General features: G+C 49.2%; 63 protein-coding genes and 1 riboswitch (1 of these 64 running past the window's edge). Of the genes, 47 read left to right on the top strand and 16 right to left on the bottom strand.

The genetic code is table 11. From position 1 onward, the window contains the following. Nucleotides 1-252, top strand: partial view of a DEAD/DEAH box helicase gene (locus BW931_RS10750; RefSeq protein WP_084193924.1) — the 3' end only. 2,559 nt of this gene lie to the left of the window's left edge; the window shows 252 of its 2,811 coding nt (coding positions 2,560-2,811); its start codon lies off the left edge, out of view; it ends in the stop codon at nt 250-252. Here BW931_RS10750 and BW931_RS10745 read toward each other — a convergent pair. Next, nucleotides 236-631: a (deoxy)nucleoside triphosphate pyrophosphohydrolase gene (locus tag BW931_RS10745; protein WP_076572213.1), complete on the bottom strand. Its 396-nt coding sequence runs from the start codon at nt 629-631 to the stop codon at nt 236-238. The two genes, BW931_RS10750 and BW931_RS10745, sit on opposite strands and share 17 nt — an antisense overlap. Before the next feature lie 231 nt (nt 632-862). On the opposite strand from BW931_RS10745, the gene BW931_RS10740 reads away from it, so the two are divergent. Then, the gene (locus tag BW931_RS10740) at nt 863-1,399 is read left to right on the top strand and encodes a hypothetical protein (protein WP_076572211.1); all 537 of its coding nucleotides are present in this window, start codon (nt 863-865) and stop codon (nt 1,397-1,399) included. A 194-nt stretch (nt 1,400-1,593) separates the two neighbouring features. Continuing rightward, on the top strand, nt 1,594-1,920 hold the full coding sequence (locus BW931_RS10735) for a hypothetical protein (protein WP_076572210.1): 327 nt from the start codon (nt 1,594-1,596) through the stop codon (nt 1,918-1,920). A gap of 269 nt (nt 1,921-2,189) precedes the next feature. On the opposite strand, the gene BW931_RS10730 is transcribed toward BW931_RS10735, so the two are convergent. Continuing rightward, nucleotides 2,190-3,533 (bottom strand): GntP family permease, encoded by a 1,344-nt coding sequence (locus BW931_RS10730; RefSeq protein WP_008588975.1) that lies wholly within the window; start codon nt 3,531-3,533, stop codon nt 2,190-2,192. 178 nt (nt 3,534-3,711) lie between these two features. On the opposite strand from BW931_RS10730, the gene BW931_RS10725 reads away from it, so the two are divergent. The 4 genes from BW931_RS10725 (at nt 3,712) to BW931_RS10710 (ending at nt 7,970) form a co-directional block, all read left to right on the top strand. Beyond that, nucleotides 3,712-4,569 carry a MurR/RpiR family transcriptional regulator gene (locus BW931_RS10725; RefSeq protein ID WP_076572208.1) on the top strand — a complete coding sequence of 286 codons (858 nt, stop codon included), beginning with the start codon at nt 3,712-3,714 and terminating at the stop codon, nt 4,567-4,569. Between the two features lie 72 nt (nt 4,570-4,641). Further along, the gene (locus BW931_RS10720) at nt 4,642-5,211 is read left to right on the top strand and encodes a nitroreductase family protein (RefSeq protein ID WP_076572206.1); all 570 of its coding nucleotides are present in this window, start codon (nt 4,642-4,644) and stop codon (nt 5,209-5,211) included. A 320-nt stretch (nt 5,212-5,531) separates the two neighbouring features. Further along, entirely contained in the window at nt 5,532-6,956 is a 1,425-nt protein-coding gene (locus tag BW931_RS10715) for a sodium/glutamate symporter (RefSeq protein ID WP_008588981.1), read from the top strand. 132 nt (nt 6,957-7,088) lie between these two features. After that, nucleotides 7,089-7,970, top strand: coding sequence for an NAD(P)-dependent oxidoreductase (locus tag BW931_RS10710; RefSeq protein WP_008588983.1), 882 nt, complete (start codon nt 7,089-7,091; stop codon nt 7,968-7,970). A gap of 60 nt (nt 7,971-8,030) precedes the next feature. Here the strand turns inward: BW931_RS10710 and BW931_RS10705 are convergent, their stop codons facing one another. The 3 genes from BW931_RS10705 to BW931_RS10695 form a co-directional block, all read right to left on the bottom strand. After that, nucleotides 8,031-8,552: a GNAT family N-acetyltransferase gene (locus BW931_RS10705; RefSeq protein WP_076572204.1), complete on the bottom strand. Its 522-nt coding sequence runs from the start codon at nt 8,550-8,552 to the stop codon at nt 8,031-8,033. Between the two features lie 319 nt (nt 8,553-8,871). Further along, nucleotides 8,872-9,318, bottom strand: a complete 447-nt coding sequence (locus tag BW931_RS10700) for a glutamate ligase domain-containing protein (RefSeq protein ID WP_268794170.1) — start codon at nt 9,316-9,318, stop codon at nt 8,872-8,874. 12 nt (nt 9,319-9,330) lie between these two features. Next, nucleotides 9,331-10,362 carry a Mur ligase family protein gene (locus BW931_RS10695; RefSeq protein WP_076572199.1) on the bottom strand — a complete coding sequence of 344 codons (1,032 nt, stop codon included), beginning with the start codon at nt 10,360-10,362 and terminating at the stop codon, nt 9,331-9,333. A gap of 123 nt (nt 10,363-10,485) precedes the next feature. On the opposite strand from BW931_RS10695, the gene BW931_RS10690 reads away from it, so the two are divergent. From BW931_RS10690 to BW931_RS10655, 8 genes are all read left to right on the top strand, one after another. Beyond that, nucleotides 10,486-11,382 carry an AEC family transporter gene (locus BW931_RS10690; protein ID WP_076572196.1) on the top strand — a complete coding sequence of 299 codons (897 nt, stop codon included), beginning with the start codon at nt 10,486-10,488 and terminating at the stop codon, nt 11,380-11,382. 64 nt (nt 11,383-11,446) lie between these two features. After that, a complete protein-coding gene (locus BW931_RS10685; RefSeq protein ID WP_076572194.1) occupies nt 11,447-12,298 on the top strand; it encodes a DUF1206 domain-containing protein in 852 nt (283 codons plus the stop codon). After that, a complete protein-coding gene (locus BW931_RS10680) occupies nt 12,295-13,185 on the top strand; it encodes a diacylglycerol/lipid kinase family protein (protein WP_076572191.1) in 891 nt (296 codons plus the stop codon). Before BW931_RS10685 ends, BW931_RS10680 begins: the two co-directional genes overlap by 4 nt. A gap of 128 nt (nt 13,186-13,313) precedes the next feature. After that, nucleotides 13,314-14,564: a threonine ammonia-lyase IlvA gene (gene ilvA / locus BW931_RS10675; RefSeq protein WP_076572240.1), complete on the top strand. Its 1,251-nt coding sequence runs from the start codon at nt 13,314-13,316 to the stop codon at nt 14,562-14,564. 128 nt (nt 14,565-14,692) lie between these two features. Continuing rightward, nucleotides 14,693-15,262: a GNAT family N-acetyltransferase gene (locus BW931_RS10670; RefSeq protein WP_008589005.1), complete on the top strand. Its 570-nt coding sequence runs from the start codon at nt 14,693-14,695 to the stop codon at nt 15,260-15,262. Between the two features lie 52 nt (nt 15,263-15,314). Continuing rightward, nucleotides 15,315-15,977, top strand: a complete 663-nt coding sequence (locus BW931_RS10665; RefSeq protein WP_076572189.1) for a reverse transcriptase-like protein — start codon at nt 15,315-15,317, stop codon at nt 15,975-15,977. A 135-nt stretch (nt 15,978-16,112) separates the two neighbouring features. Further along, nucleotides 16,113-16,814 carry a CBS domain-containing protein gene (locus tag BW931_RS10660; protein WP_076572187.1) on the top strand — a complete coding sequence of 234 codons (702 nt, stop codon included), beginning with the start codon at nt 16,113-16,115 and terminating at the stop codon, nt 16,812-16,814. Nucleotides 16,815-16,977: 163 nt separating this feature from the next. Beyond that, nucleotides 16,978-18,549 (top strand): L-lactate permease, encoded by a 1,572-nt coding sequence (locus BW931_RS10655; RefSeq protein WP_076572184.1) that lies wholly within the window; start codon nt 16,978-16,980, stop codon nt 18,547-18,549. Between the two features lie 112 nt (nt 18,550-18,661). On the opposite strand, the gene BW931_RS10650 is transcribed toward BW931_RS10655, so the two are convergent. Then, on the bottom strand, nt 18,662-19,138 hold the full coding sequence (locus BW931_RS10650) for a glutathione peroxidase (protein WP_084193922.1): 477 nt from the start codon (nt 19,136-19,138) through the stop codon (nt 18,662-18,664). Between the two features lie 105 nt (nt 19,139-19,243). Then, the gene (locus BW931_RS10645) at nt 19,244-20,287 is read right to left on the bottom strand and encodes a C45 family autoproteolytic acyltransferase/hydrolase (protein ID WP_076572180.1); all 1,044 of its coding nucleotides are present in this window, start codon (nt 20,285-20,287) and stop codon (nt 19,244-19,246) included. Between the two features lie 215 nt (nt 20,288-20,502). Here BW931_RS10645 and BW931_RS10640 point away from each other — a divergent pair, with 215 nt between their 5' ends. From BW931_RS10640 to BW931_RS10630, 3 genes are all read left to right on the top strand, one after another. Further along, nucleotides 20,503-20,940 carry a universal stress protein gene (locus BW931_RS10640; protein ID WP_076572178.1) on the top strand — a complete coding sequence of 146 codons (438 nt, stop codon included), beginning with the start codon at nt 20,503-20,505 and terminating at the stop codon, nt 20,938-20,940. A 153-nt stretch (nt 20,941-21,093) separates the two neighbouring features. Further along, nucleotides 21,094-21,531: a universal stress protein gene (locus BW931_RS10635; protein WP_076572178.1), complete on the top strand. Its 438-nt coding sequence runs from the start codon at nt 21,094-21,096 to the stop codon at nt 21,529-21,531. A gap of 142 nt (nt 21,532-21,673) precedes the next feature. Next, nucleotides 21,674-22,585, top strand: coding sequence for an aldo/keto reductase (locus BW931_RS10630; protein ID WP_076572238.1), 912 nt, complete (start codon nt 21,674-21,676; stop codon nt 22,583-22,585). A gap of 68 nt (nt 22,586-22,653) precedes the next feature. Here BW931_RS10630 and BW931_RS10625 read toward each other — a convergent pair whose 3' ends face one another. The 5 genes from BW931_RS10625 to BW931_RS10605 all read right to left on the bottom strand — a co-directional run bounded on the left by BW931_RS10625 (nt 22,654) and on the right by BW931_RS10605 (nt 26,822). Beyond that, nucleotides 22,654-23,325: a GOLPH3/VPS74 family protein gene (locus tag BW931_RS10625; RefSeq protein WP_076572176.1), complete on the bottom strand. Its 672-nt coding sequence runs from the start codon at nt 23,323-23,325 to the stop codon at nt 22,654-22,656. 96 nt (nt 23,326-23,421) lie between these two features. After that, nucleotides 23,422-23,646: a hypothetical protein gene (locus tag BW931_RS10620; RefSeq protein WP_076572174.1), complete on the bottom strand. Its 225-nt coding sequence runs from the start codon at nt 23,644-23,646 to the stop codon at nt 23,422-23,424. Between the two features lie 31 nt (nt 23,647-23,677). After that, nucleotides 23,678-24,934 (bottom strand): peptidase T, encoded by a 1,257-nt coding sequence (pepT, locus tag BW931_RS10615; RefSeq protein WP_076572172.1) that lies wholly within the window; start codon nt 24,932-24,934, stop codon nt 23,678-23,680. Nucleotides 24,935-24,954: 20 nt separating this feature from the next. Then, nucleotides 24,955-25,632, bottom strand: a complete 678-nt coding sequence (gene bioD, locus BW931_RS10610) for a dethiobiotin synthase (protein ID WP_076572170.1) — start codon at nt 25,630-25,632, stop codon at nt 24,955-24,957. An 89-nt stretch (nt 25,633-25,721) separates the two neighbouring features. Beyond that, the gene (locus BW931_RS10605; RefSeq protein ID WP_076572168.1) at nt 25,722-26,822 is read right to left on the bottom strand and encodes an oxidoreductase; all 1,101 of its coding nucleotides are present in this window, start codon (nt 26,820-26,822) and stop codon (nt 25,722-25,724) included. Between the two features lie 294 nt (nt 26,823-27,116). On the opposite strand from BW931_RS10605, the gene BW931_RS10600 reads away from it, so the two are divergent. From BW931_RS10600 to BW931_RS10590, 3 genes are read left to right on the top strand one after another with little or no spacing between them, the layout of a single operon-like run. Continuing rightward, complete coding sequence (locus BW931_RS10600) at nt 27,117-27,479, top strand: VOC family protein (protein WP_076572166.1); 363 nt, start codon at nt 27,117-27,119, stop codon at nt 27,477-27,479. A 33-nt stretch (nt 27,480-27,512) separates the two neighbouring features. Next, nucleotides 27,513-28,262, top strand: coding sequence for a potassium channel family protein (locus BW931_RS10595; RefSeq protein ID WP_076572164.1), 750 nt, complete (start codon nt 27,513-27,515; stop codon nt 28,260-28,262). Then, complete coding sequence (locus tag BW931_RS10590; protein WP_076572162.1) at nt 28,259-29,239, top strand: HNH endonuclease signature motif containing protein; 981 nt, start codon at nt 28,259-28,261, stop codon at nt 29,237-29,239. Before BW931_RS10595 ends, BW931_RS10590 begins: the two co-directional genes overlap by 4 nt. A 69-nt stretch (nt 29,240-29,308) precedes the next feature. Here the strand turns inward: BW931_RS10590 and BW931_RS10585 are convergent, their stop codons facing one another. Beyond that, on the bottom strand, nt 29,309-30,895 hold the full coding sequence (locus tag BW931_RS10585; RefSeq protein ID WP_084193920.1) for a BCCT family transporter: 1,587 nt from the start codon (nt 30,893-30,895) through the stop codon (nt 29,309-29,311). A 179-nt stretch (nt 30,896-31,074) separates the two neighbouring features. Between BW931_RS10585 and BW931_RS10580 the strand changes: the two genes are divergently transcribed. The 7 genes from BW931_RS10580 (at nt 31,075) to BW931_RS10550 (ending at nt 37,182) form a co-directional block, all read left to right on the top strand. After that, nucleotides 31,075-31,707 carry an NAD(P)-dependent oxidoreductase gene (locus tag BW931_RS10580; protein WP_076572160.1) on the top strand — a complete coding sequence of 211 codons (633 nt, stop codon included), beginning with the start codon at nt 31,075-31,077 and terminating at the stop codon, nt 31,705-31,707. Nucleotides 31,708-31,721: 14 nt separating this feature from the next. Continuing rightward, nucleotides 31,722-32,369 carry an SDR family oxidoreductase gene (locus tag BW931_RS10575; RefSeq protein ID WP_076572158.1) on the top strand — a complete coding sequence of 216 codons (648 nt, stop codon included), beginning with the start codon at nt 31,722-31,724 and terminating at the stop codon, nt 32,367-32,369. Between the two features lie 86 nt (nt 32,370-32,455). Then, a riboswitch (TPP riboswitch) is annotated at nt 32,456-32,558 on the top strand. Nucleotides 32,559-32,642: 84 nt separating this feature from the next. Beyond that, the gene (locus BW931_RS10570) at nt 32,643-33,239 is read left to right on the top strand and encodes a YkoF family thiamine/hydroxymethylpyrimidine-binding protein (RefSeq protein ID WP_008589047.1); all 597 of its coding nucleotides are present in this window, start codon (nt 32,643-32,645) and stop codon (nt 33,237-33,239) included. Then, on the top strand, nt 33,236-33,814 hold the full coding sequence (locus BW931_RS10565; RefSeq protein ID WP_076572157.1) for an ECF transporter S component: 579 nt from the start codon (nt 33,236-33,238) through the stop codon (nt 33,812-33,814). Before BW931_RS10570 ends, BW931_RS10565 begins: the two co-directional genes overlap by 4 nt. Further along, a complete protein-coding gene (locus BW931_RS10560) occupies nt 33,814-35,376 on the top strand; it encodes an ABC transporter ATP-binding protein (RefSeq protein ID WP_159435700.1) in 1,563 nt (520 codons plus the stop codon). Before BW931_RS10565 ends, BW931_RS10560 begins: the two co-directional genes overlap by 1 nt. Beyond that, nucleotides 35,363-36,130 (top strand): energy-coupling factor transporter transmembrane component T family protein, encoded by a 768-nt coding sequence (locus tag BW931_RS10555; protein ID WP_084193918.1) that lies wholly within the window; start codon nt 35,363-35,365, stop codon nt 36,128-36,130. The genes BW931_RS10560 and BW931_RS10555 overlap by 14 nt, the downstream gene beginning before the upstream one ends. A gap of 77 nt (nt 36,131-36,207) precedes the next feature. Further along, nucleotides 36,208-37,182: a TDT family transporter gene (locus BW931_RS10550; RefSeq protein ID WP_076572152.1), complete on the top strand. Its 975-nt coding sequence runs from the start codon at nt 36,208-36,210 to the stop codon at nt 37,180-37,182. A gap of 2 nt (nt 37,183-37,184) precedes the next feature. On the opposite strand, the gene BW931_RS10545 is transcribed toward BW931_RS10550, so the two are convergent. Further along, nucleotides 37,185-37,604, bottom strand: coding sequence for a hypothetical protein (locus BW931_RS10545; RefSeq protein WP_076572151.1), 420 nt, complete (start codon nt 37,602-37,604; stop codon nt 37,185-37,187). Nucleotides 37,605-37,794: 190 nt separating this feature from the next. Between BW931_RS10545 and ric the strand changes: the two genes are divergently transcribed. From ric to BW931_RS10485, 12 genes are all read left to right on the top strand, one after another. After that, a complete protein-coding gene (gene ric / locus BW931_RS10540; protein ID WP_084193925.1) occupies nt 37,795-38,484 on the top strand; it encodes an iron-sulfur cluster repair di-iron protein in 690 nt (229 codons plus the stop codon). A 5-nt stretch (nt 38,485-38,489) separates the two neighbouring features. Further along, nucleotides 38,490-39,263, top strand: coding sequence for a molybdate ABC transporter substrate-binding protein (gene modA, locus BW931_RS10535; protein ID WP_076572149.1), 774 nt, complete (start codon nt 38,490-38,492; stop codon nt 39,261-39,263). Next, on the top strand, nt 39,239-39,904 hold the full coding sequence (gene modB / locus BW931_RS10530; protein ID WP_076572147.1) for a molybdate ABC transporter permease subunit: 666 nt from the start codon (nt 39,239-39,241) through the stop codon (nt 39,902-39,904). Before modA ends, modB begins: the two co-directional genes overlap by 25 nt. Further along, entirely contained in the window at nt 39,905-40,582 is a 678-nt protein-coding gene (locus BW931_RS10525; protein WP_084193917.1) for an ATP-binding cassette domain-containing protein, read from the top strand. Nucleotides 40,583-40,664: 82 nt separating this feature from the next. Beyond that, entirely contained in the window at nt 40,665-44,339 is a 3,675-nt protein-coding gene (locus tag BW931_RS10520) for a nitrate reductase subunit alpha (RefSeq protein WP_407690204.1), read from the top strand. Next, nucleotides 44,329-45,867 (top strand): nitrate reductase subunit beta, encoded by a 1,539-nt coding sequence (gene narH, locus BW931_RS10515; protein WP_076572144.1) that lies wholly within the window; start codon nt 44,329-44,331, stop codon nt 45,865-45,867. The genes BW931_RS10520 and narH overlap by 11 nt, the downstream gene beginning before the upstream one ends. After that, nucleotides 45,860-46,429, top strand: a complete 570-nt coding sequence (locus BW931_RS10510) for a nitrate reductase molybdenum cofactor assembly chaperone (RefSeq protein WP_076572142.1) — start codon at nt 45,860-45,862, stop codon at nt 46,427-46,429. Before narH ends, BW931_RS10510 begins: the two co-directional genes overlap by 8 nt. After that, nucleotides 46,426-47,109 carry a respiratory nitrate reductase subunit gamma gene (gene narI / locus BW931_RS10505; protein WP_076572140.1) on the top strand — a complete coding sequence of 228 codons (684 nt, stop codon included), beginning with the start codon at nt 46,426-46,428 and terminating at the stop codon, nt 47,107-47,109. Before BW931_RS10510 ends, narI begins: the two co-directional genes overlap by 4 nt. A gap of 18 nt (nt 47,110-47,127) precedes the next feature. Next, nucleotides 47,128-47,661 (top strand): hemerythrin domain-containing protein, encoded by a 534-nt coding sequence (locus BW931_RS10500; protein WP_076572138.1) that lies wholly within the window; start codon nt 47,128-47,130, stop codon nt 47,659-47,661. A 48-nt stretch (nt 47,662-47,709) separates the two neighbouring features. Next, the gene (locus BW931_RS10495; RefSeq protein ID WP_076572136.1) at nt 47,710-49,218 is read left to right on the top strand and encodes a nitrate/nitrite transporter; all 1,509 of its coding nucleotides are present in this window, start codon (nt 47,710-47,712) and stop codon (nt 49,216-49,218) included. Continuing rightward, nucleotides 49,215-50,228, top strand: a complete 1,014-nt coding sequence (locus tag BW931_RS10490; protein ID WP_076572134.1) for a ThiF family adenylyltransferase — start codon at nt 49,215-49,217, stop codon at nt 50,226-50,228. The genes BW931_RS10495 and BW931_RS10490 overlap by 4 nt, the downstream gene beginning before the upstream one ends. 15 nt (nt 50,229-50,243) lie before the next feature. After that, nucleotides 50,244-50,708: a MogA/MoaB family molybdenum cofactor biosynthesis protein gene (locus BW931_RS10485; RefSeq protein WP_234972622.1), complete on the top strand. Its 465-nt coding sequence runs from the start codon at nt 50,244-50,246 to the stop codon at nt 50,706-50,708. Nucleotides 50,709-50,741: 33 nt separating this feature from the next. Here BW931_RS10485 and moaC read toward each other — a convergent pair whose 3' ends face one another. Further along, a complete protein-coding gene (moaC, locus tag BW931_RS10480; protein ID WP_076572130.1) occupies nt 50,742-51,230 on the bottom strand; it encodes a cyclic pyranopterin monophosphate synthase MoaC in 489 nt (162 codons plus the stop codon). Nucleotides 51,231-51,322: 92 nt separating this feature from the next. On the opposite strand from moaC, the gene BW931_RS10475 reads away from it, so the two are divergent. The 6 genes from BW931_RS10475 to moaA are packed head-to-tail and all read left to right on the top strand — an operon-like array spanning nt 51,323 to nt 55,274. Beyond that, on the top strand, nt 51,323-52,591 hold the full coding sequence (locus BW931_RS10475; protein ID WP_076572128.1) for a molybdopterin molybdotransferase MoeA: 1,269 nt from the start codon (nt 51,323-51,325) through the stop codon (nt 52,589-52,591). Further along, nucleotides 52,564-53,046, top strand: a complete 483-nt coding sequence (mobB, locus tag BW931_RS10470; protein ID WP_076572126.1) for a molybdopterin-guanine dinucleotide biosynthesis protein B — start codon at nt 52,564-52,566, stop codon at nt 53,044-53,046. Before BW931_RS10475 ends, mobB begins: the two co-directional genes overlap by 28 nt. After that, entirely contained in the window at nt 53,025-53,447 is a 423-nt protein-coding gene (locus BW931_RS10465; RefSeq protein WP_076572124.1) for a molybdenum cofactor biosynthesis protein MoaE, read from the top strand. Before mobB ends, BW931_RS10465 begins: the two co-directional genes overlap by 22 nt. After that, nucleotides 53,444-53,677 (top strand): MoaD/ThiS family protein, encoded by a 234-nt coding sequence (locus BW931_RS10460; RefSeq protein WP_076572122.1) that lies wholly within the window; start codon nt 53,444-53,446, stop codon nt 53,675-53,677. The genes BW931_RS10465 and BW931_RS10460 overlap by 4 nt, the downstream gene beginning before the upstream one ends. Further along, nucleotides 53,674-54,264 carry a molybdenum cofactor guanylyltransferase gene (locus BW931_RS10455; RefSeq protein ID WP_076572120.1) on the top strand — a complete coding sequence of 197 codons (591 nt, stop codon included), beginning with the start codon at nt 53,674-53,676 and terminating at the stop codon, nt 54,262-54,264. Before BW931_RS10460 ends, BW931_RS10455 begins: the two co-directional genes overlap by 4 nt. Beyond that, on the top strand, nt 54,261-55,274 hold the full coding sequence (gene moaA / locus BW931_RS10450) for a GTP 3',8-cyclase MoaA (protein WP_076572118.1): 1,014 nt from the start codon (nt 54,261-54,263) through the stop codon (nt 55,272-55,274). Before BW931_RS10455 ends, moaA begins: the two co-directional genes overlap by 4 nt. Nucleotides 55,275-55,322: 48 nt before the next feature. On the opposite strand, the gene BW931_RS10445 is transcribed toward moaA, so the two are convergent. Next, nucleotides 55,323-55,955, bottom strand: a complete 633-nt coding sequence (locus BW931_RS10445) for a LysE family translocator (RefSeq protein ID WP_076572116.1) — start codon at nt 55,953-55,955, stop codon at nt 55,323-55,325. 115 nt (nt 55,956-56,070) lie between these two features. On the opposite strand from BW931_RS10445, the gene BW931_RS10440 reads away from it, so the two are divergent. After that, nucleotides 56,071-56,292 (top strand): hypothetical protein, encoded by a 222-nt coding sequence (locus BW931_RS10440; protein WP_076572114.1) that lies wholly within the window; start codon nt 56,071-56,073, stop codon nt 56,290-56,292.

The following is a 56,292-nucleotide window of genomic DNA, read 5'->3' as shown; positions in this document are numbered from 1 at the left end:
GAAACCCCGAACAGTACGAAGCAGGACTCCGAGCGGGGGAAAAATATTCTTTATAACCGCGAGCGGGGTATACGGCTGCACTTGTTCGTCCGCAAGTATAAGCAGATAGAGGCCGGATTTACGGAACCGTATATCTACATCGGGGAAGGGGATACCATCTCCTGGCGGGGAGAGCAGCCGGTGGAAGTGCAGATTGCTTTGCATCACCAGCTGCCGGAACAGCTGTATACGGAACTTACCGAGAAGGTGTAAGTTCTTCGACAGCCGGTATGTCGGCGGGGGCCCAGACGAGAGAAGGGAGGTGCTCCTGTTTCAGCCATACGAGTTTAGCGTGTTCTTTCGGTTCCGGCTCTCCCTCGAGAAGCCGGGCTTCGATGGCGATCAGTTCAATGATGAACGAATCGTATTCATGCACGTTCCGGTTAAAAACTTCGCCGGCCCGGATGCTGCAGCCGAGTTCTTCCCGGATTTCCCGTTCAAGCGCTTCCTGCAGAGATTCCCCGTGTTCGACTTTTCCGCCGGGGAACTCCCACATATTCGGGATGCTCATATCGGGAGAACGGAGAGCACAGAGAATTTCCTCTTTCTCGTTCTCGATAATGGCTGCCACGACTTTAACCTGTTTTTTCATATGTATGTCCTCCTTTTGTATGTAACGTCCCCTGCACAACTTTTTTGTGCAAAGAAATTCGGTTGATGATTGCTGTTTTTTGGTCAAGCTTGCCTAACAGAATCACTCCTTAGCTGGACTATAAGCCCAGTATAACTACCCGGGCGACAAAATAAAAATAAATGACGCACCCTGTTTTTCCGCGCTCTTTCCGGGAAAATGATATGGTAGGAAGAAAAGGAGGATTTCGTTATGGATAACCGTATAGAACAGCTGTTTGAAGAATGGAGGAACGGTTCCGGGGAAGCACACCGGGCCCTCCTTGAAGAAATGGAAACGGAAGTATCATGGAGTTATGAAGTGTGGGACAGACTCGTCGGATTCCTCGATGATGAAGATGCACGCCTCAGATCAGAGGCCGCTCAGTTCCTGTCCTATCTTGCTGTCAGTGACCCGGAATACCGGATCATGCGCGATTTCCAAAACGTATGGCAGGTGACAAAAGATGAAGATCTTACTGCAGCGCGCCGTGCTCTGCAGTCGGTATGGCGGATCGCTCTCGGAGGTGCCCGGCAGAAGAACCTTGTGACCGGATCTATGATTGAAAGATTTTATACAGCCGCCGGGGAGAAAAATAGCACACTTCTTCGCGAAGACATTTTAAGAGGACTCGCTGCTCTTTATAAAAGGGATAACGATCCTTATATCGATGAACAGGCGAGAGGGCTGATCGACAACGTGGATGATCCGGAAGAAGCGAAGACGTACTATAACATTTGGAAACAATAAGTCGGGCCATCCCGGTTATATAAAACCTCTCCGTCCATCCGGACTGCGAATGACTTATCGTTAAACGTTTTCCGGGAAATGGAGTATAATAAGGATAATCAAAAAATATATACCGGAGGCGGTCCTATGGGGTAACGTCAGAAGTAAGGTGCCGTGGATGCGGGTACTCGGAGGATTTTCGCTTCGGTCTTGGCATGTTTCACAGTTCTCTCGCAAGATGCCTCGGTGAATTTCCGTACTGGGAACGGAAGGAACTGGAGGAACTGCTCGAAGATAAAGAGGTGAACGACTATCAGTTCAGCTTCCAGCTCACCCAGTGTCAGGAGTGTTTATGTTTAAGCAGCCGCCCGACTATCAAATTTCTGTTCGAAGACGGCTCTCATTCCCACAACTATCCCCGCTGTACGAAATGCCGCAGTGAAAATGTACGCATTCTTTCTCTCGACTGGCTGGAAATGGCCCGCTGCCCGTTCTGCCGGGAAAAAAGCCTTGAGAAAGGAATAGGTGGTACGTGGGATTGAGAGGACCGGGGTACAGAAGACATTGAAGTGTTACGCTTTATAAATAACAGACACCACCAAAATCGAACTCTGAATGTTCGGTTTTAGGGGTGTCTTTTTTTTGAAATATTACGATTATCGTTCCCTTCAGCCGCCCGAATGTCTTCGGAAGGGAACGATAATCGTGAATACGTGCCCTTCAGAAGTGTAAAACGGCTCCGATGGGTACGATTAACGTAAAAACGTGACACTGAGACCGAATGAAGGGGCTTCAATGTCACGATTATCCGTTACGTAATGAAAAGTCCGAGAATGAGTGCCACGGTGAGCCCGACCAGGCCGATCAGCGTTTCCATGACGGTCCACGTCTTCAGGGTGTCTTTGACGTCAAGACCGAAGAAGCGGTTCACGAGCCAGAAACCCGAGTCGTTTACGTGAGAGAGCACCGTAGCTCCTGCGGCAATCGAAATGACGATCAGGCCGAGAGCGGCACCTTCGAGACCGGCTACATCGATGACCGGGGATATAAGCCCGGCTGCCGTAACCATGGACACGGTTGCAGAGCCCTGGGCCACGCGGACGATGGCAGCGATAAGGAAGGCGAGAAGGATCGGCGGCAGCGGGGATCCTGCCATCATTTCCCCGAGCACATCGCCGACTCCGGACTGGATGAGCATTTCCTTGAATACGCCCCCGGCCCCGGTGACAAGAATGATGATTCCTGCAGGTTCAAGCGCTTTCGTAGCGATGTCCTGCACTTCCTGACGGGAGTAGCCTCTTTTCGTTCCAAGAATCCGGAATGTAAGCAGCGTGGCGATCGTCAGTGCCACAATCGGGTTACCGATGAAAGTGGTAATGGAACGTACAGTGCTTCCTTCCGGGAAAATGATGGTGGAGGCCGTATTAATAAGTATCAGAACGAGAGGCACAAGAATAATGGAAGTAATCATCCAGAAACTTGGCAGATCTTTTTCATATTCTTTTTCTTCGAAATCCATGTAGTCCGGTACGGCGATGTCGATGCGTTTAGCAATGTAGCGGCCGAACAGCGGTCCTGCGATGATCATCGACGGAATACCGGCGAGTACACCGAAGAAGATGACCCAGCCGAGATCCGCTCCGATAAGGTCTGCGACAGCAATAGGTCCCGGAGTCGGCGGTATGTAACTGTGCGTGACGGCCAGTCCTGCAAGAAGCGGAATGCCGTAGTACAAGAGCGACTTGCCGGATTTCTTCGCAAGTCCGTATACAATAGGAACGAGGATGATGAATCCTACGTCGAAAAAGACGGGAATAGCGACGAGGAAACCGGCGATGCCGAGAGCCCACTGGGATTTATCCTCCCCGAATCGTCCGAGCAGGGACTGGGCGAGACGTTCCACTCCGCCCGAGACTTCGAGCATTTTTCCGAACATGGCTCCAAGCCCGACGACGATGGCGACGAACCCGAGAGTGCCGCCCATCCCCTCTTCTACAGTAGTGATGACTTCTCCGAGAGGCATTCCGGCAGCTATACCGACGAGAAGGCTGACGATCATAAGGGAAACGAACGCGTGCAGTTTCGTCCGGATCACGAGAAATAGCAGGCCGAAAATTCCCGCTACGGCGATAAGAATAAGCATGGTGGATGACATTGCTGGTACCTCCTAATGTTTCTGTATTTTCATACCGCTTATAGTACATGAAAAATTTTTTCTTTGCAATCGTTTACAGAAAAATATTTTTCCTTTTGTAAACGGTAACAAAAATATTTTCTTTTTCCCGTTCTTCGTATTAAGATGAACTTACTGTAAAGGAAGGGGAGAGACGTTTATGGCAGCCAGGGAAAAGAGGCACTGTCTCCTGCGTATCCGCTCGGAGTATCCTCAGTTTACACAGACAGAGCGGCGTGTAGCGGACTATATACTGGAGAAGCCGGAACGGATTGTAAAAGGGACGATCAACGAAGCGGCTGATGACATCGGCATCGCCGTGTCCACCGTCTTCCGCTTTTGCAAAACGATGGGGTTCAAAGGTTATCAGGATATGAAAATCGAGCTTGCTTCGGAACTGGTCGGTGCGGACAAAGAGGAGCTGGAAGGCATAACCCGTACGGATGACGAAGCCAAGGTCACGGAGAAAGTTTTCCGATCCAACATACGCACGATGGAAGAGACGCTCGAAGTGCTGGACACTTCCGAAGTGGCGAAAGCGGTGAAAATGCTGCGCCAGGCGGACAGGGTGGGGTTTTTCGGGTGCGGCGGTTCGAATATCATCGCCCAGGATGCCTGCCACAAGCTGCTGCGAACCGGTCTTTCCGTGTTCAGCCAGGCAGATAACCATATGCAGCTCATGTCCGCCTCCCAATTGAAAAATAAGGACGTCGCCGTTCTCATCTCCCATTCGGGAACGACGAAGGACGTGCTCGACGTTCTCCACATTTTGAAAAGCGGCAGTGTACCTGTCATCGCTATTACCAATCTCGCAAAATCCCCGCTCCGGGAACGCTCCGATGTCGTGCTGACGACCGTCGCGGAGGAAGCCGACTATCGCCCGCAGATCCTCTCATCCGCTATGTCACAGATGAGCGTCATCGATGCGTTATACGTGAATCTTCTCGTTTCCGGAAAGGAAGAAAGCACATCGGCCTGGGAAAAAATCACCAGTGCCCTGTCCGGGAAAAGAATGTAGAAGTTCAAATCTTGAAATGAAGATATTCTTTTGTATATAATGGACGAAGTATGTGTCAGAGGAGGAAACAGTATGAACGCAAGTGAAATGAAACAGTATCGGAAGGCCAATTATGAAATCGACGAAGCGTTTCTCGAACGCTGGTCCCCGAGATCGTTCCAGGAGAAGGAAATAGCCGAAGAGGATCTTATGAGCGTGTTTGAAGCGGCGCGCTGGGCTCCATCTGCCATGAATATGCAGCCTTGGCGTTTTATTATAGCGAGAACGGAGGAGGACCGTGAGCGGTTCCATTCTTTCGTCATGGACGGAAACCGTAAATGGTGCGAGAAGGCACCGGTCCTCGCTCTTATCATTTCTGATAAAGAAGACGCCACTCACGCTTTCGATACCGGGGCAGCCTGGGGTTTCCTTTCCCTGCAGGCCCGCAGGAACGGTCTCATCACTCACGCTATGGGCGGTTTTTATAAAGATCAGGCCCGCGAAACTCTCGGTATTCCGGAAGAGTTCGAGATTCAGGCGCTCGTCGCTATCGGTTATCAGGATGAAAAAGAAAAACTGGAAGAAGAGATGCAGAAGCGGGAACAGCCGTCTCCGCGTCGCCCGGTTGAAGAATCCATTATGGAAGGTTCGTTCCGTGCGTAAGCTGCTTTTCAATCATCGGTCCCATATTTTGGGCCGGTGATTTTTTTGTGGATGTTTTCGTTACCTTCAGAAGCTGAACCGGGATGCGAACGGCACGTTTCTGCATTTTCCGTTACTTTCAGAAGACAGAAAGTGACTTGAAGGGCACGAAAACCGGTGAATCGTGACAGTCGGCCGCTTTTTCTGAAGGGGAAGGGAACGCAAAATACCGTAAGGACTTCTGCTTCGATAGCCGTGAACGAAGCATACTTTCCGAAGTTTACTCCGGGGCGCCTGTGGGAAGAACCTCAGTAGTATAAAACAGGGAGAGGAGAAATATTATGACAGCAAACACGATAGGGTTCGCCCTGCTCGTCATGGGGCTATTTTTGCTGGTCGGGAAGCTGATCAGAGTGAGCGTACCTCTGTTTCAGTCCCTTTTTCTTCCAAGTTCGATTCTTGGGGGTTTCGCAGCACTTCTGCTTGGACCTCAGGTGCTCGGGAATCTATTGGCGCCGCTGACCGGATCAGATTCATTCTGGGCAACGGGGCTTTTTACGGAAACTATTACGGATGTATGGGCAGCACTGCCCGGGCTGATGATCAACGTCATCTTCGCTTCCCTTTTCATCGGGAAGAAAACGCCTTCCCTCAAAATGATCTGGGACTACGGAGGACCTCAGCTATCGTTCGGCTGGATGGTCGGATGGGGACAATATGTCGTCGGTCTGCTCATCGCTCTTTTAATACTTACTCCGATCTTCGGCATTCCTCCGATGGCCGGTGCTCTTATAGAAATCGGTTTTGAAGGCGGGCACGGTACGGCTGCCGGGATGCAGAGCACGTTTGAACAGCTCGGGTTCCCCGAGGCGTATGATCTGGCAGTGGGACTTGCCACTGTCGGTATCCTCTCCGGTGTCATCATCGGTATCATTCTTATCAACGTAGCTGCCAGAAAACGGCAGACAGCGCTTGATATGGACGAAAAAGCTTTTTCCGATATACAGAAACTCGGAATCCGCGAATTCGAAAACAGGGAGGCAGCCGGGAAGATGACGCTGCGCTCCGAATCGATCGAACCGCTCTCCTTTCACGTAGCTATGATCAGTATCGCGATACTGATCGGGTACGGACTACAGCAGGGTCTGATCGGCCTTGAGGCCGTTACGTGGGGAGCTTGGACGGACACATACATTATGACTTATATTCCTCTGTTCCCGCTCGCTATGATCGGAGGTATTATTCTGCAGCTGTTCCTGGACCGCTACGATCGGTTTAATCTCGTGGACAGGCAGATGGTCATGAGAGTCCAGGGATTGTCGCTTGATATCCTGATAATGACGGCGATTGCGACGATTTCCCTCGCCGTTATCGGTGAATATTTCGTTCCGTTCCTGCTTCTCGCTGTAGGAGGTATCGGCTGGAACGTTCTCGCTTTCCAGATATTTGCGAAGAAAATGATTCCTACGTACTGGTTTGAACGTGCCATCGGTGACTTCGGACAGTCCATGGGGATCACCGCTACGGGTCTCCTTCTCATGAGAATTGTGGACCCGAACGTGGAGACGCCTGCGCTGGAAGCGTTCGGCTACAAACAGCTCATATACGAACCGTTTCTCGGGGGAGGACTGGTGACCGCCCTTTCCGTGCCGGTAATCTACTCTCTCGGACCGGTTCCATTCTTCATCTTCTCCCTGGTGATGGCCGTGATCGGCTGGGCTGTCGGAATTTTCTATTTCGGAAAACAGCGTACGGAATCCGGTTAACTGAAGGTAAACGTCTCTTTTTGCCGTCTCGGGCAGAGGGAGGCGTTTTTTTACATAAGTGTAAAGCCGTTGAGTCCTGTCCGGAAAACGGTTACAATATTCGGTAAGTTATCAGGAAGGAAGGGAATATATTTGAAAAAAATCGGATTCATCGGCACCGGGGTCATGGGACGGCATATGGTCAGAAATCTTATGAAACATGGATATGCGGTATCTCTTTACACGAGAACGAAGCGGAAAGCGGAAGAACTTCTCGCGGAAGGGGCGGAATGGAAAGAGACGATATCGGAGCTTGCCAGGGAGGCAGACGTTGTCATTACCATCGTCGGATTTCCGGAAGATGTAGAGGAAGTATATTTTAAGGAAGACGGTATTCTAAACAATGCTTCCGGCGGGACGGTTTTCATCGACATGACCACTTCTTCCCCGGAGCTGGCGGTGAAAATTGCCGAAGCCGCACAGAGAAACGGACAGGCGGCACTGGATGCTCCGGTTTCCGGAAGTGATGTATTTGCGGAAGCGGGCAAACTGACGATCATGACAGGAGGCGAGCCCTCTTCTTTCGAAAAAGTACGCCCGGTACTGGAGGCGATGGGGGAGAATGTCGTGCTGCAGGGTCCACCGGGTGCGGGACAGCATACGAAGATGAGTAACCAGATTGCCATCGCGTCGACGATGATGGGCGTCGTCGAAGCCATTACATACGCGGAGAAAGCCGGTCTGGATCCCGCCGTCGTCATGAGCAGCATCGAACACGGGGCAGCGGGAAGCTTTTCTTTATCAAAACTGGGCAAAAAAATGATCGGGAATGATTTTGAACCGGGTTTCTATGTAAAACATTTCGTTAAAGATATGGGGATCGCGCTTGCGTCTGCAGAAAGGATGGAGCTTCCGGTCCCGGGGCTGCGTCTTGCGAAAGAAATGTATGAAGAACTCATGGAGAACGGTGGGGAGAATGAGGGAACACAGGCCCTGTACAAATACTACAAATGGAAAGCGGAAGGTAACGTATAGCGTTTATAAAAAGAGCGGACGTACGGGCATATAGCCCTGCATCGTCCGCTCTTTTCGGATTTATTCGGAAACCCGGTTTTCATAAGAGTGTTTAAGAATCGCCATCATGTAGGCATCACGGTATTCTCCGTTGATGAAATAGTGTTCTTTCATTTCTCCCTCGATTTCGAAGCCGATTTTCTTATAAATATGCACAGCTTTTTCGTTTTCCGTCGCTACGATAAGATGAACTTTATGGAGGTTGAGGGTACGGAAAGCGTAATCCACCATCATCTTCGTAACTTCCCCCGCGTGACCGTTCCCCTGATGCACGGGATCGATCATAATGCCGAATTCGGTATTCCGGTGCACCGGTTCAATATCATACAGTCCGGTCAGACCGATGCTCATTTCATCTTTGCAGATGACGAAAAGGCGGTGTTTACCGGGCTCTTTTCTCTCTTCAAAACCGGTAGTGATCCGGTCTTTCGGGAAGTGGGCTTCCGTGAACCAGAAATCCATAATCTCTTTTTTGTTATATAGTTTGTGCATGAAAGGCACGTCGTCTTTCTCAAGTGGCCGCAGCCAAATATGGTCTTCCATATGTATCTCCTCCTCGTTCTATCGTAGCAGACCTTTTCGTAATTCGAAACGTATAAGCTTCGAAACGTGAGTAAATAGGAGGAAATATGCACAAAAATGTTTCAAGATATAAGGGATAAGGAAAGGTATACGTAACATGACAAAGCAAGGAGTGAAAAATATGCTTCGAACTATTTTAATGATCATTGGTCTCATCGTAGTCATCAGCTTTATTCTTAGTATGCTATAATATAATAATTATATTTACTAATAAGGGCCCGGCCTTCTGTGAAAGCAGAGGACCGGGCCTTTTTCCTGTTTTACGATAAAGGTATAAGGTTCAGACAAGCGGTTTCGGGTCCGCGCAGGAAGCGGAAAAATGAGTGCTTATTTCCTCGATATCATCGTGAGGAATCAGAGTACCTTTGTAGTGCTGCGGCTCGTTGATGCCCGTAAGCAGAATAGTGTCTCCCGGGGAGGACTGTCCGATACAGGCAGCAATAGCTTCTTTCCGGCTCATCGCCGTTGTTACTCTGTCCTCTGAAATATCCGGGGGGAGGGCTTCCTGCATCGCACGGATGACTACCGACGGTTCCACATATCCAACCTGCTCTGCTCCAAGCACCACAGAATCGACATCAGGGGTGAGCGTTTTGGCCATTTTTTTGACTTTATCGATTCCGCGGAGACCGATGCCGTTCACCATCGCAATCAGCTTCCCATCCGCAAGCGTACGCGCGGCCCCGAGAGATTTCTCCAGGGCCGCCGGGGTGTGGGCAAAATCCAGGATGAAGCGGCGCTAGCACACCGTAAGAAGCTGGAACCTGTTTCGGAGCGGCGGGAGTTTCGCAGCTTCCTCAACGATGGCCCGGACCGGGATTCCTTTGTCATACAGAACCGCAAAAGCGCTCAATAAATTGTATATGTTGTGCTCTCCGATAAAAGGTGTGTAGACGTCAAAACGTTCCCCGTCGGCGTGCAACACGAACCTTGATCCGTTCTCGTCGTAGGTGATCCGTTTTCCGTAGAAATCCGCCGCGGCATCGAGAAGACTGAACGTCCGTACCGGTTTTCCGAAATCTTTCAAAGACCGGAAGACAGGGGAGTCCAGAGAGAAAACGAGAGTACGGGCGGCCTCGGCAAGCTTCATTTTCGAGTTTAAGTAATGTTCGATCGTCTCATGATAATCCATGTGGTCCCTGCTGAAATTCGTAAACACTCCCGTATCCACCGGGATGAATGTCGTCCTTTCCTGATCCAGGGCGATAGATGTGGCCTCATATACCATGGTCTGGTAGGATTCGCTGTGGAAATGGCTGATGATGCGGGCGAGCTCAGGGGCTTCGGGTGTCGTGGGCGTCGTTTTATTGTAATCCATGGGTTGCAGATCACTGGTCATTACACCTTCCGTACCGACAGATCCTGTCTTGAAACCGAATCTGTTCAAAAGGGTGGAAATCATATAGGTTACTGTCGTTTTCCCGTTCGTGCCCGTCACTCCGAAGAATTCCATCTCGTCGAAGACGCTGTTATAGACGGTCCGGAGAAGGAGGGTGATGACGGGGGGGAGGTCGGATACGATGATGAACGTAACGTCCGGATGGCGCTCGCGCTCCCCGAGAAGAGACGGGTCCGTTCCAATAACGCAGATTCCTCCGTTAGCGACAGCTTCGTCGACATAATCCAAGCCGCTGCGCTTACCGGATTTGCAGAAGAAGACGCCCTGTTCGTTCGGAACTGCGGAATGAAGGGTGAACTGGCGGACCGGAAGAGTGAGCGGTCCGTAAGAATTTATGTAATAGGAATGAAGAAGTTCTGTGAGGTTAATCATAAGGGATGCCCTTTCTGTCTGGAAGAGTTAATAACTTTTAATTACCCGTAAGGCCGGGCGTTGAAACGGGTAAATGTGGTATGTTGAAAGAAGATATAATGATTTTGGAAAGGGAAGGATAGTATGGGAGTGTTTGTGGAAGTGGTCCTGCCCGTCATCGCAGTATTTCTGGCAGGATATATCATTCAGAAGGCAGGGCGTCTGGACATACGTTCCGTTTCGACAGTAGGCATGTACATTATGCTTCCCTGTCTTGTATTTGAAACGTTTTATACGGCAGACCTGAACCGGGACTATATTATGATGCTGGTGTTCGCCCTGCTTCTGTTATTCATTATGCTGATCATAAACAAAATCTACGCCTGGATAAAAGGATACAGTACTTCGACAGAAAGTGCACTCATTCTCTCTACGGCTTTCATGAATTCCGGGAATTACGGGTCGCCGATTATCCTTTTTGCGTTCGGAGAAGAGGGATTCATTTATGCAGTTTCCCTGATGGTACTGCACTCGATCATTATGAATTTCTTCGGTGTTTACTATGCAGCAAAAGGGCGGGCCGGCTTGAAGATGGCAGGACTGTCTGTATTGAAAATGCCTCCGACCTACGCCGTGCTGCTCGCATTAGTGATGAAGTTCGGCGGGGTTTCTGTCGGAGAAACCGTGATGGGAGCGATAGAGCTCGTCGCTGCAGCCACCGTTCCGACGATTATGATCGTGCTCGGCATGCAGCTGGCTGAAATAAGCGTTACGTCCCTGGACTGGAAGAAGGTGTCGTATGCCTCTGTCCTGCGACTTGTAGCATCTCCGGTGATAGCGTTCGCTCTGGTGGCGCTTCTTCCCATGAGTAAACTGATGGCCAGTGTACTGATTGTACAGGCAGCTATGCCGTCGGCGGCCACCACCACTATCTACGCCGTTCAGTTTGACGCAAAACCGGAACTGGTTTCCGGAATTACACTCGTGACTACGCTGCTCAGTATCATAACAATTCCTGCGCTCCTGATGTTTTATATATAAGTTTCTGTTTGTGAAAAAAGGGAAACTTCCATGCAGCAGCTATAGACGAAAAGAGGGGGAACGTATGGGGAAGTCTATCCACCCGGATGAGTACGACAGGGAAGAGATAAAGCCCTGGATAAGAAGATCTGCCAGGATAGGTTATATGGCCAAAGGCTGCGTCTACTTTATAGTGGGCCTCCTTGCTCTGCTTGCGGCTGCAGGTTTCGGCGGGAAAGCGACGGGGACATCCGGCATGTTCCAGTCACTGGCTCGTATACCGCTCGGCAACATCCTCGTCTGGCTGATGGGCCTCGGACTTTTCATGTATATAGGATGGGTACTGATAAAAGCGTTTCTGGATCCCAAAGGTGAAGGGAAAGGAATGGGCGGTCTGATAAAACGGTTCGCCTACTTTATCAACGCAGGCATTTATACTGTATTGGCAGTGCAGGCTATCGGTATTGCGGTCAATACCATCTCCGGCGGAGGAGGATCCGGGAATACATTATCGGCAAAGCTGTTACAGCAGCCTTTTGGAGCCTGGATTCTCGGCGGAATAGGAGCCGGTGTTATCGGTTACGGCGTCTATGAAATCACAAACGGCCTGACACAACGGTTTATGAAAGCATTCCTGATTGGGGACATGGACTATCATGAGAGGAAAATAGCTAAAAATACGGGCACTGCAGGGCTCGTTTCCCGTGGTGCTGTCTTTGGACTGATCGGTTTTTTCTTCATAAGGACCGCTCTGAGTCACGATCCGGGTCAGGCCAAAGGGCTGGACGGGGCGCTTTCGGAAATCGCCTCCCAGCCATTCGGACGCTGGATTCTCGGTTTCGTTTCGGCAGGTCTCATCCTTTACGGCATTTATCAAGTAACCCGGGGCAGATATGAACATATGCAGTTCGGGAAGAAAGAGAGGGAAAAGTCATGACGAAAGCAATGTTAATTATCAATCCTTCTTCCGGTCAGGAAAAGGGATTGAAGTTCGAAGAGCAAGCAGTGACTGCACTGAAAAAGCAGCACGAAGAAGTTACAGTGAAATATACGGAAGGGGAGGGGGATGCGACCCGATTTGCGGAGGAAGCTTCTTTCGGGAAGTACGACGCCCTCGTCGCCATGGGAGGCGACGGTACTATCAATGAGAGTATCAACGGTCTGGCGGAGAAAGACCACAAGCCCGTGTTCGGCTTCGTACCGCTCGGAACTGTAAACGATTTCGCTAGAGCTCTCGGTATACCGATGGATGAAAGGAAAGCTATCGGCGTTCTGGAAACGTCCAATACCCGATCCGTCGACATCGGCAAAATTACCGGTGAACGTTATTTCATGAATGTACTGGCCGTCGGTGCTATCGCGGAGGCTGTGTATCAGGTGTCCCCGGAACAAAAATCCAAATTCGGTCCTCTTGCCTATTTGATTGAAGGGGCGCAAGCCATCAGGGAAGAGACCCCCTTCGATCTTTCGATAGATTACGACGGAAAGAAATGGGAGGGGAAAGCCTATCTCGTCCTCGTAGCTCTGACAAATTCCGTCGGAGGCATCGAAACTTTCGCGCGGGAGGCGGAGGTAAACGACGGAGCGTTTCACGTATTCATTCTGAAAGAGTTTTCTCTGCCGAAAGTGGTCCAGCTCATCCCCGATCTGTTCAGGGGGGAGCTTAAGAGTAATGAACAGGTGGAATACTTCACCGCCACTGACATGAAAGTCGATACATCGCTCAATCTCGTCGTAAATATAGACGGGGACGAAGGGATGAAACTGCCGTTTGAAGCACGCCTGCTTCACAACGAACTGAACGTTTACGTGCCGGAGGAATAGCCGGAACCTGTGTAAGAAAAATAAGAATTTAAGCTGTCACAGCTCTTTTCCTATGTTAAAATAGTGCTTAAAATTCGGTTTCAGAAAAGGATGGGGCTATGAGCGTAAATAAAAGCGAGGGTCAAGTTATGGATAAATTAGTGACGGGGGAAGATATCCGGAAAGCTGCCAAAACAGTGGAAGAAGCGGCGATACGTTCTCCATTACTTAAAGATGAAGTTCTTTCCGCCCGCTATGACTGTAACGTCTACTTAAAAAGAGAAGATCTACAGCCGGTGCGGTCATTTAAAATACGCGGGGCATACAATAACATCAAAAACCTGAGTGATGGCGCCCGCGAAAAAGGAGTAGTGTGTGCCAGTGCCGGCAACCACGCTCAAGGGGTTGCACTTTCCTGCCAGAAGCTCGGCATCAGGGGGAAAGTGTTTATGCCGACGACTACGCCAAAACAGAAGATTTCCCAGGTTTCTTTCTTCGGGGATAAATGGGTAGACATCGTTATAACCGGCGATTCTTTTGATGATGCATACAAAGAAGCTCATAAAGCGTGCGAAGAAGAAGGGATGACGTTCGTGCACCCTTTCGATGACAAGCGGACGATAGCAGGTCAGGGCACCGTCGGGAAAGAAATCATAGAGGACATGGATGAGCCGATTTCCCATGTGTTCATGAGTGTAGGCGGTGGCGGTCTTTCTGCGGGAGTCGGCACGTACGTAAAAGAGAATTCCCCCGAGACGAAAATTATCGGTGTGGAGCCGGAAGGGGCGCCTTCCATGAAGATGTCTCTCGAGAGCAGGAAAGTGGAAACGCTCGATTGGATCGATAAATTTGTCGACGGGGCATCTGTGGCGCGGGTCGGTGAACTTACTTTCCAGATTGCCCGACAGGTTATGGAAGATGTCGTATGCGTTCCGGAAGGGAAGGTGTGTACGACCATTCTGAACCTTTATAACGAGAACGCGATCATCGCGGAACCGGCCGGAGCCCTGCCGGTAACGGCTCTCGACTTCTACCGGGAAGAGATAAAAGGGAAAACGATCGTTTGTGTCATCAGTGGAGGGAATAACGATATTTCCAGAATGCAGGAAATGAAAGAACGTTCCCTCATCTACGAAGGACTGAAGCACTATTTTATCGTCAATTTTCCACAGCGGACCGGAGCCCTCAAAGAATTCGTGTTCAACGTCCTGGGTGATACGGAGGACATCACCCGGTTTGAGTATACGAAGAAGAACAACCGTGAAAAAGGACCGGTTCTTGTCGGTATTGAACTGAAACAGTACGAAGACTACCACGGCCTTATCCGGCGGATGGAAGAACACGGATTCACGTATACAGAGTTGAACAAAAATCAGGAGCTTTTCAATCTTTTAGTGTAAAAAAGTTTAACGAATAAAGGCTTTCTCTTTTTACCAGGGAAAGTCTTTTTTGCGTAAAAGTCTCATCTTTGTGATAATGGAGACGACAAAGACAAAAGAGATGTTTTTGACAGACGGAGGGGCAAGTAATGATAGAAATCAAAGGTGAAAAGACCATTCTGCGGGAACCTTACAAAGAAGATATAGATGTGCTCTATTACTGGCAGTTTGAAGAGGAGGAACAGGCCTCAAGAGAATGGAATGGGCCGTATATTCCCGAACAGCATGCAACGAAAGAGGAATTCTACCAAAGCTGGGAACAGCAGTATTATATTATGGAAGGCGTGCCGAGCTCTCTCGTTATTGAAATTGACGATACAGTTGTTGGAGCTGTCGGTTCGTACTGGGTCGATCCGAACACGGACTGGCTGGAAACGGGGATCGTCATTTATGATAAACACTACTGGAACGGCGGTTACGGCTCGGAAGCGTACCAGCACTGGATCGATTATCTGTTCGAAGCGACTGGACTGCACCGGCTCGGTTTAAGCACCTGGTCCGGAAATTCCCGTATGATCCACGTCGGGGAAAAAGTGGGCATGCTTGAAGAAGCCCGTGTCCGTGAAGCCCGGAAAGTGGACGGAGAATTCTTTGATGCGGTGAAGATGGGCATCATGCGCAGCGAATGGCAGAAGACCAGAGGCAAAAGTCCTTCCTGAAGGCCTTGTCTCTGGCCTTTTTTATGCCGGGAAAGAAAAAGGGGGGTTGCATATGCAATTGACCATAAGCTACTTGTATAAAGTGCCGAAGGGGCCGGTTATCACCTGTTTTACGGAGGAGATGAATATTGAAACGGCCCTGGAGCTGGAAGCGGATCTTCAGAAAATGGGCCGTGTCCGTGAAATAGTCTTTCAGAATAACAACGGGGAAAGATTTTTGCGTAAGGAACTTAAGGCATTCATAGAGAAAATACAGACCGAGCCGCACGATGTATATGTCTATTTTGACGGTGGCTATGAAATAGAGTACGGACGGGCGGGACTGGGCTGTGCGATCTATTACGAAAAGAGCGGGGAGAGGTACCGCGTCCGGAAAAATGCCCTCGTGGACGAGCTGACCTCAAGCAACGAGGCTGAGTATGCAGCACTGCACCTGGCTGTCCAGGAACTGGCCATGCTCGGAATACGTTACCAGCCGATCTGCATAAAAGGAGATTCACGTCTTGTGATTAATCAGATGAAAGAAGAGTGGGAGTGTTACGATCCGGTTTTTCTGACCTGGGCAGATCGTATTGACGCCAGGCTGGCAGAAAGCGGGCTGGAAGCGACTTACCTCCATGTCCCCCGGAAGGAAAACAGCGAAGCCGATCGTCTCGCCACGCAGGCACTCGATGGGGTACAGATTGAAAGTCAAATAGTAATCGAGCAGCCATAAACGCGGAGTACCTTTATAAAAAATACGATAATCACCCGTTATTTCCCCGGAAATACTTTGTAACCGAAGGTCCGGTGGTGATATAGTGAAAACTGGATGCAGCCGAGCGCACCGGCGCCTGTAGGGGGAGATAGGATGGGAAAGAATGCGGATACTTTTTTAAGTGCCTATAACCGGATCGATCAGCACCTGAATCGCTGGAAAGAAACAGAGGATTACATCCCTTTCGCTTCACTGGTCAATTACTTCAGCAAACGGAATGCGGTGGTCAAGCGGTTTCAAAATGATCTGCTGGAATTTGCCGAACTGCGCAATGCAATCGTACATAACAGGGTCATGCCCAATTATATTATTGCGGAACCGCATGAAAAAACGGTGGAGCATATTTTGAACATTGAAGCGGAACTTACCAGACCGAAACTCGTTATACCGGCTTTCAGCAGGTATGTTCAGACTTTTCATCTGGACGACACTCTCGCTTCCCTTCTCGCAATCGTGAAGGAGAAGGAATTTTCCCAGTTTCCCGTATACGGAAACAGCGGCTTCAAAGGGCTCCTGACGCCGCGGGGGATTACTCAATGGTTATCCTCCCATATTAACGAGGAGCATTTGAATCTGAACGGAACGACGATCGGGGAAGTGCTGGCTGTAGAAGTCCGTAAAGATCACTACAAATTCATAAGTCGCAAAACGACCGTGCACCAGGCTGTGGATATGATGAAAGGGAACCCTTCGAGCAGTTTCCGGCCGGAAGCGATTCTCATTACCGAGAATGGCACTCCGAATGAGAAACTTCTCGGTATCATTACCCCGCATCACATTATCGGAGAATCGTAAACAGGGAAGAGGTGTTTTTGCATGCAGCCTCTCTCCTGTTTTTTCAGTTTTATTTTGATAGCGGTTACATATCGCGCGCGTTCGTGTACTCTTCGGGGCCGGATAACATAAAAGTTGAGCAATATAACAAAATGTGTCAGTTACAGAGAAAGGAGGGGCTTTTATGCTTTTATTAACTGCTTCGGCAGCAGTCATACTTCCGTTTTTATTTTTGGTGGTATTTCGTATGGCTGCAAAAAAAGGAATGGCATACAGTGCGGTTCTTGTGCTTCTGCTCGCCTACACCATATGGGGGATGAACGGAAAGGTGATTGCTGCCTCGGTACTTGAAGGAGGTCATAAAGCTTTAACGATTCTGTTCATTCTGTTCGGAGCGATTGTACTTTTGAATACTTTGCGGCGGACGGGAGCGGTCGACCGTATCAATCAGGGATTCCGCAATATTTCACCTGACATGAGAGTTCAGGCGGTTATCGTCGCGTTTCTGTTCGGCTCTTTGTTGGAAGGAGCGGCCGGATTCGGTACGCCGGCAGCGGTTACGGGGCCTTTACTTGTGGCTCTCGGGTTCAATCCTCTTGCAGCTGCCACACTCGCTCTTGTGGCGGATAGTGCAGCTGTACCGTTCGGAGCTGTCGGCACGCCGCTGCAGGTGGGCCTCAGCAACCTGCCCGGTGCGGACGGAACGTTATATAATGAAGTGGCTGTAAGGATTACACAAATCGATATGTTCACCGGATCCTTTGTACCTCTGGTTCTCGTTGTGCTGCTTACGATGTTCTTCGGTAAGAACAGGAACTGGAAGGATGTGCTTGAGATAGCCCCCTGGGCTCTTGTCGTCGGTTTCGTTTATACGTCGTCCGCATTATTATACGCTACGCTGTTCGGTTTCGAGTTCGTAGCTATTCTTGCTGCTCTGACAGGTCTTCTGACCGCTTCGGTTACCGCCGGGAAAGGGTGGCTCGTCCCGAAAAGAGTGTGGATGGATGCCAAGCAGGAAGGGACAGAAGAGAAGTCTTCGGACATCTCTCTCGTTGCTGCCTGGGCCCCGTACGTCCTCATCGTAGTATTATTGTTACTGACACGGATTGTGCCGGTCGTGAGAGATGCGGCGAAGACGTGGATTGATGCGACGTGGCCGGATATTCTGGGAGTGGAAGGGATTACGTCCGCATGGGAGATTCTCTATTCTCCGGGAAGCGTACTTGTGCTGGCTACTATAGCCTCGGTGTTTATTCAGAGGAAACCGTTCCGTCACTTTCTGGATGCTTCCCGGGAGTCGTTATTCTCAATGAAAGATGCCGCTCTTGCTCTTTTTGCGACGCTCGCACTCGTCCAGGTATTCTCCAATTCCGGTATGAATACGTCAGACTTTGTCAGTATGCCGCAGTACATTGCAGGTTTTCTGTCCGAAAATCTTGGCTTCATGTGGCTGATTGTAGCGCCGTTCCTTGGGGAAATCGGTTCATTCATCACCGGAAGTGCAACGGTCTCCACACTTACGTTTTCCCCGGTCCAGTTCAATATCGCCGAGCAGGCCGGCCTCGGCATGCGCACGGTACTGGCCCTGCAGCTTCTCGGAGCGGCGGCGGGTAACATGATCTGCGTACATAACGTAGTAGCTGCCGGAACCGTCGTCGGTCTTTCCGGGAAAGAAGGGGAAATCATCCGTAAGACGGTTATCCCTGCCCTGCTGTATGGACTGATGACGGGCGTCGTCGCTTATCTGCTCTTTTAACTGTTCCATACACCGGCCCAAAATTGAAAAGACACAACTGCACCGAATAGGCTTCGGTGTTGTTGTGTCTTTTATTTACGGTGTTCATTTAGCTCTGTGGATTATAAAGCGATCAAGAAACGAGTTTCCTGATATCCTCTTCCGCTTTTTTCGGTGAAGTCTGAGGAGCATAGCGCTCTACGACATTCCCGTCCTGGTCGACGAGAAATTTAGTGAAGTTCCATTTGATGCCATCACCGAGCATGCCGCCTGACTGTTCTTTCAGGTGCCTGAAAAGTTCGTGCGTGTCATCTCCGTTCACTTTAATCTTCTCATGCATAGGAAATGTCACCCCGTAGTTGAGACGACACTGTTCCGCTGCATCCTGTGCGGACCCCGGTTCCTGATTGGCGAACTGGTTGCTCGGAAACCCGAGAACGACGAATCCCTCGTCCTGGTATTTCTTATACAGCTCCTCCAGTTCATCAAACTGTCCCTTCAGACCGCATTTTGTGGCAGTGTTGACGATCATCAGCACTTTCCCTTTATAGGCATCCAGACTGTAAGTTTCCCCGTTCTCTTTCGTAACTGAAATATCATGTACGCTCATCATAGATCCTCCTTTTCCTTATATTTTACCGAAAAAGCGAGGTTATTAGTAATGATATGAATCGCTTTATTTCTTGATGCTTGAATTCAAGATTTATATCAGTATTCACTGGTACTCCATGTTTACGAAAGGGTGGGGAGAATCGATATATCCTTTAACTTTCCTGGCCTTCGTATCTTCCCCGTTCAGCCAGTCTTCAAAGTTGAAAAGCATCGGCAGCCGGTCCGCTCCGTGGGTGAACCATGCCTGCTTTTTCTCCGGCAGATAGGCGGCTGTATGAATTGTGCCTGCCCAGGCTCCGTACTTGTAGGAAAAAACCTGTTCATCCGTATTGTTCAACAGCTGATAGGAACTGTAAATATCTTCAGGCACGGCGTCTTCCATAGCCTGATAGCGGCCGAGTGAATCATCCATACGGTAGCGGTTTTCCTCTGTCAGTTTGTGAAAGTGATTGGTGCTTATATTCCCTTCCCTCACTTTCACGTCACGGGCCGAAGCCTCTGCGACGACGGAACGGCCGGAAGAGTCGAGGAGTACATAGCTGAAAGCCCGGCGATGCGGGATGTTCTTCAGTAAATCGATCGCTTCTTCGATCGTCCGGCTATTCTCAAGGATCATACGTCCAATCATATTACAGAGAAATCCGGTATCCGAGCCGACACGGTTGATGAAGTTGTACCCCATGGAGAGTCCGTGCTCGTTCATCCCGTCTGTCCGTCCCGTAATCTGCATGGAAGGTCCGATCGTCGCGTAACCTCCATCCGTCGGCTGGTACAGCATATAACGGCCTTCGTAAGCGACGGGGTCACTGTCATAGTTTCTGACAAGCACATGCTCATTCGTATAAATGGAGCAGCCGCTTTTACCGAATTCAAGATAGTAACCGCCGAAGTTCTGGATGGCTGTCTCCATCGAAAGATCCAGCGCATCGGCAAGCCCGCGAATTTCGTCCCATATGCCGGGGGAGAAGCGGTCGAACATACTTTTTATTTCATCGAAATCTATAATGAAATGACGGTCTCTTTTCCCTTCCCACTGCTTATCCCGATTGGCGAGGATGGGAGAGTTCCGGAGCCATTCGCCCTGCCGGAAACCGAAATCGTAATGGGAACCTCTGAACTGGTATACGTCGCTGTAGACTTGTCTCACGATAGTACAATCCCCTTTGGTTAATAACGTAGAATTAAGTGTAAAGAAAAGAAAGAACTCCTGCAATTTATTTGTTTATCGGTTCAGCCCTGGCGGGGCAACGATTCGAAAAGTTTTGAAAACTGTTCACTAATAAACCGTTTACAACGTTTAGCCTTGCGCTTTAGTAGGAATATAGTACTGTAAGGAAAATTTTAAAATGGAGGAGATGCCACATGACCAAAAAGATCCTGATAGCTTATGACGGAAGTGAACTCAGTAGACACGCTGTCGAGGAAGCTAAAACCCAGGCCGTTAAGGCGGATCATCGTGAAATCCACTTACTTTCAGTCATAAATACGACGGGGCCCGCGACAAATGCCAAAATGGCCGAAGACATAGGTAAAGAGCTGGCCGAACGGTTTGAGAAAGAAATGGAAGCAATTAAAGTGGAACTCGAACAGGAGGAAGACACGTCAGTGGTGACCCAAATATCTTATGGAGAGGAAGAGGGAAACCCGGGCCAGAAGATTTGTGCGTATGCCAAAGAGCATGATGTGGATCTCGTTATTGTAGGAAGCCGCGGGCTTGGAGGAGTTAAGAAACTGCTTCTCGGCAGTGTAAGTAACAACGTAGTTCAAAAGTGCACGAAACCCGTGCTGGTCGTTAAATAACAGTGTGAGGTCCGTATATGAAAAAAGTCGCGAGAGGGGTTTTTTGAGCGCTGACTCAGAAACCCCTCCTTTAAACCGTTTACAACGTTTAGCCTTGCGCTTTAGTAGGAATATAGTACTGTAAGGAAAATTTTAAAATGGAGGAGATGCCACATGACCAAAAAGATCCTGATAGCTTATGACGGAAGTGAACTCAGTAGACACGCTGTCGAGGAAGCTAAAACCCAGGCCGTTAAGGCGGATCATCGTGAAATCCACTTACTTTCAGTCATAAATACGACGGGGCCCGCGACAAATGCCAAAATGGCCGAAGACATAGGTAAAGAGCTGGCCGAACGGTTTGAGAAAGAAATGGAAGCAATTAAAGTGGAACTCGAACAGGAGGAAGACACGTCAGTGGTGACCCAAATATCTTATGGAGAGGAAGAGGGAAACCCGGGCCAGAAGATTTGTGCGTATGCCAAAGAGCATGATGTGGATCTCGTTATTGTAGGAAGCCGCGGGCTTGGAGGAGTTAAGAAACTGCTTCTCGGCAGTGTAAGTAACAACGTAGTTCAAAAGTGCACGAAACCCGTGCTGGTCGTTAAATAACAGTGTGAGGTCCGTATATGAAAAAAGTCGCGAGAGGGGTTTTTTGAGCGCTGACTCAGAAACCCCTCCTTTGTATCATTGCAGATAGTTTCAGGGGAAACGCACGTTTTGAACATATGTACAATATAGGAGGCTAATGATGGTGAAAAGAATGAACCTCGGCACGAGCGACCTGAGTGTGCCGGAAATCGGACTCGGCTGCATGCGTATGGCCGGGATGACGAAAAATGATGCACGTGCAATGATAGATAAGTCGATGGACCTCGGTATCGATTTCTTCGATCACGCCGATATTTACGGAAAGGGTGAGGCTGAGAAGGCGTTCGCAAGCGCGATTGAACCGTCCCTGCGCGAAAAGATGGTTCTGCAATCAAAGTGCGGAATCCGGGATGGTTTCTTCGACTTTTCCAAGGAACATATCATATCTTCGGTGGAAGGAAGTCTGAAACGTCTGAATACAGAATACTTGGATGTATTACTGCTGCACCGTCCCGATGCTCTTATGGAACCGGAGGAAGTGGCTGAAGCCTTCACTAAACTGGAGAACGACGGGAAAGTCCGTCATTTCGGTGTCAGTAACCACAATCCTATGCAGACAGAGCTGCTGCAGGAAACGGTTGATCAGGAGCTGATCGTTAACCAGGTGCAGTTGAGTCTTATGCAGACGGTAATGATCGATCACGGACTGAATGTGAATATGGAGAATAGTTCAGCAGTAAACCGGGACGGGGAAATCATCGAATACAGCCGTCTGAATAATATTTCACTTCAGGCCTGGTCCCCTTTTCAGCATGGTATGATTGAAGGCGCCTTCGTCGGAAACAGTGATTTTCCGGAAATCAATGAAAAACTGCAGCAGGTCGCTTCCCGCTATGGTGTGACCGATTCGGCTATCGCCATCGCATGGATTCTGCGTCACCCTGCAGGCATCCAGCCGATTGTCGGTACGATGAACAAACAGCGTCTCGAAGATATTGCGAAAGCGTCGGAAGTGAAACTTACGAAGGAAGAGTGGTACGAGCTTTACCGCGCTGGGGGTAATGATCTGCCATAATATAATAAAAGCAGGAACCCTGCGGGAGCAGCCTCCCGGGATTCCTGCTTTTATTTTTCCGGGAAAAATCAGGAAGAACCGCCGGAAGAGATAGCTGCTGCACCTGCTGCTGCATAAACGGCGGCATTTGTGGCGTCTACGGCCTCATTTACAGCTTTTCCGTAAGGATTGCGCTTCGTCCATGCTTTGATCTGTTTTTTCTTCGCGCGCGCTTCTTTCTTAGGGAAAACTTCCTTCACGAGATCACAGGCATTAATCAGGCTGAGCAGAATGAGTGTACGTTCGTCCGGGAGGTCGGTTTCTTCCAGGGCTTCCGTTACCCTCATGCGGATATCCTCTTCTTTTGTGTTATCAGAAGCGGGGTAGGTTACCCAGGTGAAGATACCGAGAAAGCTGTGATGACTCTCTTCAAGTATCCCCTTCTCCACAAGACGGGAAGACATGGTTTTTTGCCGCTTTCTCATCCGGTTCCCGAACTTCTCGACCCAGACTCTGATTTTACGGTCTTTTTTAGAGTTTTTAATTTCCTGGAATACGTCGTTTAACAGAGGATCATCAACCGGGGCGGGATTTATGACGGTGAGTTTCTTCCCTTCAGCTGCGACGCGTTCATTTAATGCAAGTTCGCTGATGAACGCTCCCGCCAGCCCGAATTTCAGGGAAGAGGAAGCCCGCATAGTTACCGAGCCTTTCCGATCATGCAAAGCGAGAAGCAGAAGTTCTTCTGCAATAGTCAGCATAACTATTCCTCCTTTTAAATAATGTACGGAAAGGGAAAAGTTTCAAAAAATAAAGCTGATGCCCTTCTTCATCATTTAGGAGGGCATCAGCTTTTATCAGTCCTGATTGTCACGGTCTTTCCGATATTTCTTCTCGCTCTGAGAATCTTTCATGAATTCTTTTTTCTTTCTGTTCCCTTTTTCATCGAGTTCGAGCGCTTCCATAGGAATATCGTCCGTCAATTCTTCTTCTTTGAATTTCTCGGCAAGGTCCGTACGTTCTTCTTCGTTTATCATTTTCCTGTTGTTATCAACGTTGTGGTCTTTATTTTTTCCACCCATCATGTCACCACCTTTAAGAATGTTCCTACTCTCACGATTCCTTTTTCTTCCGGATGTTAAACTTATTTTCTGCGGCGAACAGACGGGAGAGTTCGATGATCGTTTCAGTGGCTTTCTCCATGTTGTCGAGTGAAATGTACTCGTATTTACCGTGGTAATTTTCGCCGCCGGTGAAAATATTAGGCGTCGGGAGCCCCATGAAAGAGAGCTGAGACCCGTCTGTTCCCCCGCGGACCGGGCGTATGAGCGGCAGGATACCTTTATTTATCATTGCCTGTTCCGCTGCATCCACGATTTCGAATACGGGTTCAATCTTTTCACGCATGTTGTAGTACTGATCTTCCATGTAAAGCAAAATGGCTGACTCGCCATACAGGCGGCGAAATTCTTCCACCGTTTTTTGCATGTAGTTCTTTTTCGCTTCAAATTTTTCGTTATCGTGGTCACGAATAATGTAGGAGAGAACGGCGTGTTCCACATCGCCTTCCATGCCGAGCAGGTGAAAGAAACCTTCCTTCTCTTCCGTATATTCCGGTGCTTCGAAAGCGGGCAGGGAGGACGCGAACGTCATCGCCATTTTTGAAGCATGAATCATTTTGTTTTTCGCCGATCCCGGATGGACGTTGCGCCCCTGGAACTGGATAGTGGCAGAAGCTGCGTTGAAGCTTTCGTATTCAAGTTCCCCGAGTTCCCCTCCGTCTATCGTATAGGCGAAGTCGGCACCGAAGCGTTCGACGTCGAAGTGGTGAGGGCCCTTTCCTATTTCTTCATCGGGCGTAAAGGCGACCCGTATTTTTCCATGAGGGACTTCCGGGTTATGGAGCAAAAAGTTCATCGCCGTCATGATCTCGGTCACCCCTGCTTTGTTGTCGGCTCCGAGCAGTGTGGTACCATCTGTCGTGACAAGCGTATGTCCTGCGTATTTGTGCAGGGAAGGAAAATCATCGGGGGAGAGGACGGTATCGTCATTCAGACTCAGCTCTCCTCCGTCATAATTCTTCCAAACCTTTGGGGAGACACCGCTCCCGGTAAAGTCCGTTGCTGTATCGATGTGCGCAAGGAAGCCGATGACAGGCAGATCTTTATCAGTATTTGAAGGCAGGGTGGCCATGACGTAGGCTTTCTCATCGATGGAAACTTCACTCATACCGATTGTTTCCAGTTCTTCCGCCAATTTGTTCGCAAGCTCCCACTGCTTGTCTGTGGAAGGTGTAGTTTCCGATGCTTCATCCGATTGGGTATCTATCTTTACGTAACTGATAAAGCGCTGCAGCAATTCTTCTTTCATGATAGCTCTCTCCTTCGGGTTCAGTATTTGAGTGTTTCAAGGAAATCCGAATAGATGGTGCGGTACAGGGACAGGTCCGGCTCTTCGGTTTCCGGAACTTTTCCGAGTACCGGGAGTCCGGTTGTTCGTTCAAGCATCTCGGGGTTATGACGAATGCCGATGGACGGAAATTCGGGGTAGCGGTTAAGCACGATCCCCCGGAGATCCACATTCTTCCCGCGGGCATAAGAAGCTGTTATCGTCGTCTGGTTAAGAGTCCCGATATCGGCATCTGCAATCAGAAGCCCCGGCAGCCCTAGGTCGTTCATCAGTTCAGGGGTCCCGTACTGTTCGTCAATCAACGGAACGGCAATTCCCCCGGAGCCTTCCACGATGACGAGATCATGCATTTTCTCCAGGTAGGAGAAGTCGCGAAGAATACGGTCGGGTTCGATGAGCGTACCTTCAAGGGAAGCGGCGAGATGGGGGGACACTTTCGACTTGAACAGATATGTACACAGTACATCCCCGAGCCCGGGTTCATAGACCTCCCGGTATCTGTCAGCGTCCGGGGAGGTTCCGGCCTCTGTCGCTCCGCACTGTACGGGTTTGTACGGAACAGCATCGATCCCCTTTTCCCTGAGGGACGCTACGAGTGCAGTGATGAATGAAGTTTTTCCTACATTTGAATGGGTTCCTGTTACGAATATACCTGGCATTGATCTCTTCCTTTCTACATTTATCCTACCAGAAAAAACATACGGCAGAAAAAAGAAAACGACCCGCACCGGGGCCGTTTTCATGAAAATTATCCGTTGAAGATATTCTGGTTCAGCTCATGGTCTTTAATGTTCGCCTGAGGAAGCATGATTTCTTTGAAATCGAACTCTCTTAAATCTTCCCCTTTGTCTATCAGATTTGGAAGATCCGGGTTGGCGAGAGCTCCGGTTCCTACTGCGATAAGGTCCGCCTGTCCTTCTTTCAGAAGCTGGGCCGCTTTCACCGGATCGGTAAGTTTACCGTTGGCGATGACCGGCAGGCCGCTGAACAGTTTTGCTGCTTCAGCCAGCGTTTTCGTATTTTCTCCGAAAGAAGACGCTGCAGCATCAGGGTCTGTAGTGTGAACAAAGTCGAGAGGCGCATTACCGAGAGCTTCGAAAATTGTGCGTGCCTCTTCTTCACCCCCTGCCCACTTGTGTTCTCCGTCGGCTGCTTTCGCCTGCGAAATACGGATATCTACAGGGTAGTCTTCACCGACGGCAGCACGGACTTCTTCAATCACTTCAAGAACGAATTTAACTCTGTTTTCGGGCGAGCCGCCGTATTCATCGTTACGGAGGTTAAAGTAATCCGTGAGGAACTGGTCGAGAAGATAACCGTTCGCTCCGTGCAGTTCCACACCGTCGAATCCCGCTTCTTTAGCGCGAAGGGCACTGTGAACAAAACTTTCTTTCACTTCTCTGAAATCGTGATCATCCATAGCGCGCGGTACCGGGAAAGGGCCGGAACCACCGTAAAAGCTGAGTTGTTCTCCCTTAGGCTGCACGGCAGAAGGTGCGATAGATTCATCGGAGTATCTGTTCGCTTGCATCTGCGCTCCGGCATGCATTAACTGCGCAATAATAGCCGTACCTTCTTCATGAACAGCATCCACAATCGGTTTCCAGCCGTCGGCATGGATGGCTGTGGCCAGACCGGGCTGGTGGCTGTACCCCTGGCTGAAGCTTTGATCGGGATAGATCCCTTCCGTCACAATCGTGCCGAACCCGCCTTTGGCGAATCGGGTGTAATAGTCTTTCATCGTATCATTCGGCTGTCCGTCCTCTTCTGCACTGACGCGTGTCATCGGTGCGACGACAAACCGGTTCTTAACGTTCTGGTTCAACAAGTCATATTCTCTGAATAGCATATCGTTATTCACTCCTTAGGTGAAAGATTAGTGTCACCATACTTAAATGGCAATATCCGTTTTTCTCGATTTCAAAACATATAGGCCGATCAGCCAGGAATGTACCATAGTTTATAAGAACGTAAGAGCAAACGCACGTAATCTGTTTGGCCCAAAAAGAGAATGATCCGTTGGTCTGTGCTTACCCGGGGACGTAGGACGGAAGAAAATCGTTTTACCATACAAAACGTTATCCGTATGTATGATAATATTAAAAATAAACGAGAGACATAGAGCCGAAAGGGAGGAAAAGATATGTTGAAACGAATCGATCATATTCAACTTGCAGCACCGGAAGGCGGGGAAGAGAAAGCTCGGGAGTTCTTCGGAGATATACTCAGCATGGAAGAGGTGGGGAAACCGGATAGTCTTCGGAAAAACGGGGGCGTCTGGTTCAGTCTCGGTGTCCAGCAGCTGCACATCGGTATAGAAGAACCGTTCACTCCCGCCCGGAAAGCCCACCCGGCGTTTGAAGTGGACGACCTGCAGGAAGCAGTGGACACACTTGAGGACCGGGGTGTGGCAGTGAAGAAGGATGACAGGCTCCCGGGAGCAGAGCGCTGTTATATACAGGATCCGTTCGGCAACAGGATTGAACTGCTGCAATGGGTAGACTGAACAGGACTTCTACGATAGGTGGGGAGGGATAACATGAAAGCAAAAACGAAAAAGAACTGGATTATCGGGTATGAAATTACGCTCGTATTCCTCGCTTTGGCTTCCGTATTATTCATATGGACGGAGAATCCAATACTTCTGGCTATCAACCGGTACGTCTGGATCATCTTCTTCACGGACGTCCTCATAAGATTTATAGCAGCAGAAAAAAAGTGGCAATACATAAAAAAGAACCCTATTGATATCATTGCGGCCCTTCCTCTCGACGCTATTTTCCAGACAGCAAGGATTGTACGATTGTTCCGCGTTCTGCGCTTTTTCGCCGTCTCACGGAAATACCTCGGCACTCTGTTCTCTATCATTAAAACGAACGGACTGGATCTCGTGCTGAGTGTCTCATTTATCCTTGTTTTTGGAGCGGCAATCGTGGTCAAGGAATTCGAACCCACAATCACCACTTACATGGACGGCGTATGGTGGTCGGTCGTCACTACCACTACAGTAGGGTACGGCGACATCTCTCCGGAGACGGGGATAGGGCGAATGGTCGCTATCGTCCTCATGCTTGTCGGAATCGGTCTCATCGGGATGATCACCAGTTCCATCACCACTTTCTTTCTGACAGACGGAGTAAAAAAAGACGAGAAAGTGGAGTTTATCCAGAAGCAGCTCGATCATTTCAATGATTTGAGTGACCAGGACGTGGAGCGCCTCATAGCGATGCTTCATGAAATGAAAGGAAAAGGTTCCGGTGCTTCAGAAAAGGAGAGTGAGCTGGAATGAGCTGGAAGTCGGGTCACGGGACAGTAAACAGTCATTCTCTCGAGGAAGACGAAATTTGGTATCAGTTCACAATGTTTTTTTACAAAAGTAAAAAGACCCAGACGTATAAGTTCGGTCTTCTGAAAGCATTGATTGAGAATTTATATAACGCTGATTCCCGGCTGCAGTTGACGTATGATCAGATCGGGTATTCTTTTGTAAAAACGTACTGGAACCTGGTGGTCAGGCACGGACTGAAACAGGGGTCGCAAAATTCAGGGGTGGCGGCTGCTGTTCTGAGGGCCCGTGAAGAATGGCAGTTACCGATAGATTTGAGTTTTGACCAGCTGCAGGCAGGAGATCAGGTTTACGTCCTGGAGTGTGCGAAGCCAATTATGAAGAAATATGTCTTTGGAGCTTTATACAGTGATTTTGAAGGGAAGTTGTATGGTTTTGACAGACGAAAACAATCTGAATACTTTCAGTTCCATCCGGATTCGCATTTGTTTCTGTTGAAATATCAGCGGCTTGTCACTGATCTCGTAAATTATCATCTGGCAAAAATGATAGAGCATTATAATCCTGTAACCCGTGAGTTTCTGTTGCGAAAAGTGGAAAGTGTGGCTCAGCGGGAGTCGCTCCATCCCTATAGAGATATTCTGTTGTCACGATTTGAAAATAGCTGCTTTTATTGCGGAAGATCTTTACACCTTTCCCAAAACCAGACTCACGTCGATCACTTTATCCCCTGGTCTTTCATCCAGTCGGATAATATATGGAATCTCGTATTATCATGCAGGGCCTGCAACTTGAATAAAAGCGATAAATTGCCCGATTATAATTATTTAGAGTGTATTTTAGAACGTAATGAACACTTAAAAGCGGAGCCCGTACTCCTCTACGAGGACCGCAGCCTATACAACTACCGGCCGGAAAAATTGAAGTTACTGTACGAATACTCGGAACAGAACGGTTTTGAAGAAAGATGGTCTCCATGAACGAAGAAAAAGAGCTCTGCCAATTTCGCAATGATTGGCAGAGCTTTAATTATATTACGTGTCAGTTGTTTATGAATCACCATTCTCTTCTTCTTCAATATGTTCGGCGATTTTACGGTGTTTCGCTATATCCTTGCGTTCGCGGGTCTCCCTGTAGTCACTTCTGATAGTCATCAGCAGCGAGACGGCGACTACGAAGAGGACAATCGAGAATGGCAGTGCTCCAATCAGAGAAGCTGTCTGCAATCCATTCAGACCGGCACTGATGATCAGCACAATAGCTAACAGAGCTATCATCGTCCCCCATATTCCTTTGATTACTACAGAAGGGTCTCTGTCTCCCTGTGTCGTCATCATACCGAGTACGAAGGTAGCCGAGTCGGCAGAGGTGACCAGGAAGGTGAACAGTAAACAGATGGAAAGGAAGGAAAGAATACTTCCGAGCGGCAGCTGCTCAAATAGGGAGAAGAGAGCAGTCGCTTCGTTCTCCGCCACGGCTGCGGCAATCTGTGTGCCGTTGAACAGATCGGAGTGGATGGCTGTCCCGCCGAATATCCCGATCCATATGATTCCGAGAAACGGCGGCGTGACCATAACTCCAAGTACGAACTCGCGGACAGTACGCCCTTTGGAAATACGGGCTACGAACATTCCGACAAACGGTGCCCAGGCGATGGTCCATGCCCAGTAGTAGACGGGCCACTCCTGCACCCACGTACTTTCACTATAATGTCCGAGGCGGAGACTTGCCTGGAAGAAGTTCTGCAGGTAATCCCCTATCCCTGTAGTAATAGTGTTAAGTATGAAGCCTGTCGGACCTATGAACAAAACGACGACCATGAGTAAAAGAGCGAGGCCGAGGTTGACGTTACTTAAGTATTTGATCCCCCGGTCAAGACCTGAAAACGTGGAGACCATGAAAAATACGAACATGGCCAGTACAATCAAAATTTGCGTCGTCTGCCCGGACTCGATACCGAACGTTGCTCCGAGTCCGCTGTTGATCTGCAGAACACTGAGACCGAGAGTGGTAGCAACCCCCATAACGGTCGCGATGACCGCGATGGTATCAATACTGCGCCGCAGAGATTTCTTGCCGGTTTCTCCTATGACGGGGTTAAGGGTGTCGCTCATAAGACTACGTTCTTCCTGCCGGTAAATGAAATAGGAGATGGCAAGACCGACGAAGGTAAATGAAGCCCACTGGTGGATGCCGTTATTGAAGAAAGCGTTCCACATGGCGATACGGGCAGCCTCCGCTGTCCCGGCTTCCACTCCGGGTTCAAATGGCGGGGGAGTACCGAAGTGCGTCATCGGTTCGGCAACGCCCCAGAAAACGATACTGACACCGAACCCTGCACTGAACAGCATGGCAATCCAGGTGTAGAAAGGGTATTTCGGGCGTGTCTCGTCACCGCCGAGACGGATGCTTCCATACTTACTGAAAGCAAGGTAGAAGTTGAAAATGATGAGAGCAAATACGAAGATAAGGTAGAACCAGCCAAACGTGTTAGCTATAAAGCTGTACACTGTGTCTGCCTGGGTTGCTAACGTATCCGGTGCCAATCCTCCCCAGATAGTAAAGGCTAAAATGATGAGGAAAGAAGACCAGAAGGTCGTGTTCATAAACTTATACTTTTTCTTCTTAGTTGCCACGTGATTTCCTCCTTGGTAGGTATAAGACGTAGTGATGAGTGGTTATTCACTTTTTAATGTTACAGGGATAACACCCCAAATGTAAAGGCTTTATCCCACATAAGCTATTAGTTGTTTCGGAGATGGTAATTTGGGAAAATGAAAGAGGTACAGTATGTAAGGAGAAAGGAGAGGTATCAGTGAAAATAGCGGTATTTGGAGGTACGGGCTCCACCGGTCTCCGGCTGATAGATAAGCTGCTCGGTCGCGGTCACGAAGTGTACGCCTATGCCAGAAGTCCGGAAAAGTTGTATCCGATGGAGCACGACCGGCTAGCGATAATCGAAGGTACACTGGATGAACGGGAGAAAATCAAAGAAACGGTAGACGGAATGGACGCCGTCATCAGCCTTCTAGGTCCTTCCGGGCGCGTTAAAAGGCAGAGGCTCAGTGAAGGAGTCATCAACATCGTAGAAACGATGGGAGAAACAGGAACAAAACGGTTTGTCGGTATTACGACGGGCATCGTCAAGGACCCGAATGACGAGAAAGACTACCGCCGAAATGCGGTCGCTTCCGCACTGCGCCTCGGCTTTGCCAACAATCAGCGTGAAATTGAACGTATGGCCACAGCTATCCGGAGTACGGATCTGGGCTGGACACTGGTACGTGCCGGCTTCCTTACGGACAAAGCGGAGAAGCCGCTTAAAATCGGTTATTTAGGAAAACATGAAGTAGGAATGAGTGTGTCGCGTGCGAGCGTAGCCCAATTTCTCGCAGACTTGGCAGAAACAAACGACTATGTAAGGGAGTCACCTGTTGTAAGTAACTAGAAAGGCGGGATTATATGAAAAAAGTTCTTGTTGCCGGAGCGAACGGTCAGATAGGAAAACATCTCGTCCGTCTGCTTCAGGAAAGTGAACAGTTCGAAGCTAAAGCGATGATCCGCGATAAAACACAGGCATCCTTTTTTGAAAACCTGGGTGCAGGAGTGGCTGTTGCGGATCTGGAAGATGAAATCGATGTGCTTGCCGCATTGATGGATGACGTGGATGCCGTCGTGTTTGCTGCCGGGTCCGGACCTCATACCGGGAAGGATAAAACCATCATGATAGATCTGGACGGAGCCGCGAAAATGATGGAAGCAGCGAAACAGAAAGGCGTAAGCCGCTTTGCTCTTATCAGCTCTTTCGATACGAGGCGCGGCAGCTGGGGAAGTGAAGACTTCCGTCCGTATGCGGCCTGTAAGTTTTATGCGGACGAATGGCTCCGCGCTTCCGGTCTGGAGTATACCATCATCCATCCGGGCCGCCTTACCAATGACGAAGGTACGGGGAAAGTGAACGCAGGCGAGGAAATTCCGCGCGACGAAGTCCCGCGGGAAGATGTCGCGAAAGTTATAGTGGAGACGTTGAACAGTCCTCATCTTGTTAACAAGGAGTTTCAGGTTACGAAAGGCGAATCTCCCGTAATGGAAGCTCTGAAAATGGTGTAAACGTAAATATCGAGCGGAAAACGACGGTTTACAAAATTTTCTGCATGCTTTATGATAAATTCAAACAACAAAAAACTGCATATCGTTTCATGCACTGGGGGAGCCGGCTCACGGCTGAGAAGAATTGAATTCTGACCCTTTGGACCCGATCTGGTTAGTACCAGCGTGGGGAAGTGCAGTCTGAATAAAAACGGCAAACTCTTTTAATGATACAGACTGCGTCCCGCGAATCGGATGCAGTCTTTTTTGTTTTATTAAAAGGAGGAATTATGTATGAGTCAGCAGCAGGAAAATGTGAAAATTGCAGGATGCTCTTTTTCGGTTCACCCGATGAGTGATGACTTCAAGGAAAAGATCAAGGGAGCTCTGGAAAAAATCGATACTTCAAAAGTATGGATGAATACGGATGAAGTGACGACGACGGTACGCGGGGATATCGAGCACGTATTTGACGTGACGCGGGCAGTGTTCCTGCGTGTAGCCGAAACAGGGGTACACACAGCCCTGAATGCAACGTTTTCTGTCGGGTGCCCGGGAGATTCCGAGGGTGACCAATATACCGGGCATAAAGAAAAGCCGGAAAACGGGCTGTGGGATCTGGATCAGTACACCGGCGCAAAATTCTCCCTTTACCCGATGGGTGGCGGAAATTATATGGACGTTATATACAAGGGGATTGAACGTATGAAAGAAAGTGGGATTGAGGTCTCCGAAGCTCACTATGCCACTAAGCTGTCAGGGGATACGAATACGATGTTCAAAGGTCTTGAAGAAGTGTTCAGCGACACAGAGAAAAGTGGTTCTTCCCATACCGTAATGACTGTAGCGATGTCCGCAAACAGTCCATCCCAGGAAAGAGGAAATAAATGAAGAATTGGAAACTGAAGGAAATAGTGGTCATGTCGGTACTTTCCGTCGTATTCGCAGTCGTTTACCTCGCTTTTCTCCCTGTGGGGAAAATACTGACGGGTTTCTTCGGACCAATCGGTTATGACTTTATCTTCGGCATCTGGTTCATCGTTTCTATTATCGCTGCTTATATTATCAGAAAACCCGGCGCCGCTTTTCTTTCCGAAACCATTGCGGCTACTGTCGAAGTACTGCTCGGGAACGCAGCAGGTCCCATGCTTCTGATCAGCGGAATGATCCAGGGTCTCGGTGCGGAATCGGCGTTCGCCATGACCGGGTATCGCCGCTACAACCTCGGGACACTTATGTTCTCCGGAATGATGGCCGCCGTCTTCAGCTTCGTCTGGGGATACTTCCAGTCCGGGTACGCAGCACTTGCCGGCGGGTATGTACTGCTGATGTTTGTGACGCGCCTTGTCAGCGGAGCGATTCTTGCGGGAGTGGCCGGAAAAGCTCTGAGTGACGCTCTGGCGAAAACCGGCGTTCTTTCGGGATTTGCTCTCGGCAAAGAAAAACGGAAGAAGCATGCTGCATGATGAATGTACAAAATTTGTCCCTGCAGTACGATGATATGGATGCCCCGATTCTCCAGAACGTAACGTTCTCGCTCGGGGAAAAGGAATGTGTACTTCTGCTCGGGGCAAGCGGTTCGGGAAAAAGCACGCTCAGCCGGTGCCTGACGGGAATTTATCCGAAAGAGCTCGAGGGTACAATGGAAGGAGAAGTGACGTTTGAAGGTAAGCCGGTCAAAGATGCTGCCACCGGGACGATGAGCCGGAGAGTAGGGACTGTATTTCAGGACCCGGAAACGCAGTTCTGCATGCTTACGGTGGAGGATGAAGTGGCGTTCGGGCTTGAAAATATATGTGTTCCTTCTGAAAAGATGGAAAAGAGAGTGGAGACTGCTCTTGAGGAGGTGGGACTCCTCCACAAGAAGGAAGCGGCGGTCATTTCTCTTTCCGGGGGAGAGAAACAGAAGCTGGCCCTCGCCTGCATACTTGCTATGGAGCCTCCGGTGATCGTTCTGGATGAACCGACAGCGAATCTCGACCCCGTAGCTACCGATGAATTTGTTTCTCTGCTCCGTTCTTTGAAAGAGTTGAAAAATGTAACGATTTTCGTTATTGAGCATGACCTTGACCCCTGGATCGATATAACAGACCGGGTGCTGATGCTTGGAAGAAACGGCAGTCTGTTTTACGACGGCCCTCTGCAGCAGGGGGTCGATCGTTATGCCCGTTCTCTTTACGAAGAAGGGATAGCTGTGCCTGGAGCTGTAAGAGTGGCGATGGAATCCGGAAGAACCGCTCCGCCGTACCCGCTTACGGCCCGCGGACTTGCTCCCGGACTTTCCGCTCCTTTGAAAGCACCACCCCACAGGGAGAACGGTCCCTCCCTCATGCAGGCATCGGGAATCAGTTACAAATCTATCTTCTCCAACGTGAATGTAACGATTTCCGAAGGTTCTTTTACGGCGGTCACGGGACCTAATGGAAGCGGAAAAACCACCCTGTGTCGGCTTCTTGCGGGCATCGATCCGGTCTCCTCCGGAAGAATCACCCGCCCCTTCCCGGACAAAGACTGGTTTCAGCATGCAGGATACGCCTTCCAGAACCCTGAACACCAGTTTCTCACGGACAGTGTATGGGAGGAACTGGCGTACAGCGGGGCGGAGGATGAGAAAATAGAGGAACTGCTGGAGTGGTGTGGACTTACGGACCGAAAAGAGTTTCATCCTTTCACGCTGAGTCAGGGGGAGAAGCGGCGGCTGAGTGTGGCGACTATGCTCGTGAAGAATCAGGAAATACTTTTTCTGGATGAGCCTACGTTCGGACAGGATGCAAAGTCCACCAGCCGTCTTATGAATCTTCTCGAAGAAAAACACCGGGCGGGTACGACGATCGTAATGATTACTCACGATATGGATCTCGTCGATCGCTATGCTACCAGGGTCGTGGTTATGAAGGACAGAAAGATAGGCTTCACGGGGGATCCGGATGAATTATGGAATGAAGATCTGGCCGCCTTTCAGCTTAAGGAACCTTTTCGTGTAAGGACGAACAGGCTGATAAAGGGGGATATGTATGTACCTCAATAATCTGAATCCGAGTGTGAAAGCTCTTACTATTTTGGGACTTGTGGTAGCACTGGCTTTGCTGTTTGATCCGGTGACTCCCGCGCTGTTCACCTTGTGCACGATTGCCGTAACTTTTCTGTTCGGTGATTTCCGCCGGAAATACTACCTGTTCTATCTGATACCTTTTACTATATTCGCTATCGGTATGCTATGGACGACGATCGCTTTTGCGGACGCGCCGAAAAACCCTGCTGAAACGATCGGTCTCATCTGGTGGGAAGTGCCGCGGGAGGATGTGCTTGTGGCGTTATCTCTCAGTTTCCGTGTCCTCGCCTTTGCAACGATGTCTCTTTTATTCATTTTCACAACAAACATGGTGGAATTCCTGCTAAGTCTGATGCAGCAGCTCCGGCTTCCCCCGAAGCTGGCTTACGGCATCATGGCGGGGTACCGGTTCCTGCCGATGCTCACGACAGAATTCCGGCAGATCCGTGCCGCTCACAGGGTGCGCGGCATGGGTCGGGAAAGCAGGTGGAAACGTTACCGGCGTTTTGCCGTACCTTTACTGGCCGGGGCGATCCGCAAAGCGGAAAGGACGGCTGTAGCTATGGAATCGAAAGGATTTACCGGCACCCGGGAGCGGACGTTCTACCGGAATATTCGTGTGCGGAAGAAAGACTGGCTGTTCCCGGCCGGTATGGGGGCGATCTTCCTGCTGCTGATTCTGCTCAGCCTCCGGTTCGATTATTTCTCCTGGTATCAGGGGCAGCTGTGAGTTTTCACTCTGTTCCTTCGTACTTAGGGGCATTCTTTGATAGAATAAGGAGAGCATAGTAGAGAGGAACATAGAGTATGGTAACGAACAGGAAAATCATTAATCCTGCCGCCGGAGCGATTGTGATGGCGTTCGGGATTTTTTTGCACACGAGTATGAATCTTCTCCCATTCCCGCCGATTATGAGACCGGTCTTTATTTCTTTGTTCCTGACAGGAGCAGCCGGTATCCTCATAGCTCTGGGGCTGCAGTTTTCAAGCAGAGAGTTCCGGAAAGGGTTTTTGAACAACCCCGTGAATTTCTTCTCGATGGGGACGTGGGTGGCCGGCATTTCGGTTTCTGCTAAAGTGATCCTTCTTTATTATCCGGATTTTGCACCCGTCGTAACAGTCGTTATCGCACTGAACACGCTTTTATATGGCTATTACATCTACCACTGCCTGAGGCATTTCTATAACTTGTGGAGAACTCCGGAGGCTCATGCCCCGCACGGAGTGATTTTGCTTGCCGCTGTCGCCACGCAGTCGCTCGTTATCGTGTGGAACGTACTCGTACAGCCGGACATCCCGCCTCTCGGTGTTCTGTTCGGACTTTTAATGTATACAGCAGGAGCGATAGTCATCATCCGTCATTACTTCTGGAATTCAAAAGGGACGCTCGCGGACGACTGGAGTAATACGAACTGCATTTTTCACGGAGCGCTCTCCATCAGCGGGTTCGCCATGGTCATCTCCGGATCTTTTACGGAAGAGACGATTGCGATGTTCTGGTGGGGGACTTTCGCAGTCCTCCTTTTCATTGAAAGTATAGAACTGGTACGGGCCCGCCGGCGTATCCGGAAGTACGGATGGAGGGAAGGTGTGTTTACATATCACATCTCCCAGTGGTCGCGGAACTTCACATTCGGTATGTTTTTCGCTTTTACATCCCACGTTCATACAGGACTGCTGCTCAACGTGTGGGGGTGGGTCGTCATACTTCTGCTGGCAGCGGAAGTGATCATTTTCATGAAACAAAAAACGGAAGGCGCCCCGGGAGGAGCCCATCCGTAACGTTATTCTTCGAGCAGGCGTTCTTCGTCCCTGCTGTGAATCTCATTAACAATCATTAAAGCGTTGAATTTATTGAGAATGTGCCCGTAGTCGTTCGTCGTCTCTGCTTCTTCCTTAATCTGACGCACAAGTATACGGAGGATATCATGGTCTCTTGTGAGCTGCATGATGTCCTCTTTTTTGTCCGGCTGATTGTGAGCTATTTCGTAATAGAGGCCCCCCTCCTCCTCCTCGGCATCAGCATGACTGAGTATTCTCGTCTCCCAGTAGTCGACAAGATCCTGGATACACGCTTCAATTTTTTGATTGTCCTTTATTTGCATAGACTGTTTCAACTGGTCGGTTTTCTGGACAGCTCCGCTCAAGCCTCCTTCGTGGATGGCATGGTGGGGCTGTTTTTTTCGTAGAGATGGTCCTGACACTTTGCATCGTCCCCTTTCTTGTTATTTATCATAGCATACCCGGGGGTCTGTCCGGCATCGGGGGATTCCCTTAATTTATCAGTTAGGGGAAGTTTCCGTAAAAAAACAGGGAGTTCCCTAATAGGTTTAATCATTGCCATCTTCTATAATTAAGATAAGAATTCAAAGGGAGTGGATAATAGTGAGGACGATGACTGAAGATATGCTGGTGGCAGATATAGTAACGGATGTTCCCCAGGCGGCTGATCTTTTCCGGGAGAAACGGATAGACTTCTGCTGCGGCGGACGCGTGTCGCTGAAAGAAGCTTCCGATAAACGCGGGGAAAATGCAGAAGATATTCTTCATACCATCAACCAGCTGGCGAGAGACAGAGAGATCTCAGGTCCGGTCGAACCCCAGAATATGACGGAAGAAGAACTGATGGGACTTATAGAAGGCAGATACCATAACTTTTTGAGGCAGGAACTTCCATCACTGGCTCCATACGTGCTTAAAGTTTCGAGAGTGCACGGAGGGAAGCACCCCGAGCTTAACCGTATCAGAGAAATCTACGACGGCCTGCACAGGGAGCTGCTTCGCCATACCGAGGAAGAAGAAGAGGTGGTATTTCCACAAATTCGTCAGTACAAAAAGAATCCTGGTGAAGAGAGAAAAGAGCTTCTTGCTCCTCATGTTGAAGGTCTGGAAGAAGAACATGAGAAAACCGGTACACTGCTGAAAGAAATCCGCATGCTGACTAATGATTTTCAACCGCCGGAAGGAGCCTGTAATACATTCCGACTCGTTTTCACGCGCCTCGGCGAGCTTGAAAAAAACACTTTTGAACATATTCACCTGGAGAATAACGTATTATTCAGTAAAGTAAGAGAGCGGTTCTGACTCATATGAAAATGTTTCTCCTGTTACTTTTGTTTTCGGCATCGCTACTCGGAGGATGTTCGCAATCAGAAGAGGAAGGAACTGTAATATTCGCTGCCTCAAGCTTATATGAAACTCTCGAAAATATGAGGGGAAGCATTGAACAGTATACAGGTAAGGCCGTTACTGTTCACTATGGTTCAAGTACCCAGCTTCTTCATCAGGTGAAACAGGGAGCACAGTTCGACGTGTTTTTATCAGCTTCCCCCTATGATATGGAAGAGATGACAGACGGAGGCTATACAGACGCTTCGTCTGTCCGTACATTTATAAAAAATGATCTTGTCCTGGTGACGGGTGATAGAGAAACACCGGAACACCCGGAAATTTTTTTGAAACAAAAGGGTATCGGTTTTCTTGCGCTAGGGGAGTTGAACAGGGTTCCTCTTGGAGTTTATACGAAGAAATATTTGGAGAGCGAAGATGTTAAGACGGCCGCAGATACGACCCGGGTGTACGGGAAGGATGCATTTCAGGTCTTTCGCTACGTACGGGTGAAGCAGGCGGACGCGGGTATTGTTTATGGTTCGGACGCAAGAAGGACAAGCTATCCTCACACGCCTCTTGAATCCGGGGTCGATATTCATTATCAGCTCGGTGTCAGTCACGGGGCGGGAGAGGAGGCACGTGACACAGCGGATTGGATGATGTCGCCGGAAGCGATGGACATGTTCCGGGAAGGTGGCTTTCTTCCGGCCGGGGAGGAGAAGGTAGTATGGAGGAATGGTGGTCGCCGGTAGGGCTTTCGTTAAGAGTGTCGATTCTGTCGACCCTGCTCGTTATTATAACGGGAACGTGGGCCGCTTTCCGGATGAAGAAGACAGCCTGGAAAAGGAGAAGTTGGGTGGAACCGTTTTTTATGCTGCCGATGGTTCTTCCTCCTACGGTTCTCGGTTTTGGACTCGTCTATCTATTCGGCAGGAATGGACCGCTCGGACAGGTGCTTGGTCTTGTCGACATGCACATATATTTTTCATTGAGCGGAGCCGTCCTGGCTTCTGCTGTCGTATCCTTCCCTCTTATGTACCAAAGCGCAAAAGCCGCTTTCCAGAAAGTGGATGACGGCTACATACATGCCGCACGTACTCTTGGAACTTCGGAGAAAAAGATCTTTTTTTCCGTCATCCTGCCGTTGGCCTGGCCCGGCCTGGCAGCTGGAGGGCTGTTAAGCTTCGCCAGGGGAATCGGGGAGTTCGGGGCGACCCTGATGATAGCTGGATACATTCCTGGGAGAACGGACACTCTGCCCATAGCTATCTATTTTGCTGTGGAGACCGGAGAGTGGGAAAAGGCTTTCGGCTGGACTGCCCTCCTGCTGGTTCTTGGCGTTACCGTTATTTTTACATTGAATCGTATCACTCCAGGGGAAGGAGAGAGGTGAATGAATAGGTTATCAGGAAGATTCGTGAAAAGGCAGGGCACAATGATTCTCGATATTTCTTTTGAATTCAAGAGTAGCATCACTGTAGTGACAGGCCACTCGGGAGCGGGGAAAACGACGTTTCTGAATATGCTCTCCGGAGTCGGGGCGCCGGATGAGGGTGTACTCTATCTGGGAGAAAAGGTTCTTTTTGATTCTGATAAAGGAATCGATGTCCCGCCCAGGTCCAGACGGATCGGCCATGTGTTTCAACAGCCGTATCTTTTTCCGCACATGACGACCGCTTCGAATATATCATTCTCGAATGCAGACGTTCTGAAGGAGCCGTGGATGAAAGATCTTCTGCTGGAAACCGGGGTGGACAGGTTGCTTTCCGCATACCCGGGTAACCTATCGGGCGGGGAGAAGCAGAGGGTGAATCTTCTCCGGACGTTGGCTTCGGAACCCGAAGCTCTTCTGCTGGATGAACCGTTTTCTTCACTTGATGCGAAAACGAGAAAGGTTTGTCAGGATATCTTATTGGACCCGCGTAGGGGAATTCCCTCCGTACTCGTAACGCACGACAGGGAAGAGGCTTCCAGAATGGGTACTGACCGCTTTTTTATGGAGTTTGGAACACTGAGGAACGCCCCGGACAAAATAGGGGTATTCCCCACAAGATATCAGGGAGATGCCTGATATCTTTTTTTTTATCTCTCTTACATAATTGGATATATAGACAAAGTTGTTCAGCGCTTGCGAAGGGGAGATATTAATGAAGATGAAAAAGTGGAAACCTAAATTTTTCAAACCGGTAGAGCGGTATTCGGGAGACTGGTCCCTTCTGGAAGAAAAAAGCAGAGACTGGGAAAACATGTACCGGAACCGCTGGTCGCACGACAAAGTGGTTAGAACGACCCACGGCGTCAACTGCACGGGTTCCTGCAGTTGGAAAGTTTTTGTGAAAAACGGCATTATCACATGGGAAAACCAGCAGATCGATTATCCATCGTGTGGTCCTGATATGCCGGAATTCGAACCGAGAGGCTGCCCGAGGGGAGCATCATTTTCATGGTACGAATACAGCCCGCTCCGCGTGAAATACCCGTATATGCGGGGGAAACTGTGGCGTCTCTGGAAAGAAGCCCGCGAAGAACATGAAGATCCTGTAGCAGCCTGGGCCAGCATTGTGGAAGATGAAGAAAAGGCCAGTATTTACAAAAAGGCCAGAGGAAAGGGCGGACACGTTCGCGTGCCTTGGAATGATACGCTCGAACTCATCTCCGCTCAGCTCATTTACACTATTAAAAACACCGGTCCGGACCGGATTGCCGGGTTTACTCCAATCCCTGCCATGTCTATGGTGAGTTACGCTTCAGGTGCCCGTTTCATTAATCTTATCGGCGGAGAAATGCTCAGTTTCTATGACTGGTATGCGGACCTTCCTCCTTCCTCCCCGCAAATATGGGGAGAACAGACGGACGTCCCTGAATCTTCCGACTGGTACAACTCGGGCTACATCATTATGTGGGGGTCGAACGTTCCTCTTACAAGGACACCGGATGCCCACTTCATGACGGAAGTGCGCTACAAAGGAGCAAAAGTGGTTTCCGTAGCTCCGGATCACGCAGAAAACGTAAAATTCGCCGACAATTGGCTGGCTCCTCATCCCGGTACGGATGCTGCCCTCGCTCAAGCGATGACCCACGTTATCCTCGATGAATTTTACGAACAGAGACAGGAAAAGCTTTTTCTTGATTACTCCAGGCAATTTACCGACCTTCCTTTTCTGATCATGCTGGAAGAACATGAAGATGCATGGAAAGCGGGGCGTTTTCTGAGGGAAGCGGATCTCGGAGGGGCTTCCGAAAACGCGGAATGGAAGCCGGTTCTTATCGATGAGACGAATGGAGAAATCACGGTGCCGAATGGCACGATGGGACAGCGCTGGGAAGAGGACGTGAAGTGGAACCTATCCCTTGAAAAAGAAGACGGGTCGTACATACAGCCCGCATTGACGACAGAGTCGGAAGGAACGGAATGGAAAGAGATCGTCTTTCCATCGTTTGATGCGAATGGAAATGATCTCTTTACCCGTTCGATTCCTGTGAGGACAATCACTCTCGCTGACGGCACGGAAAAGAAAATCACGACAGTTTACGATCTTATGCTGAGCCAGTACGGGGTGAAGAGAAGTAACAGCACTCATCATGCAGAAAGTTATGAGGATGCCTCTTCCTTTTATACGCCTGCCTGGCAGGAAAAAATCACAGGAGTGAAAGCGTCGGTAGTGACACAGGTAGCGAGAGAGTTCGCGCAGAACGCTATTGATACCGACGGCCGTTCGATGATCATCATGGGAGCCGGCATTAATCACTGGTTCAATAGTGATACAATCTACCGCTCGATTTTGAATCTTGTAACGCTTACAGCTTCCCAGGGTAAAAACGGAGGCGGCTGGGCGCACTACGTAGGTCAGGAAAAATGCCGTCCGATCGAAGGATGGTCGACGATTGCGTTTGCGAAAGACTGGCAGGGTCCGCCACGTCTTCAGAATGCAACATCTTACTTCTACTTTGCGACCGATCAGTGGAAATACGAAGAAATGGGCACCGAAGCTCTGAAATCGCCGCTCGGAGGGAAACTCCGATATAAACATCCGGCTGATTACAACGTGCTGGCAGCTCGTCTCGGTTGGCTTCCGTCTTATCCACAGTTCAATAAAAACAGTCTGCATCTGACGAAAGAAGCAAGAGACCGGGGCAGCAAAACATCCGCAGATATCGTACAGGATATTGTGGATCAGCTGAAAGAGAAGAAAATGCGTTTTGCCGTAGAAGAGCCAGGGGCGAAAGAGAACTTCCCGAGCACTCTTTTCGTCTGGCGTTCGAATCTGATTTCAAGTTCTGCCAAAGGTCAGGAATATTTTCTGAAACACCTGCTTGGAGCTTCCGACGGACTTATGTCCGAAGTGAACGAAGACGATAAGCCCGAGGAAGTCGAATGGAGTGAGGAGAAGAACGGAAAGCTTGATTTGCTTGTAGCTCTCGATTTCCGGATGACTTCCACCCCGCTGTATGCGGATGTTGTTCTTCCGGCAGCCACATGGTATGAAAAAACAGATTTGTCCTCCACGGATATGCATCCGTTCGTGCATCCGTTCAATCCGGCTATCGATCCTTTATGGGAAGCCCGCTCGGACTGGGATATCTATCGTTCCCTGGCCCGTGTCTTTTCCAGAATGGCCGAAGACCATCTTCCGGGAGTTTACGAAGACGTAGTTACAAGTCCTCTCGGTCACGACTCGCCACAGGAAATAGCACAACCCAACGGAGAAGTGAAAGATTGGAAGAAAGGGGAAATCGAAGCGATCCCCGGGAAGACTATGCCGAACATTTCCATTGTAGAGCGCGACTACACGAAGATTCACGAAAAGTATACGACGCTCGGTCCGAATCTGATCAACGGAAAGGTCGGCGCTCACGGGGTCTCGTTCCCGGTAAGTGAAGAATATGAGGAACTGAAGCTGATCAACGGCGTTCAGGATGAAGAAGGTCACGCAGGGGAAGGACTCCCTATGCTGAAAACGGGCCGGCAGGTTGCGAACGCAATGCTGCATGTTTCTTCCGCCACGAACGGCGCCGTCTCCCAGCGCTCCTATGAAGCATTGGAAAAGGATACGGGAGTGGAACTGAAAGATATATCTTCCGACCGTGCCGCGGAAAAGATCACTTTCGATCAAATCACCGCCCAGCCGAGGGAAGTGATACCGACCGCCGTGTTCACCGGTTCAAACAAAGGGAAGAAAAGGTACTCTCCGTTTACTACGAATATTGAACGCAAAGTACCGTTCCGTACTCTGACAGGCCGGCAGCATTTTTACATCGATCATGAAATATTCCTGCAGTTCGGTGAGTCTCTTCCGGTTTTTAAACCGACCCTGCCACCAATGGTGTTCGGTTCGAGAGATAAGAAGATAGTAGGTGGCAAGGACTCACTCGTCCTCCGTTATCTCACTCCGCACGGAAAGTGGAATATCCACAGCACGTACCAGGACAATCTGCACATGCTTACGCTTTTCCGCGGAGGGCCTACGGTCTGGATCAGTGATATTGACGCCGAAGCTCATGATATAAGCGATAACGAGTGGCTTGAAGTATACAATCGTAACGGTGTGGTAACAGCAAGAGCAGTCGTCAGTCACCGGATTCCCCAGGGAACGATGTTTATGTATCACGCCCAGGATAAACACATTCAGGTTCCGGGTTCGAAAATTACCGGACAGCGGGGCGGCAGTCACAACGCTCCTACAAAAATTCACGTGAAACCGACACAGATGGTTGGAGGATACGCTCAACTCAGTTACGGCTTCAATTATTACGGCCCTATCGGTAACCAGAGAGACGTATACGTAGCAGTAAGAAAAATGAAGGAGGTTGACTGGCTTGAAGATTAAAGCTCAAGTAGCAATGGTAATGAATCTGGATAAATGTATCGGCTGTCACACATGCAGTGTTACCTGTAAAAGCACCTGGACGAATCGTCCGGGTGCGGAATACATGTGGTTCAACAACGTAGAGACAAAGCCCGGCATCGGTTACCCTAAGCGCTGGGAGGACCAGGAACAGTATAAGGGCGGCTGGGAAGTCAAGAACGGCAAGCTCCAACTGAAATCCGGCACCAAATTATCAAAAATAGCCCTGGGGAAAATTTTCAATAACCCGGATATGCCGGAAATGAAAGACTATTACGAGCCGTGGACTTACAACTATGAAAATCTGACAAATAAAGAAGACGGAAAGCACACACCCGTGGCTCGTGCTCATTCGGCAATAACGGGTGAAAAAATGGATCCTGAATGGGGACCGAACTGGGAAGACGATCTGGCCGGCGGTCATATTACGGGACCACAGGACCCGAATATCGAAAAAATCGAAGAAGAGATCAAATTCAATTTCGAAAAATCTTTCATGATGTACCTGCCACGACTTTGTGAACACTGTCTGAACCCGAGTTGTGTCGCCTCTTGCCCGTCCGGTGCGATGTATAAACGTGACGAAGACGGCATCGTTCTTGTCGACCAGGAAGCATGCCGCGGATGGAGATACTGTATGACGGGGTGCCCGTATAAAAAAGTATATTTCAACTGGCAGACGAACAAAGCAGAAAAATGTACGTTCTGCTATCCGAGAATCGAAAGCGGACTTCCGACCGTTTGTTCTGAAACATGTACAGGCCGCATCCGGTACCTCGGAGTTCTGCTTTATGATGCAGACCGTGTCCAGGAAGTTGCCGCAACACCTGATGAGAAAGACCTTTATGAAGCACAGTGCGACCTTTTTCTTGATCCTCATGACCCTGAAGTCCAGGAACAGGCTCGACGTGACGGCATTACGGAGGATTGGCTGGAAGCTGCTCAGGATTCTCCGGTATATAAACTCGCAATTGAGTATAAGCTTGCTTTTCCGCTTCACCCGGAATACCGTACCCTTCCGATGGTATGGTACGTACCTCCGCTCAGCCCGATCATGAGCTATTTCGAAGGAAAAGATTCCATCAAAAATCCGGACATGATTTTCCCGGCTATTGAAGAGATGAGAAACCCTATCCAGTATCTGGCGAATATGCTTACCGCAGGGGATACGGAATCAGTGAAGAGCTCTTTGCAGAGAATGGCTATGATGCGTTCCTACATGAGAGCGTTGTCGAGCGGAAAAGAGTTTGACGAGACTCGTCTGGAGCGGGTGGGACTGACGGCGAAACAGACACAAAAGATGTATCGTCTGCTTTCCATCGCTAAATATGAAGATCGTTTCGTCATTCCTACCTCTCACCGTGAAAGTTACAGCAACCCTTATCGTGCCCAGGGCTCCGAAGGTTTCGGCTCGGATTGCGACGGATGTGGACCGATGATGCCGGCGGGTGCCAAATCAGGTAAAGAAATTTATGAGGATAATTTCTATGGAGGGATCTGGCGTGATTGATTTGAACAAGCTTGATAAACAACGCTCCGCCTTTGCTTACTACAGTCATCATCTTGCCTACCCCGAACCGGGAATTTTTGATGAAGAATTTTTCCGCGCTTCTTTTACCCCGGAAGACCCGGGGTACAGGGGTGCGGAGACTTACTGGAAAAACATGAAAAAATGGTCTCATGCAGAAGTTCAGGAATACTATACGGCAACGTTCGATTTCGAAAAAAGTCTGACTCTCTACATGACTTTTGCAAAATTTGAGGACAGCAAGGAACGCGGTCAGATGCTTGCCAGGTTAAAGGTGATGTATGAGATGTATGGATTGAATATGCCGAAAGGCGAACTGTCGGATTTCCTTCCTCTTATGTGTGAATTTGTTCACATCGGCGACTGGCTGGAGGATGAACGTTCCCGGCAGAGTTTCGCCCTGTTGTTTGCAGTGCTGGAAGACGGAACTTTCCATTTGCGTGAAGCTTTGGAAAAGCACGACCACCCTTACCTTCCGCTGGTCAAAAGTTTGCGCAGAACCCTGCGTTCCTGTGTGAAGGAAGAAGAGGTGAGTGTCCAGTGAGTTCGCAGTTTTTGTGGGTAATCCTTCCCTATATGTGTATCGTCTCATTCGTCATCGGTCACATATTCCGCTATCGTCATGATCAGTTCAGCTGGACGGCGAAATCGAGTGAGTTCATAGAAAAGAAACAGCTTATGATTGGAAGTCTTCTGTTTCATATAGGAATTATTCCCGTTATTTTCGGACATGTGGCAGGACTCGGCATCCCAAAAGAATGGATGAGAGCTGTAGGTGTGAACGATCATTTATATCATTTGGGAGCTTTATATGTGGGTGGTCTGTTTGGAGTCGTGACGCTTGTCGGGATGTTGCTTTTGACTTACCGGCGCGTCTCCATAAGTGCCGTAAGGAAATTGAGTACGAGTTCGGATATTATCGTAAACGCGTTACTTTTGTTCATTGTTTTTCTCGGTGTTTACGCTACTTTGGTAACGAATAATGTACAGCCCGGTTTTGATTACAGGGACACGATTTCCGTCTGGTTCCGTGATCTCCTTATTCTCCGGCCTGATGCTTCTTACATGGCAAATGTGCCTTTTACTTTTAAAGTGCATGCCATTACAGGTTTTCTCATTTTCGGTTTATGGCCTTACACCCGTCTCGTGCACGTGTGGAGTGTACCGGTTCATTACGTTGGCAGAAGTCACATTCTATATCGTCGTCATAAACGAAGAGCATAGGCAGAAGGAGGGGTTACGATGTGGGAAGAACAGAAATTTCAAACGAAGAATAAAGCGACGCGTATTCTCGAAAATGAACACAAGTATTTACAGTACCTGATGGAAGAGTGGCATGCTATCGTACTTGATTTCGCAAACAACCGTCATAAAGACATGAAAGAAGCGCGTGCAGCTTTTAAAGAACTCAGGGACCGTCTTAAATCTTTTCTTGAACCTTTAAAAAACCACACGGATAAAGAGGAAAAACACTTCTTCCCGGCTCTGGCTCTGTATATAGGGAAAGAACAGGGGCCAATCATGTCTATAGAAGAAGAACATAAGGAAATCGAGGGATACATCGGTCATTTCTTTTTTCATTCGAGGGGTGATCTTGAGGAGTATTCTTACGAACAGCTTCGGAAAATGACGGAGGATGCCGGGGAAGCATTCGAAGTATTAATCCTCCACTTCGTCAAAGAGGAAACGGTTCTCTTTCCGATGGTGGACAGAGTCATGTTGACAAAAGATCTTGAACCGCTCGTCGAAGATCTTCGTTCCCTGATTACGCAGTAAACAAAAAATAACAACAGCAAATAAGTCGAAAAAGGAGGTGGAGGAAAAGTGATCAGGAAAATACAACTTCCTCTGCAGACGATGAACCTTGTCGTCGGATTTATGGTATGGGTCATCATTTCATCTCTTCTTCCGTTTATCCAGGAAGATGTGACTATCGCTCCTGAACGGGTGGCTCTGGTTACAGCAGTACCTGTGATTCTCGGTTCCATATTAAGAATCCCGCTCGGGTATTTTGCGAATGTGTACGGGGCCCGTCTCGTCTTTATCATTAGTTTTATACTGTTGATGTTCCCTGTATTTTACATAAGTGAAGCATCAACGTTCACAGACCTTTTGATCGGAGGTTTGTTTCTCGGAGTCGGAGGGGCCATTTTCTCAGTAGGAGTCACCTCTCTTCCTAAGTATTATCCGAAAGAAAAGCACGGGTTCGTCAACGGGGTATACGGGGCAGGGAATATAGGGACGGCGGTCACTACCTTTGCAGCACCTGTTATCGCTACATCCATAGGGTGGCAGGCGACCATTAAAGTTTACCTTATTCTGCTTCTGGCCTTCGCAGTTCTGAATATATTTGTCGGGGACCGGAATGAGAAAAAGGTGAAACAGCCGATTATGCAGCAGATCCGGGCAGTTTATAAAAATGAAAAACTGTGGATCTTCTCTCTGTTTTATTTTATAACGTTCGGATCTTTTGTAGCATTCACCGTTTACCTCCCCAACTCTCTCGTTACGAATTTCGCTCTCGAGGAAATCGATGCGGGGCTTCGTACAGCCGGATTCATTGTTGTGGCAACACTGATGAGACCTGTCGGAGGAGCGGTGGCCGATAAGTTCTCCCCGTTGAAGATGCTGATCGGGGTATTCATAGCCTATACTGTCGCTGCCATCCTTCTGGCTTTTTCACCCTCTCTTGCTCTTTATACAGTGGGTGCGATAGCTATAGCTGTTTCGGCAGGGGTCGGGAACGGGGTCGTCTTTAAACTGGTTCCTACCTATTTCCACTCCCAGGCGGGTATCGCGAACGGGATTATCTCAATGATGGGAGGTCTCGGCGGATTTTTTCCTCCACTGATACTTACTGGAGTGTTTGCGATCACCGGGCACTATGCAATCGGGTTCATGCTTTTGTCGCAGGTATCGCTTGCCAGTCTGATTCTTGTTATGTGGCTGATGTATCAGGACAGTCTGAATAACCAGATTTCCATTTTCCATTCTTCCGGTCAGGGAATGATGGTGACGGATACGAAAGGAAAAATTGTGGAGGTGAACCCTTCCTTCGAAAAACTCACCGGTTATTCGCGGGAAGAAGCGCTTGGTAACACCCCGGCTTTACTTAAATCAGGCAAACAGCCGAAAAATTTTTACGACCGGATGTGGGAGTCGATAAGAAGAACCGGACACTGGCAGGGAGAAATATGGAACAGAAGAAAAAGTGGAGAGCTGTATGTGGAATGGCTCACTATCAACCCTGTGACGGATGAAGCTGGCAATGTCATTAAGTACGTAGCTACATTTTCGGATATTACGGAGGAGAAGAAAGAAGGGGAAGCATGAGCACAGATCGTTATGATAAGCAGGTGAGATTTGGGGCAATCGGGGAAAGCGGTCAGAAAAAAATCAGGGAAGCGGAAATCACTATCGTCGGTTGCGGGGCGTTGGGAACGACTGTTGCCGAAACGCTGACCAGAGCCGGTGCGGGACGGATTCATCTTATCGACTTTGATGAAGTGGAGTGGTCCAACCTCCAGCGCCAGCAGCTGTTCACCGAAGAAGACGCGGAAAAGAGGCGGCTGAAGGTGGAAGCTGCCCAGGTCAGACTGGAACACATTAACAAAGAGGTGGATATCAAAATATGGCCTCACTACACAGACGGACCGTTTCTCCATAAAGTGGCTTCTTCATCGGACGTAATCGTCGACGCTTCAGACAATTTCGATACAGCTTACGTAATCAATGATGTCGCTCACATGCTCGGCGTCCCCTGGGTGTATGGCAGTCTTTCGGGAAGTACGAGTATCCAGATGACCGTAGTTCCGGGCCACAATGCCTGTTTTCGCTGTCTCTATGAAACGCTCACCGGAGCGAAGGAGACGTGCGAAACTGCTGGAGCACTGGCTCCGGCTGTCCAGATTACTGCAGCCAGACAGACAGTGGATATTTTTCAGCTGATTACGGGGTCCGGGGCATGCGGCGGTATTTTTAAACTGGAAGATATATGGAGCGGAGAACATCAGAAGATTCGGACACACGGCATGAAAAATGCCACATGTCCTACATGCGGAAGTTCTCCTGCATATCCCTCCTTTCATGAAACCGGAGGAGTGTCCGTACTGTGTGGCAGAGGAGCGGTACATATCCACCCTCCTGCTCACCGGAAGATTTCTCTTCAGGAAGGGGAAGAAATGATGCGGAGAATGTCCATACCTTACAAAAGAACCGGATTATTTATCCAGGGAGAGCTGAATGGTCACAGGATGTTGTTGTTCGAACGGGGGCGGATGCTGATTCACGGGGTTTCCGAGCCTGAGGAAGGAAAAAGACTGTATGCTTCGATTTTTGGCTGAGAGGAGGTGGGCGAAGTGCAATCTTCAATCATAGTAGTAAGTGACACGCGTACCGAGAAAACGGACCGTGGCGGCAAAGAAGTGATGCGCCAGCTCGAGGAGTCCGGAAGGAAAGCAGGGCCGGTGACAATGGTCCGGGATGAAATAGAAGAAATCAGAGCCTGTGTAAGAGAAGAAATGGAAAAAGAGATGGATGTTCTCTTTTTGACCGGCGGCAGCGGGATCGCTAAAAGAGACGTAACTCCCGAAGCTGTAGAGCCGCTGTATGAGAAGAAAATCGACGGGTTCGGGGAATTGTTTCGTCTCCTCAGTTACCAACAAGACGTTGGGACGAAAGCTATGTTCAGCAGAGCATCCGCCGGTGTAATCGGAAACGTGCTCGTATTTCTCATGCCCGGGTCCGTCAAAGCGGTATCGCTTGCAATGGAAGAGCTGATTCTTCCGGAACTGGACCACTTTTACTCGGAACTGCATAAATAACCGGCCTCTTCAAATAAGAGACCGGGACATCGATTATTCGGCATCTCTTTTGAAATATCCGGACGAACCGCCGATTTTCTCTTCAAGAAATGTCGGGCCGATGACCATGTATTTGTCGGCAGCTTTGCACATATCATATACAGTCAGGGCTGTCACGGAAGCTGCGGTCAAAGCCTCCATCTCCACACCTGTCTGTCCCGACGTCTTTACGAACGCGGAAATATGCAGGGTGTGTCTGAATTCGCCTTCCTCCCACTCAAAATCAACGGCAGCTTTTTGGAGAGGGAGCGGGTGACAGAGGGGAATGAGCGAAGATGTCTGTTTGGAAGCCATAATACCTGCAAGACGGGCGGTTCCAAGGACATCACCTTTTTTGTTCGTGCCTTCTTTCACCTGTTCGTAGGCGTCTGTAGCGAGAGTTATCGAACTTTTCGCTACGGCACTTCTTGAAGTCGCCTGCTTACCGGAAACATCGACCATAATTGCGTTATTGTTTTCATCAAAATGAGAAAGTTCTCTCACGATTAATCCCCCCTTTAGTAACTATCGGGACTGAGGAAAAAACTTCTTCCTTCTCCCGTCGATTATATCACAACTGTCAGGAGATGATACCAGTGCTTACTGTACGTAAACCAATATCTGTCGAGGAAGCTATTGAACGATGCCGGGCGAGAGTGAAACTCCAGGATATACAAAAGATCTCTCTTTACGAAGCGGAAGGAAGAGTGCTCGCTTCTCCCGTTTACGCCGATCAGTCGCTGCCTCCTTTCGACCGCTCCCCTTATGACGGATACGCATTACGTGCCGGGGATACGAAAGGAGCAAGCGGAGAAAACCGTGTGTATTTAAAAGTGATCGATCATATAGGAGCGGGAGATGTTTCGGAATGTATTCCCGGTGAGAAAGAAGCGGTACGTATCATGACAGGGGCAAAGCTTCCGGAAGCTACGGATGCTGTAGCTATGTTCGAACAGGCCAGAGAGGAAAAAGAAGGGTTCTCGCTCAGAAAAACCTTCGTCCCGGGGGAAAACGTTTCGTTCGCAGGTGAAGATGTACAGGAAGGAGAGCTCCTTCTCGAACCGGGAAGGACGATTACAGCCGGAGTGATCGCTTTGCTGGCCGGGGCCGGAGTGGTGGAGGTTCCTGTGTATAAAAAGATGAAAATAGGAATTATAGCTACCGGTTCTGAACTGGTAGACGCAGGAGTCTTCCCCCCTCCTGGAAAGATCAGGGATTCGAACACCCCGATGATTGCAGCCTCCGTAAAAGAAGCCGGAGCAGAACCGGTCGTGTTTGCCGGTGTTAAAGATGAAGAAGAAAGTCTCCGCAAAGCTGTCGTGCAGGCTCTTGAAGAAACAGATGCCCTCATTACTACGGGAGGTGTATCAGTAGGTGATTTCGACTTCATGCCTGCTATTTATGAATGGGTGGGAGCGGAAGTCCTTTTCAACAAGGTCGGTATGAGACCCGGGAGCGTCACGACGGTGGCTGTAACGGAAAAAGGTACCTTTTTATTCGGTCTTTCCGGAAACCCCTCAGCCTGTTTCACGGGTTTCGAACTGTTCGCCAGACCGGTACTCCGTGAAAGCATGGGTGATCGTTTCCCTTATCGTGCTTTTGAATACGGACGGTTAAAGGAGTCCTTCCCGAAAAAGAATCCATTCACCAGGTTCGTACGTGCGGAATATGACCGCTCCACCGGAGAAGTGAATCCGGCAGGGTTTAATAAATCCAATGCAGTAGCTGCTCTTGCAAAAGCGAACGTTCTGGTCATTCTCCGGGGCGGTACGTCAAACATAGAAAAAGGGGAGAAGGTAGCTATGATGATGCTCCGTGATACGGAAGGGGTGGACCGATGGGAAATCCCCGGACACTCCAGGTAGTCGGCTTTCGGAAGTGCGGCAAGACAACATTAATGAATTCCCTCGTCAGACTGGCCACAGAAGAAGGGGCGAAAGTAGTTACGATAAAACATCACGGTCATCCCTCCCCTTTGATCCTCCCGGATAAGGATACGGACAGTATGCAGCACTTCCGGGCTGGAGCGGATGCCTCAATCGTTTACGGAAATGGTGTTATGCAGATGCATGAGAGGTGCGAAGAAGACGGGGCGCTTTCTCATATGTATGAAGAAGCAGTAAAAAGGAACCCGGATTATATTTTAATAGAAGGTTTCAAGCAGGCGTCTTTTCCGAAAATTGTACTGTGGAGACAGGAAGAAGATAAACAAAAGCTTATGGCTCTTCCGCAGATTTATATGATGAAAGAAGCGGGACTGGTGCATGAAAAAGAAGAAGTGAAAAGGTGGTGGGAAGAATGGATAAGAGATATGAAGTGACGGATTCTCCTCTCGACCCCGGCAAGTATATTGCAATGGTTACGAGACCGGAAGCAGGAGCTGTCGCTACATTTACCGGTCATGTGAGAGAGTGGACAAAGGGGAGACGTACATTATCCCTTGCCTACGAAGCCTACGTTCCGATGGCCGAGCGTATACTGGAAACCATTGCAGAGGAAGTGAAGGTGAAATGGCCGGAAGCGGAAGTGGCTGTAGGGCATCGGATCGGGCCGCTTGCTATCTCCGACATAGCAGTCGTAGTAGCCGTTTCTACTCCTCATCGGCACGCCTCCTATGAAGCGAACCGTTTCATTATGGAACGTATCAAAGAAGACGTGCCTATTTGGAAAAAAGAAATCCAGGAAGACGGCGAATGGTGGAAAGGGGAGGAAGTACAATGATACAGGTGTTATATTTCGCTTCTATGAAAGAAGCATCAGGTTTAGCGAGTGAACGGATAAAATGGCAGGGCGGGACGCTCGGGGAAGTCATGGAGAAAGTTACTGACCTTCATCCTTCAATCAGCTGGGATGGGGTGCGTGTTGCGCTGAATGAGGAGTTCTGTTCAGGTACACAAGAAGTGGAATCTGGAGATATCGTCGCTTTCATTCCACCGGTGAGCGGGGGATGAGCAGCCGGACGGGCGTGGTACTTGCCGGAGGTAAATCGAGAAGGTTTGGCAGACCGAAAGCGTTCGAAACCCATGAAGGAAGTTATTTTTATGAAAGATCTGAACATGCGCTCCTGCCCTGGACAGACCAGGTCGTTATTCAGACTTCTTTGGAACTGCAGCCTTTTTTTCCGGAGGGGAAAGTATATACTGACATGGAAAAGTGGAGAGGGGAAGGGCCTATGGCAGGTCTGTATACGGCGATGAAAAGGGAAGAATCAGAACATTTCATCTTACTGCCATGTGACGTTCCCTTCCTTACCCCCGAGGTGATAGGTGAAATGATTGTCTGGAAAAAGGAGAACGGCATTACTGTTCCTTGTGCTTTAAAAGGAAGCGGACGACTTCACCCTCTCATCAGCATCTGGGAGGCGAAGGACACAGATAAAATCAATCATCTGCTCGAACAAGGGGAGCGATCGGCACACCGGGTTTTTTTGAATCTCGGAGGAGTATCCGTGGAGGCTGCTGCTTTAAAAGGAGTAACCGGGAAACACCTGTGTAACGTTAATACTGAAGACGAATACAAAAAGGGGAGTTTACTATGAAAGAAGCAGTCACTGACCGATTCGGAAGACCTATGCGAGATTTGCGCATATCGGTGACCGACCGGTGTCAGTTCCGTTGTTCCTACTGTATGCCGAAAGAGATTTTTGGAACGGATTATGCGTTCCTTCCTAAACAGGAACTTTTATCTTTCGATGAATTGGAGAAAGTGGTGAAAATATTCGCTGAAAAAGGAGTGAAAAAAGTCCGGATTACAGGAGGGGAACCGCTGATGCGACCGGGACTCCCGGAACTGGTGCGCCGTATTTACGCCATAGATGGTATCGGAGACATAGGTCTTACGACGAACGGAGTGCTGCTCGGTCATTATGCCAAGGAACTTTTTGAAGCGGGGTTGACCCGGGTAAATGTGAGTCTGGATGCTATAGATGAAGAGTTGTTCCGGAAAATGAATGGTCAGGGGGTGCCACCGGAGAAGGTCTTTAGAGGAATCGAAACTGCTCTTGCTTTCGGATTTCAGGTAAAAGTGAATATGGTAGTGCAACGGGGGGTGAATGAACAGGAGATACTGCCACTTGCCCGCTACTGTAAGGAGAAAGGTATAACTCTTCGTTTCATTGAATTCATGGATGTAGGCAATGATAACGCCTGGAGTTATGAGCGTGTGATTCCAAAAACGGAGATATTGAACATACTTTCCGAAAAGTATGAACTCGCTCCGGTCGAGAGGGATTATTTCGGGGAGGTAGCCAGGAGATATAAATATGGAGACAGTCAAGAGCAGGTAGGCTTCATAACTTCCGTCTCGGAGTCTTTCTGTTCAAGCTGTACGAGAATCCGTCTGTCTTCTGACGGGAAGTTATTCAACTGTCTTTTCGCTTCGGAAGGACGTGATCTGAAACAGCTGCTCCGTGGAGGAGCATCGGATCAGGAGCTCAGAGACTTCATTACAGGGAACTGGAGAGATCGGGACGACCGCTATTCGGATGAGAGATGGGAACAGAGGAAATCCGGAAAGAAAAAAATAAACATGTCTTATATCGGTGGATAGAACCAGGAGGGATGCATCAGTTCCCCCTGGTTTTTGTATGGAAAATTTTCAGCTTTCCGTATAGAGAAGCTGGATGCCCATAGCTATAAAGACGAGCCCCGTCACTTTGTTTAAAATCATGCCGCTTCGGCTCTCTCCGCGCAGTTTCGCTGTTGTGAACGAAGCGAGCAGAGCGGTGATGAAGAACCATATCGTCCCGGTGGTCGTAAAGATGAGCCCGAGCGTCAGAAAAGAAAGGGAAGCGCTCATTCCGCTGTCTGCCTGGACGAACTGAGGGAGAAAAGCGAGAAAAAATACGGCTACTTTCGGATTTGTTACGTTGGTGATCATTCCCTGGACGAAAATCTTACGGTTCGACTGTTTCGGTATTTCTTTCTTATCTCCCTCCGCCTTCTTTTTGGTGAGAAGGATCTGTAGACCGAGATAACCGAGATAGCAGGCACCGATGATTTTGACGACGGTGAACAGGAAGGCCGACTGCATAAGAAGTACGGATAGACCGAGTGCCGCCAGAATCGTATGTACAAGGATTCCGGCGGAAATGCCGAGGGCGGAGTATGAGCCCGCGCCGAGCCCCTGGGAAGCGCTTCGTGATACAATGTACATAGTGTCGGTGCCCGGAGTAAGGTTCAAAAGGACGGCAGCCAGAATAAATGCTTCTATATTAATGAGATCGATCATGTTTTCTGTCTCTCCTTTTTTCTTTTCATTATAAGGAAAGAGGGAAGATGATGAAACATTATTTCTTTTTATTCGTACAGGGTAAGAAGGAGTTTATCATAGGGAGGCCACGTTCATGTCTACACTCTTCGGTGTTCTTATCATTGTCGCTTTTTTATCCCTGCCTTTTTTCGTGGCAAGACTGGTCGATCGCCTTACCGGAAAACATAAACGTATGCACAGGAATAAAGAAAACGTGGAACGTCAGAGCCGTTCAAAAGCAGCACAAGAAGCACAGGATGATGCTTATCGTAAATCCGGGAGTGACGTCCACGGTCCGGGAGGGCCCGGTGATTAG

It is taken from the genome of Salimicrobium salexigens (assembly GCF_900156705.1).
Taxonomy (GTDB): domain Bacteria; phylum Bacillota; class Bacilli; order Bacillales; family Halobacillaceae; genus Salimicrobium; species Salimicrobium album.
Note: the sequence above shows the minus strand (reverse complement) of the source record. Positions and strands in the feature narration are given on the sequence as shown.

Excerpts from the sequence above, each read along its gene's own strand:
- BW931_RS10730 (WP_008588975.1), bottom strand. The coding sequence starts at position 3,533 with ATGTCATCCACCATGCTTATTCTTATCGCCGTAGCGGGAATTTTCGGC.
- BW931_RS10725 (WP_076572208.1), top strand. The coding sequence starts at position 3,712 with ATGGCAGCCAGGGAAAAGAGGCACTGTCTCCTGCGTATCCGCTCGGAG.
- BW931_RS10595 (WP_076572164.1), top strand. The coding sequence starts at position 27,513 with ATGAAAGCAAAAACGAAAAAGAACTGGATTATCGGGTATGAAATTACG.
- BW931_RS10600 (WP_076572166.1), top strand. The coding sequence starts at position 27,117 with ATGTTGAAACGAATCGATCATATTCAACTTGCAGCACCGGAAGGCGGG.
- BW931_RS10445 (WP_076572116.1), bottom strand. The coding sequence starts at position 55,955 with ATGATCGATCTCATTAATATAGAAGCATTTATTCTGGCTGCCGTCCTT.
- BW931_RS10570 (WP_008589047.1), top strand. The coding sequence starts at position 32,643 with ATGAGTCAGCAGCAGGAAAATGTGAAAATTGCAGGATGCTCTTTTTCG.
- BW931_RS10565 (WP_076572157.1), top strand. The coding sequence starts at position 33,236 with ATGAAGAATTGGAAACTGAAGGAAATAGTGGTCATGTCGGTACTTTCC.
- BW931_RS10605 (WP_076572168.1), bottom strand. The coding sequence starts at position 26,822 with ATGCTATTCAGAGAATATGACTTGTTGAACCAGAACGTTAAGAACCGG.
- BW931_RS10685 (WP_076572194.1), top strand. The coding sequence starts at position 11,447 with ATGGGGAAGTCTATCCACCCGGATGAGTACGACAGGGAAGAGATAAAG.
- BW931_RS10625 (WP_076572176.1), bottom strand. The coding sequence starts at position 23,325 with ATGCTGACTATTGCAGAAGAACTTCTGCTTCTCGCTTTGCATGATCGG.
- BW931_RS10680 (WP_076572191.1), top strand. The coding sequence starts at position 12,295 with ATGACGAAAGCAATGTTAATTATCAATCCTTCTTCCGGTCAGGAAAAG.
- moaA (WP_076572118.1), top strand. The coding sequence starts at position 54,261 with ATGAAAGAAGCAGTCACTGACCGATTCGGAAGACCTATGCGAGATTTG.
- BW931_RS10490 (WP_076572134.1), top strand. The coding sequence starts at position 49,215 with ATGAGCACAGATCGTTATGATAAGCAGGTGAGATTTGGGGCAATCGGG.
- BW931_RS10520 (WP_407690204.1), top strand. The coding sequence starts at position 40,665 with ATGAAAAAGTGGAAACCTAAATTTTTCAAACCGGTAGAGCGGTATTCG.
- BW931_RS10715 (WP_008588981.1), top strand. The coding sequence starts at position 5,532 with ATGACAGCAAACACGATAGGGTTCGCCCTGCTCGTCATGGGGCTATTT.
- BW931_RS10440 (WP_076572114.1), top strand. The coding sequence starts at position 56,071 with ATGTCTACACTCTTCGGTGTTCTTATCATTGTCGCTTTTTTATCCCTG.
- BW931_RS10525 (WP_084193917.1), top strand. The coding sequence starts at position 39,905 with ATGAATAGGTTATCAGGAAGATTCGTGAAAAGGCAGGGCACAATGATT.
- BW931_RS10745 (WP_076572213.1), bottom strand. The coding sequence starts at position 631 with ATGAAAAAACAGGTTAAAGTCGTGGCAGCCATTATCGAGAACGAGAAA.
- BW931_RS10465 (WP_076572124.1), top strand. The coding sequence starts at position 53,025 with ATGGATAAGAGATATGAAGTGACGGATTCTCCTCTCGACCCCGGCAAG.
- BW931_RS10690 (WP_076572196.1), top strand. The coding sequence starts at position 10,486 with ATGGGAGTGTTTGTGGAAGTGGTCCTGCCCGTCATCGCAGTATTTCTG.
- BW931_RS10590 (WP_076572162.1), top strand. The coding sequence starts at position 28,259 with ATGAGCTGGAAGTCGGGTCACGGGACAGTAAACAGTCATTCTCTCGAG.
- BW931_RS10500 (WP_076572138.1), top strand. The coding sequence starts at position 47,128 with ATGTGGGAAGAACAGAAATTTCAAACGAAGAATAAAGCGACGCGTATT.
- BW931_RS10735 (WP_076572210.1), top strand. The coding sequence starts at position 1,594 with ATGTTTCACAGTTCTCTCGCAAGATGCCTCGGTGAATTTCCGTACTGG.
- BW931_RS10635 (WP_076572178.1), top strand. The coding sequence starts at position 21,094 with ATGACCAAAAAGATCCTGATAGCTTATGACGGAAGTGAACTCAGTAGA.
- BW931_RS10460 (WP_076572122.1), top strand. The coding sequence starts at position 53,444 with ATGATACAGGTGTTATATTTCGCTTCTATGAAAGAAGCATCAGGTTTA.
- mobB (WP_076572126.1), top strand. The coding sequence starts at position 52,564 with ATGGGAAATCCCCGGACACTCCAGGTAGTCGGCTTTCGGAAGTGCGGC.
- BW931_RS10650 (WP_084193922.1), bottom strand. The coding sequence starts at position 19,138 with ATGAGCGTACATGATATTTCAGTTACGAAAGAGAACGGGGAAACTTAC.
- BW931_RS10640 (WP_076572178.1), top strand. The coding sequence starts at position 20,503 with ATGACCAAAAAGATCCTGATAGCTTATGACGGAAGTGAACTCAGTAGA.
- BW931_RS10665 (WP_076572189.1), top strand. The coding sequence starts at position 15,315 with ATGCAATTGACCATAAGCTACTTGTATAAAGTGCCGAAGGGGCCGGTT.
- BW931_RS10550 (WP_076572152.1), top strand. The coding sequence starts at position 36,208 with ATGGTAACGAACAGGAAAATCATTAATCCTGCCGCCGGAGCGATTGTG.
- BW931_RS10655 (WP_076572184.1), top strand. The coding sequence starts at position 16,978 with ATGCTTTTATTAACTGCTTCGGCAGCAGTCATACTTCCGTTTTTATTT.
- pepT (WP_076572172.1), bottom strand. The coding sequence starts at position 24,934 with ATGAAAGAAGAATTGCTGCAGCGCTTTATCAGTTACGTAAAGATAGAT.
- BW931_RS10695 (WP_076572199.1), bottom strand. The coding sequence starts at position 10,362 with ATGATTAACCTCACAGAACTTCTTCATTCCTATTACATAAATTCTTAC.
- bioD (WP_076572170.1), bottom strand. The coding sequence starts at position 25,632 with ATGCCAGGTATATTCGTAACAGGAACCCATTCAAATGTAGGAAAAACT.
- modB (WP_076572147.1), top strand. The coding sequence starts at position 39,239 with ATGGAGGAATGGTGGTCGCCGGTAGGGCTTTCGTTAAGAGTGTCGATT.
- BW931_RS10575 (WP_076572158.1), top strand. The coding sequence starts at position 31,722 with ATGAAAAAAGTTCTTGTTGCCGGAGCGAACGGTCAGATAGGAAAACAT.
- ilvA (WP_076572240.1), top strand. The coding sequence starts at position 13,314 with ATGGATAAATTAGTGACGGGGGAAGATATCCGGAAAGCTGCCAAAACA.
- BW931_RS10720 (WP_076572206.1), top strand. The coding sequence starts at position 4,642 with ATGAACGCAAGTGAAATGAAACAGTATCGGAAGGCCAATTATGAAATC.
- ric (WP_084193925.1), top strand. The coding sequence starts at position 37,795 with ATGACTGAAGATATGCTGGTGGCAGATATAGTAACGGATGTTCCCCAG.
- BW931_RS10740 (WP_076572211.1), top strand. The coding sequence starts at position 863 with ATGGATAACCGTATAGAACAGCTGTTTGAAGAATGGAGGAACGGTTCC.
- BW931_RS10660 (WP_076572187.1), top strand. The coding sequence starts at position 16,113 with ATGGGAAAGAATGCGGATACTTTTTTAAGTGCCTATAACCGGATCGAT.
- BW931_RS10620 (WP_076572174.1), bottom strand. The coding sequence starts at position 23,646 with ATGGGTGGAAAAAATAAAGACCACAACGTTGATAACAACAGGAAAATG.
- BW931_RS10670 (WP_008589005.1), top strand. The coding sequence starts at position 14,693 with ATGATAGAAATCAAAGGTGAAAAGACCATTCTGCGGGAACCTTACAAA.
- BW931_RS10555 (WP_084193918.1), top strand. The coding sequence starts at position 35,363 with ATGTACCTCAATAATCTGAATCCGAGTGTGAAAGCTCTTACTATTTTG.
- BW931_RS10455 (WP_076572120.1), top strand. The coding sequence starts at position 53,674 with ATGAGCAGCCGGACGGGCGTGGTACTTGCCGGAGGTAAATCGAGAAGG.
- BW931_RS10705 (WP_076572204.1), bottom strand. The coding sequence starts at position 8,552 with ATGGAAGACCATATTTGGCTGCGGCCACTTGAGAAAGACGACGTGCCT.
- BW931_RS10560 (WP_159435700.1), top strand. The coding sequence starts at position 33,814 with ATGAATGTACAAAATTTGTCCCTGCAGTACGATGATATGGATGCCCCG.
- modA (WP_076572149.1), top strand. The coding sequence starts at position 38,490 with ATGAAAATGTTTCTCCTGTTACTTTTGTTTTCGGCATCGCTACTCGGA.